Source organism: Bradyrhizobium sp. GW821-FHT13H05 (assembly GCF_058804065.1).
This window is the reverse complement of sequence record NZ_JBXAPO010000005.1, coordinates 171,337-227,968: the sequence shown is the minus strand read 5'-3', so window position 1 is coordinate 227,968 and position 56,632 is coordinate 171,337. Positions and strand designations below refer to the sequence as shown.

At 64.6% G+C, this 56,632-nt stretch carries 50 protein-coding genes (2 of these 50 running past the window's edge); 30 read left to right on the top strand and 20 right to left on the bottom strand.

Translation table 11 applies throughout. From position 1 onward, the window contains the following. Positions 1-91: the 5' end (the start) of an ActR/PrrA/RegA family redox response regulator transcription factor gene (locus AC1RR3_RS17775; RefSeq protein WP_164934823.1), read on the bottom strand. Its footprint begins 464 nt before the window's first position; 91 of the gene's 555 nt are visible here — the first part of the coding sequence; its start codon is at positions 89-91; its stop codon lies beyond the left edge, outside the window. A gap of 104 nt (positions 92-195) precedes the next feature. Then, positions 196-1,506, bottom strand: coding sequence for an ActS/PrrB/RegB family redox-sensitive histidine kinase (locus tag AC1RR3_RS17770; RefSeq protein WP_492824735.1), 1,311 nt, complete (start codon positions 1,504-1,506; stop codon positions 196-198). A 106-nt stretch (positions 1,507-1,612) separates the two neighbouring features. On the opposite strand from AC1RR3_RS17770, the gene AC1RR3_RS17765 reads away from it, so the two are divergent. From AC1RR3_RS17765 to AC1RR3_RS17750, 4 genes are all read left to right on the top strand, one after another. Continuing rightward, positions 1,613-2,416 (top strand): ABC transporter ATP-binding protein, encoded by an 804-nt coding sequence (locus AC1RR3_RS17765; RefSeq protein ID WP_492824409.1) that lies wholly within the window; start codon positions 1,613-1,615, stop codon positions 2,414-2,416. Positions 2,417-2,528: 112 nt separating this feature from the next. Then, positions 2,529-3,347, top strand: a complete 819-nt coding sequence (locus AC1RR3_RS17760) for an ABC transporter permease (protein WP_492824408.1) — start codon at positions 2,529-2,531, stop codon at positions 3,345-3,347. 121 nt (positions 3,348-3,468) lie between these two features. After that, a complete protein-coding gene (locus AC1RR3_RS17755; RefSeq protein ID WP_492824407.1) occupies positions 3,469-4,797 on the top strand; it encodes a polyhydroxyalkanoate depolymerase in 1,329 nt (442 codons plus the stop codon). Between the two features lie 322 nt (positions 4,798-5,119). Continuing rightward, a complete protein-coding gene (locus tag AC1RR3_RS17750; protein ID WP_492824406.1) occupies positions 5,120-5,959 on the top strand; it encodes a M48 family metallopeptidase in 840 nt (279 codons plus the stop codon). A 105-nt stretch (positions 5,960-6,064) separates the two neighbouring features. On the opposite strand, the gene AC1RR3_RS17745 is transcribed toward AC1RR3_RS17750, so the two are convergent. Further along, a complete protein-coding gene (locus AC1RR3_RS17745; RefSeq protein ID WP_492824405.1) occupies positions 6,065-6,718 on the bottom strand; it encodes a hypothetical protein in 654 nt (217 codons plus the stop codon). Between the two features lie 542 nt (positions 6,719-7,260). Continuing rightward, on the bottom strand, positions 7,261-9,483 hold the full coding sequence (locus AC1RR3_RS17740) for a transglycosylase domain-containing protein (protein WP_492824404.1): 2,223 nt from the start codon (positions 9,481-9,483) through the stop codon (positions 7,261-7,263). Positions 9,484-9,651: 168 nt separating this feature from the next. On the opposite strand from AC1RR3_RS17740, the gene AC1RR3_RS17735 reads away from it, so the two are divergent. Continuing rightward, the gene (locus AC1RR3_RS17735; protein ID WP_492824403.1) at positions 9,652-10,077 is read left to right on the top strand and encodes a DUF1330 domain-containing protein; all 426 of its coding nucleotides are present in this window, start codon (positions 9,652-9,654) and stop codon (positions 10,075-10,077) included. Positions 10,078-10,209: 132 nt separating this feature from the next. Here AC1RR3_RS17735 and AC1RR3_RS17730 read toward each other — a convergent pair whose 3' ends face one another. Together AC1RR3_RS17730 and AC1RR3_RS17725 are read right to left on the bottom strand one after the other, a co-directional pair. Next, positions 10,210-11,436, bottom strand: coding sequence for an ABC transporter substrate-binding protein (locus AC1RR3_RS17730; RefSeq protein WP_492824402.1), 1,227 nt, complete (start codon positions 11,434-11,436; stop codon positions 10,210-10,212). A 134-nt stretch (positions 11,437-11,570) separates the two neighbouring features. Continuing rightward, complete coding sequence (locus AC1RR3_RS17725) at positions 11,571-11,927, bottom strand: DUF1304 domain-containing protein (protein ID WP_492824734.1); 357 nt, start codon at positions 11,925-11,927, stop codon at positions 11,571-11,573. A 98-nt stretch (positions 11,928-12,025) separates the two neighbouring features. Here AC1RR3_RS17725 and AC1RR3_RS17720 point away from each other — a divergent pair, with 98 nt between their 5' ends. Further along, the gene (locus tag AC1RR3_RS17720) at positions 12,026-12,556 is read left to right on the top strand and encodes a methylated-DNA--[protein]-cysteine S-methyltransferase (protein ID WP_492824401.1); all 531 of its coding nucleotides are present in this window, start codon (positions 12,026-12,028) and stop codon (positions 12,554-12,556) included. A 19-nt stretch (positions 12,557-12,575) separates the two neighbouring features. On the opposite strand, the gene AC1RR3_RS17715 is transcribed toward AC1RR3_RS17720, so the two are convergent. Continuing rightward, complete coding sequence (locus AC1RR3_RS17715) at positions 12,576-15,365, bottom strand: [protein-PII] uridylyltransferase (RefSeq protein ID WP_492824400.1); 2,790 nt, start codon at positions 15,363-15,365, stop codon at positions 12,576-12,578. A 188-nt stretch (positions 15,366-15,553) separates the two neighbouring features. Between AC1RR3_RS17715 and AC1RR3_RS17710 the strand changes: the two genes are divergently transcribed. From AC1RR3_RS17710 to AC1RR3_RS17685, 6 genes are all read left to right on the top strand, one after another. Further along, a complete protein-coding gene (locus AC1RR3_RS17710) occupies positions 15,554-16,525 on the top strand; it encodes an aliphatic sulfonate ABC transporter substrate-binding protein (RefSeq protein ID WP_492824399.1) in 972 nt (323 codons plus the stop codon). Between the two features lie 149 nt (positions 16,526-16,674). Then, positions 16,675-17,520: an ABC transporter permease gene (locus AC1RR3_RS17705; protein ID WP_492824398.1), complete on the top strand. Its 846-nt coding sequence runs from the start codon at positions 16,675-16,677 to the stop codon at positions 17,518-17,520. 4 nt (positions 17,521-17,524) lie between these two features. After that, positions 17,525-18,310 carry an ABC transporter ATP-binding protein gene (locus AC1RR3_RS17700; protein WP_492824397.1) on the top strand — a complete coding sequence of 262 codons (786 nt, stop codon included), beginning with the start codon at positions 17,525-17,527 and terminating at the stop codon, positions 18,308-18,310. Between the two features lie 54 nt (positions 18,311-18,364). Beyond that, the gene (locus AC1RR3_RS17695; RefSeq protein WP_492824396.1) at positions 18,365-18,874 is read left to right on the top strand and encodes an OsmC family protein; all 510 of its coding nucleotides are present in this window, start codon (positions 18,365-18,367) and stop codon (positions 18,872-18,874) included. 171 nt (positions 18,875-19,045) lie between these two features. Then, positions 19,046-19,855 (top strand): hypothetical protein, encoded by an 810-nt coding sequence (locus AC1RR3_RS17690; RefSeq protein ID WP_492824395.1) that lies wholly within the window; start codon positions 19,046-19,048, stop codon positions 19,853-19,855. 409 nt (positions 19,856-20,264) lie between these two features. Next, positions 20,265-21,941, top strand: coding sequence for a methyl-accepting chemotaxis protein (locus AC1RR3_RS17685; protein ID WP_492824394.1), 1,677 nt, complete (start codon positions 20,265-20,267; stop codon positions 21,939-21,941). 112 nt (positions 21,942-22,053) lie between these two features. On the opposite strand, the gene mutS is transcribed toward AC1RR3_RS17685, so the two are convergent. Further along, positions 22,054-24,792 carry a DNA mismatch repair protein MutS gene (gene mutS / locus AC1RR3_RS17680; protein WP_492824393.1) on the bottom strand — a complete coding sequence of 913 codons (2,739 nt, stop codon included), beginning with the start codon at positions 24,790-24,792 and terminating at the stop codon, positions 22,054-22,056. Positions 24,793-25,019: 227 nt separating this feature from the next. On the opposite strand from mutS, the gene pcaF reads away from it, so the two are divergent. The 6 genes from pcaF (at position 25,020) to AC1RR3_RS17650 (ending at position 31,759) form a co-directional block, all read left to right on the top strand. Next, positions 25,020-26,228 (top strand): 3-oxoadipyl-CoA thiolase, encoded by a 1,209-nt coding sequence (gene pcaF, locus AC1RR3_RS17675; protein WP_492824392.1) that lies wholly within the window; start codon positions 25,020-25,022, stop codon positions 26,226-26,228. A gap of 117 nt (positions 26,229-26,345) precedes the next feature. Further along, positions 26,346-27,239: a dioxygenase family protein gene (locus AC1RR3_RS17670; RefSeq protein ID WP_492824391.1), complete on the top strand. Its 894-nt coding sequence runs from the start codon at positions 26,346-26,348 to the stop codon at positions 27,237-27,239. A gap of 119 nt (positions 27,240-27,358) precedes the next feature. Continuing rightward, positions 27,359-28,060 carry a protocatechuate 3,4-dioxygenase subunit beta gene (gene pcaH, locus AC1RR3_RS17665; RefSeq protein ID WP_492824390.1) on the top strand — a complete coding sequence of 234 codons (702 nt, stop codon included), beginning with the start codon at positions 27,359-27,361 and terminating at the stop codon, positions 28,058-28,060. Between the two features lies 1 nt (position 28,061). Beyond that, positions 28,062-28,664: a protocatechuate 3,4-dioxygenase subunit alpha gene (gene pcaG, locus AC1RR3_RS17660; RefSeq protein WP_492824389.1), complete on the top strand. Its 603-nt coding sequence runs from the start codon at positions 28,062-28,064 to the stop codon at positions 28,662-28,664. A gap of 262 nt (positions 28,665-28,926) precedes the next feature. Then, entirely contained in the window at positions 28,927-30,618 is a 1,692-nt protein-coding gene (locus tag AC1RR3_RS17655) for a methyl-accepting chemotaxis protein (RefSeq protein WP_492824388.1), read from the top strand. 49 nt (positions 30,619-30,667) lie between these two features. Then, positions 30,668-31,759, top strand: a complete 1,092-nt coding sequence (locus tag AC1RR3_RS17650; protein ID WP_492824387.1) for a phosphotransferase family protein — start codon at positions 30,668-30,670, stop codon at positions 31,757-31,759. Positions 31,760-31,901: 142 nt separating this feature from the next. Here AC1RR3_RS17650 and AC1RR3_RS17645 read toward each other — a convergent pair whose 3' ends face one another. From AC1RR3_RS17645 to AC1RR3_RS17635, 3 genes are read right to left on the bottom strand one after another with little or no spacing between them, the layout of a single operon-like run. Further along, positions 31,902-33,458, bottom strand: coding sequence for an MDR family MFS transporter (locus tag AC1RR3_RS17645; protein ID WP_492824386.1), 1,557 nt, complete (start codon positions 33,456-33,458; stop codon positions 31,902-31,904). 4 nt (positions 33,459-33,462) lie between these two features. Further along, a complete protein-coding gene (locus AC1RR3_RS17640; RefSeq protein ID WP_492824385.1) occupies positions 33,463-34,626 on the bottom strand; it encodes an HlyD family secretion protein in 1,164 nt (387 codons plus the stop codon). Continuing rightward, positions 34,619-35,101, bottom strand: coding sequence for a MarR family winged helix-turn-helix transcriptional regulator (locus AC1RR3_RS17635; RefSeq protein ID WP_492824384.1), 483 nt, complete (start codon positions 35,099-35,101; stop codon positions 34,619-34,621). The genes AC1RR3_RS17640 and AC1RR3_RS17635 overlap by 8 nt, the downstream gene beginning before the upstream one ends. Positions 35,102-35,256: 155 nt before the next feature. Between AC1RR3_RS17635 and AC1RR3_RS17630 the strand changes: the two genes are divergently transcribed. Genes AC1RR3_RS17630 through ispG form a run of 3 tightly spaced genes read left to right on the top strand, consistent with a single transcriptional unit; the run spans position 35,257 to position 38,036 of the window. Beyond that, positions 35,257-35,751 (top strand): Fur family transcriptional regulator, encoded by a 495-nt coding sequence (locus tag AC1RR3_RS17630; RefSeq protein ID WP_492824733.1) that lies wholly within the window; start codon positions 35,257-35,259, stop codon positions 35,749-35,751. A gap of 35 nt (positions 35,752-35,786) precedes the next feature. After that, the gene (locus AC1RR3_RS17625; RefSeq protein ID WP_492824383.1) at positions 35,787-36,740 is read left to right on the top strand and encodes a DMT family transporter; all 954 of its coding nucleotides are present in this window, start codon (positions 35,787-35,789) and stop codon (positions 36,738-36,740) included. 12 nt (positions 36,741-36,752) lie between these two features. Beyond that, the gene (gene ispG / locus AC1RR3_RS17620) at positions 36,753-38,036 is read left to right on the top strand and encodes a flavodoxin-dependent (E)-4-hydroxy-3-methylbut-2-enyl-diphosphate synthase (protein WP_492824382.1); all 1,284 of its coding nucleotides are present in this window, start codon (positions 36,753-36,755) and stop codon (positions 38,034-38,036) included. Between the two features lie 9 nt (positions 38,037-38,045). Here the strand turns inward: ispG and AC1RR3_RS17615 are convergent, their stop codons facing one another. Then, the gene (locus tag AC1RR3_RS17615; RefSeq protein ID WP_492824381.1) at positions 38,046-38,468 is read right to left on the bottom strand and encodes a type II toxin-antitoxin system VapC family toxin; all 423 of its coding nucleotides are present in this window, start codon (positions 38,466-38,468) and stop codon (positions 38,046-38,048) included. Further along, positions 38,461-38,850, bottom strand: a complete 390-nt coding sequence (locus AC1RR3_RS17610; RefSeq protein WP_492824380.1) for a DUF7662 domain-containing protein — start codon at positions 38,848-38,850, stop codon at positions 38,461-38,463. The genes AC1RR3_RS17615 and AC1RR3_RS17610 overlap by 8 nt, the downstream gene beginning before the upstream one ends. Positions 38,851-38,982: 132 nt before the next feature. Here AC1RR3_RS17610 and AC1RR3_RS17605 point away from each other — a divergent pair, with 132 nt between their 5' ends. The 3 genes from AC1RR3_RS17605 to AC1RR3_RS17595 all read left to right on the top strand — a co-directional run bounded on the left by AC1RR3_RS17605 (position 38,983) and on the right by AC1RR3_RS17595 (position 42,145). Continuing rightward, a complete protein-coding gene (locus tag AC1RR3_RS17605) occupies positions 38,983-39,879 on the top strand; it encodes a TauD/TfdA dioxygenase family protein (protein ID WP_492824379.1) in 897 nt (298 codons plus the stop codon). 73 nt (positions 39,880-39,952) lie between these two features. Next, positions 39,953-41,290, top strand: coding sequence for a Rieske 2Fe-2S domain-containing protein (locus tag AC1RR3_RS17600; RefSeq protein ID WP_492824378.1), 1,338 nt, complete (start codon positions 39,953-39,955; stop codon positions 41,288-41,290). Between the two features lie 3 nt (positions 41,291-41,293). Next, entirely contained in the window at positions 41,294-42,145 is an 852-nt protein-coding gene (locus tag AC1RR3_RS17595; protein ID WP_492824377.1) for an N-acetylmuramoyl-L-alanine amidase, read from the top strand. Positions 42,146-42,173: 28 nt separating this feature from the next. On the opposite strand, the gene AC1RR3_RS17590 is transcribed toward AC1RR3_RS17595, so the two are convergent. The 3 genes from AC1RR3_RS17590 to AC1RR3_RS17580 all read right to left on the bottom strand — a co-directional run bounded on the left by AC1RR3_RS17590 (position 42,174) and on the right by AC1RR3_RS17580 (position 45,260). Then, the gene (locus AC1RR3_RS17590) at positions 42,174-43,784 is read right to left on the bottom strand and encodes a Na+/H+ antiporter (RefSeq protein WP_492824376.1); all 1,611 of its coding nucleotides are present in this window, start codon (positions 43,782-43,784) and stop codon (positions 42,174-42,176) included. Positions 43,785-43,840: 56 nt separating this feature from the next. Beyond that, positions 43,841-44,698, bottom strand: a complete 858-nt coding sequence (gene bla / locus AC1RR3_RS17585; protein ID WP_492824375.1) for a class A beta-lactamase — start codon at positions 44,696-44,698, stop codon at positions 43,841-43,843. A 187-nt stretch (positions 44,699-44,885) separates the two neighbouring features. After that, positions 44,886-45,260, bottom strand: a complete 375-nt coding sequence (locus AC1RR3_RS17580; protein WP_007598116.1) for a nuclear transport factor 2 family protein — start codon at positions 45,258-45,260, stop codon at positions 44,886-44,888. A gap of 94 nt (positions 45,261-45,354) precedes the next feature. Between AC1RR3_RS17580 and AC1RR3_RS17575 the strand changes: the two genes are divergently transcribed. Then, complete coding sequence (locus tag AC1RR3_RS17575) at positions 45,355-45,783, top strand: GFA family protein (protein ID WP_492824374.1); 429 nt, start codon at positions 45,355-45,357, stop codon at positions 45,781-45,783. Between the two features lie 187 nt (positions 45,784-45,970). After that, the gene (locus AC1RR3_RS17570) at positions 45,971-47,773 is read left to right on the top strand and encodes a caspase family protein (protein ID WP_492824373.1); all 1,803 of its coding nucleotides are present in this window, start codon (positions 45,971-45,973) and stop codon (positions 47,771-47,773) included. 54 nt (positions 47,774-47,827) lie between these two features. Here the strand turns inward: AC1RR3_RS17570 and AC1RR3_RS17565 are convergent, their stop codons facing one another. Beyond that, entirely contained in the window at positions 47,828-48,511 is a 684-nt protein-coding gene (locus AC1RR3_RS17565) for a DUF1345 domain-containing protein (protein WP_492824372.1), read from the bottom strand. A gap of 205 nt (positions 48,512-48,716) precedes the next feature. Continuing rightward, positions 48,717-49,640 carry a polyprenyl synthetase family protein gene (locus AC1RR3_RS17560; RefSeq protein ID WP_492824371.1) on the bottom strand — a complete coding sequence of 308 codons (924 nt, stop codon included), beginning with the start codon at positions 49,638-49,640 and terminating at the stop codon, positions 48,717-48,719. A 161-nt stretch (positions 49,641-49,801) separates the two neighbouring features. On the opposite strand from AC1RR3_RS17560, the gene mtgA reads away from it, so the two are divergent. The 3 genes from mtgA (at position 49,802) to AC1RR3_RS17545 (ending at position 51,629) form a co-directional block, all read left to right on the top strand. Next, positions 49,802-50,476 carry a monofunctional biosynthetic peptidoglycan transglycosylase gene (gene mtgA / locus AC1RR3_RS17555; protein WP_492824370.1) on the top strand — a complete coding sequence of 225 codons (675 nt, stop codon included), beginning with the start codon at positions 49,802-49,804 and terminating at the stop codon, positions 50,474-50,476. A 167-nt stretch (positions 50,477-50,643) separates the two neighbouring features. Then, entirely contained in the window at positions 50,644-50,826 is a 183-nt protein-coding gene (rpmF, locus tag AC1RR3_RS17550) for a 50S ribosomal protein L32 (protein WP_007598106.1), read from the top strand. Positions 50,827-50,984: 158 nt separating this feature from the next. Next, on the top strand, positions 50,985-51,629 hold the full coding sequence (locus AC1RR3_RS17545; protein ID WP_492824369.1) for a hypothetical protein: 645 nt from the start codon (positions 50,985-50,987) through the stop codon (positions 51,627-51,629). A 6-nt stretch (positions 51,630-51,635) separates the two neighbouring features. On the opposite strand, the gene AC1RR3_RS17540 is transcribed toward AC1RR3_RS17545, so the two are convergent. Further along, positions 51,636-51,896 (bottom strand): hypothetical protein, encoded by a 261-nt coding sequence (locus AC1RR3_RS17540; RefSeq protein WP_492824368.1) that lies wholly within the window; start codon positions 51,894-51,896, stop codon positions 51,636-51,638. 221 nt (positions 51,897-52,117) lie between these two features. Between AC1RR3_RS17540 and AC1RR3_RS17535 the strand changes: the two genes are divergently transcribed. Next, positions 52,118-53,812: an EAL domain-containing protein gene (locus AC1RR3_RS17535; protein ID WP_492824367.1), complete on the top strand. Its 1,695-nt coding sequence runs from the start codon at positions 52,118-52,120 to the stop codon at positions 53,810-53,812. A 100-nt stretch (positions 53,813-53,912) separates the two neighbouring features. Here AC1RR3_RS17535 and AC1RR3_RS17530 read toward each other — a convergent pair whose 3' ends face one another. Further along, on the bottom strand, positions 53,913-56,632 hold the 3' portion of the coding sequence (locus AC1RR3_RS17530) for a PAS-domain containing protein (protein WP_492824366.1). It continues 148 nt past the right edge of the window; the window shows 2,720 of its 2,868 coding nt (coding positions 149-2,868); the start codon falls outside the window, past its right edge; its stop codon occupies positions 53,913-53,915.

Genomic DNA, 56,632 nt, shown 5'->3' with positions numbered 1-56,632 from the left:
CGCGCGACAGCCGCTCCAGAAACGGCTTGTCGTCCTCCACGATGAGGAGCGAGCGGTCGGTCTGTTCGTTCAGTTCGGCGATGGCGTTCAAGGTTTTTGTCCTCTGTCCTGCGCATCTACATATGGCGTCGCAATCGGGCAGTGCCAAGGCCGCCAATAGTCGATCGGGCCTCTCGTGCGACGCAAGGTCGCGGTCTATCCTATTGTTTCTTCGAGCGTCTCGATAGCCTCAAAACGCTCTCGCGGCCACGTGATCTGGACCACGGCGCCGTGTTCCGGAAAGATCCGATTGGTAAACGAGACCTTGGCGCCGGTGCGTTCCAGCAAGGTGCGTGCGATGAACACGCCGAGGCCCAGGCCGCCGCCTTCATCCTGGGTGCGCCGCCGCGACAGATAGGGCTCGCCGATCCGGTTAAGGATGTCGGGCGGAATGCCCGCGCCGTCATCGGAGATCACCAGCTCGATATTGTCCTTGTTCCACCACGCGTTCACCTCGACCGTGGTGTGGGCGAAATCGACCGCGTTCTCGACGATGTTGCCGACGCCGTAGAGGATCGCGGGGTTGCGCGATCCGACCGGCTCGGCGACGGCGGCAACCGCGACCCGCACCTTGATATCGATGCCGAAATCCCGATGTGGCGCCACCACCTCCTCGATCAGCTCCGACAGCTTCATGCGGTCGAACGGCGCGCCGGTGGAGGAAAGCTGGGTGATCTTGCTCAGGATCTCGCGGCAGCGCTGGGTCTGCTCGCGCAGCGTCTTCAGGTCGGCGGCAAAGCTCGGGTCCTTCACCGTCTTTTCCAGCTCGCGCGAGATCAGGAAGATCGTCGCGAGCGGCGTGCCGAGCTCGTGCGCAGCGGCGGCGGCGAGGCCGTCGAGCTGGGTCAGATGCTGCTCGCGCGTCAGCACCAGCTCGGTGGCGGCCAGCGCGTCCGCGAGCTTGCGCGCCTCCTCGGTCACCTGGAATGAGTAGAGGCTGGTGACGCCGATCGCGAGCACGATCGAGAGCCAGACGCCGACGAGATAGATCGGCGGCAGCACCAGCGGATCGTCGGAATCCCAGGGCAGCGGCAGATGGAAGAAGAACAGCACCGAGGCGCAGGCCACGGCGAGCACGCCGAGGCCGAAGGTGAAGCGCGCCGGCAGCGCGGTGGCCGAGATCAGCACCGGTGCAAGGAACAGGAACGAGAACGGGTTTTGCAGTCCGCCGGTGAAGAACAGGAGGCCGGCGAGCTCGACGATATTCAGCGCCAGCAGTCCGGCCGCCTGCATCGGCTCCAGCCGCTGCATCGGATTGGCCGCGGTCTGGAGCGCCAGATTGAGCGCGGCCGACAGGGCGATGATGCTGACGCAGGGGACGATCTCGACATTGAACTCGAGCCCCTGCGCCACGATGAAGATCGCGGCGAGCTGGCCCAGCACCGCGAGCCAGCGCAGCCGCAGGATGGTGTCCAGGCGGATATGCCGCTGCGCGGGGCGAAAGTCGGAAGCGGCAATTTCGGTCATATCGGCCAATGTGGCGGTGCCTTCTCGGTCACAAACGCGGGGCTCGCGGAACCACCCGGATTACAAGCCTTGCGCTCTCCGCTGCAATAGCAGAAGAACGCCCAGCATGACCGGGAACGACAAAGCTTCAAGTCCGCCGACTGTCGCGGAGCGCAGCTCCTCTGCGGCCATTGCGGTCGATCACCTCGTCAAGGTCTACAAGCAGACCCGCGCCGTCGACGATATCTCGTTTTCGCTGCCGCGCGGCAGCATCACCGGGCTCCTGGGCGGCAACGGCGCCGGCAAGACCACGACCATCGCGATGATCATGGGCCTGGTGCTGCCGACCTCCGGCCGGGTGCAGGTGCTCGGTCATGGGATGCCCGAGGAAAGCGCCGCCGTGCTCGGGCGGATGAATTTCGAGAGCCCCTATGTCGACATGCCGATGCGGCTCACGGTGCGGCAGAACCTCACCATCTTCGGCAAGCTCTATGCGGTGAAGAACCTTCCCGGCCGCATCGCCGAGCTCGCCGACGAGCTCGATCTCACCGATTTCATCGACCGCGCCAACGGCAAGCTCTCCGCCGGCCAGAAGACCCGTGTCGCACTGGCGAAAGCGCTGATCAACAAGCCCGAGCTGCTGCTCCTGGACGAGCCGACTGCCTCGCTCGATCCTGATACCGCCGATTGGGTGCGGGGCCATCTGGAGCGCTACCGCAAGGACAACAACGCCACCATCCTGCTGGCCTCGCACAACATGCTCGAGGTCGAGCGGCTCTGCGACCGCGTCATCATCATGAAGCGCGGCCGCATCGAGGACGACGACACGCCCGATGCCATCATGACCCGCTACAACCGCACCACGCTGGAGGAGGTGTTTCTGGACGTCGCGCGCGGCCGGGTGAACGGTGCGAAGGAGGCGGCGCGATGAGGCGTGGCTGTCGTCGTAGCCCGGATGGAGCGCAGCGTAATCCGGGACGCCCGTTGCTTGTGGCACGATTCCCGGATTGCGCTTCGCTCCATCCGGGCTACGGGGTGTCCTCATGAGCGAGATCTCCCTCCACCGCGGCATCTCCATGCAGCGCATCGGCGCGATGATCCTGCGCTACTGGTACCTGCTGATGTCGTCCTGGCCGCGGCTGCTCGAGCTGCTCTACTGGCCGGCGCTGCAAATCATCACCTGGGGCTTCATCCAGTATTACATCGCCGAGAATTCCAATTTCTTCGCGCGTGCCGGCGGCACGCTGATCGGCGCGGTCATCCTCTGGGACATCCTGTTCCGCGGCCAGCTCGGCTTCTCCATCTCCTTCCTGGAGGAGATGTGGGCGCGCAACCTCGGCAACCTCATGATGAGCCCGCTGAAGCCGATCGAGTTTCTGGCGTCGCTCATGGTGATGAGCCTGATCCGGCTCGCGATCGGCGTCATCCCGATGACGCTGCTCGCGTTGATCTTCTTTCACTTCAATGTCTACAGCCTCGGCCTGCCGCTGATCGCGTTCTTCTGCAATCTGATCTTCACGAGTTGGTCGGTCGGCATCTTCGTCTCGGGTCTGGTGCTGCGAAACGGGCTTGGCGCCGAGAGCATCGTCTGGACCTTGATGTTCGCGATCATGCCGCTCGCCTGCATCTACTATCCCGTCAGCGTGCTGCCGGTCTGGCTGCAATACGTGGCCTGGGCGTTGCCGCCGACCTATGTGTTCGAGGGCATGCGCGCGCTGCTGATCGAAAACACCTTCCGGATCGATCTGATGCTGGATGCGTTGGCCATCAACGCAGGTCTTCTGGCTGCTTCTTTTTGGGCATTTCTTGCCCTTTTGCGCAGCGCCAGGATGAACGGCTCGCTGCTGTCGGGCGGCGAATAACGTCACTTTCTCGTGGATTCAGGCTGATTTAACCGTCTTCGCTACGTAGATGTACGGAACCATGCATTGACGCAATATTACGCATTCGGCAGTATGCTGCGATGCGAAGAGGATTATGAAGATGCCTATTGGTGAGTTTGGCGGCGCCCCGCCCCTGGCTGCAGAAGGCAGTCCGGTCCTGACGACGCCGATGTACTGGATGTACGAGATGGCGCAGGCCTCTCTCAATCCGGCGCGTGCGGTCACGGATGCGACCAAGCTGCTGTTTCAGAATCCGTTAAATCCGTGGGCCCGCACCGAGGTCGGCAAATCCGTTGCGGCGGCCTGCGAACTGTTCGAGCGCACCACCCGCCGTTACGGCAAGCCGGAATGGGGCCTCAACGACACCGAGGTCAACGGCATCCGCGTCCCGATCGAGGTCCGCTCGGTCTGGGAAAAGCCGTTCTGCAACCTGCTCTACTTCGATCGCAAATTCGCCCGCCCGCTGCGCAGCCCGCAGCCGCGCGTGCTGATCGTGGCGCCGATGTCCGGCCATTATGCGACGCTGCTGCGCGGCACGGTCGAGGCTTTCCTGCCGGCGCATGAGGTCTACATCACCGATTGGGCCGACGCCCGCATGGTGCCGCTCAGTGAAGGCCGTTTCGATCTCGACGATTACATCGATTACGTCATCGAAATGCTGCACGTCCTCGGCGGCAACACCCATGTGCTGGCGGTGTGCCAGCCCTCCGTGCCTGTCGTCGCCGCCGTTTCGATCATGGAAGCACGGCGCGATCCCTTCGTGCCGACCTCGATGACGCTGATGGGCGGCCCGATCGACACCCGCCGCAATCCGACCGCGGTGAACAATCTCGCCCAGGAGCGCGGCATCGACTGGTTCCGCAATCACGTCATCACCAAGGTGCCGTTCCCGCATCCGGGCATGATGCGCGACGTCTATCCGGGATTCCTGCAGCTGAACGGCTTCATCAGCATGAATCTCGACCGCCACATGGACGCCCACAAGCAGCTCTTCGCCAACCTCGTGAAGGGCGACGGTGACCTCGTCGACAAGCATCGCGACTTCTATGACGAATATCTCGCGGTGATGGACCTCTCCGCCGAGTATTACCTGCAGACCGTCGACACCGTGTTCGTGAAGCACTCGCTGCCGAAGGGCGAGATGACCCATCGTGGAACACGTGTCGATCCCTCCAAGGTCACGCGCGTTGCGCTGATGACGGTCGAAGGCGAGAACGACGACATCTCCGGCATCGGTCAGACCGAAGCAACGCACACGCTGTGCAGCGCAATTCCCGATCATCGCCGCGTTCATTACGTCCAGAAGGGTGTTGGACATTACGGCGTGTTCAACGGCTCGCGTTTCAAGTCGGAAATCGTGCCGCGGATTCACGACTTCATGGTCTCCGCTGCGAATCCGACCTCGTTGCAGGCGCTTGCAGCTGAATAGAGAGCGTTTTCAAGCGAAGTGGGCTCCGGTTCGCGTAAAGAAAACGCGTCAAAACTAAAATCTAGAGCCCTATCCGTTCCGATTCATCGGGACGGATAGGGCTCTAGGCGTTTTTCGGCTTTCCCGTCGAAATTTCAGGCCCTGCCGACGGTTCCGGGAGGGCCTGGTTCCCTCCAGATTCGTGGTATTTAGGTAGCTTTATAGGAGTGAGTCCACCCTCACCTCTTGGGGGTGCCACATGCGTCCAGTGGGGGCGAAAAAAGCTGGTTCCAACCCCAGTCTGTAGGGTCTCCCGGACGCCAGACCCCTGTATATTGGGCAAATGATTTGTTTTTGCGCCGAGCGCTTTCCCTGGCGGCGGTTATGGCAGAATCCGGGCGAACTCCTGCTCCCCGGACTGACAGACATGGCCACTCGCGCACTCCTCTATCGGCGGCCCCACGAGCCGAAGACCCTGGTCATCACCCACGGATCGCAGTTTTTTGCGATCCGGCTGCGGCGGCACAGACGCGCGCGCCGCTACACGCTCAGAATTCATCCGAGCGATCGCGAAGCCATCCTCACCATCCCGCCGCGAGGAACACTCGCTGAAGCAAAGGACTTCGCGTCGCGTCACGGCGCGTGGATCGCGGCACGTCTCGGGCGTCTGCCGAAGGCTGCCCCGTTCCAGCCCGGCACAGTGATACCGCTTCGCGGCACGCCGCACCGCATCGTTCATCGCGCCGGCAGCCGTGGCACGGTGTGGACCGAGACGCGCGACAGCGGCGAAAAGATTCTCTGCGTCGCCGGCGGACTCGAGCATGTCGATCGCCGTGTCAGCGACTTCCTCAAGCGCGAGGCGCGCCGCGATCTGCAGCGCTCCGCGGAAGCCTATGCCGACGAACTCGGCGTCAAGGTCAAGCGTTTGTCGATCCGCGACCAGTCCAGCCGCTGGGGTTCCTGCACCTCGGCGGGCTCGCTGTCGTTCTCCTGGCGCCTGATCCTCGCGCCGCCCTTCGTGCTCGACTATCTCGCCGCCCACGAAGTCGCCCATCTCGTCGAGATGAACCACTCGGCCCGGTTCTGGCGCGTCTGCGGCAAGGTCTGCCCCTCGATGGAGCGCGCCAAGAAGTGGCTCGATACGTACGGGAATGACCTGCACCGGTATGGGGTCGAGGATTAAGGCGGGCTATCGCCTCAACCTCGGCGAAGCCTTGGCGTAGCCGGGTCGCGGCGAACGACAGTTGAGAATGCCGCGACGTCGGCGCGTTTCAATTCATCTCCACCATCAGGCACTGAGATCCGCGCTTGTCCCCGGCTGGGTGCGTGACGCCAGATAGGACGATTGCTGTTGTGCGGTGGCCTTCTGGCCCTCGGCCAGCATCGCCTGGAAGGCCGCGTCGAGCTGATCGCGGCTGTAGGTCGAAGCGCTGCTTTCACGCGGCGTCCATTGGGATTGCGTGATCGCGGTGGAAGCCTTTTCAACTGTGCCGCCGAGCAGCTTGGCGTAGCTGTCGGCCCGCCATTGCGCGAGGTCAGGTCCAGCTAGGCCGGGAGGATCTTCCAGCTTGCCGACCTTCGCCGTCGCCGCGTTGGTCATCGCCGAGGAACCGCCATTGTAAAGGGTGGCCACCACCTTGCCGTCAACTTTGACCTGCGCGTAGGTGTTCTCTGGTGCATCGTCCGAGACGGCCGGCTGAGTCGCGTCCGCGCCGTGGGTCATCAGCCAGTTCGCTGCCATGAGGTCGTGCAGGACGGGATTATCCGCCACCGATATCAGCTTGGCACCTTGCAGCGGCTTGAGTTGAGAGACGCTAATTCCGAGGCTGCTCGTCGCGGCGTCGGTTGCAGTCGGCACTTCCGATAAGACGCTGGATGGCGAGGTGGACGTTGATGCGGGGCGCAGATAAGTCGAGGCCGCGCTGGATACTCCTGAAATCATGGAACGCTCCTTCCCACTAAACCCGAGTCCTCAGGACTCAACTTAAGAGAGCAAGTCCCGGGCCGATTGCGAGGGCTTGAACAGACTGGTGTTTTTGTCGTTCAGGGATATTTCGGCATCGGTAAATCTTGCCGTTTTGGGCAGGACTTGCCCAAGTCGGGGCGCGATGCGCATGGCAATGATCTGCACCGGGACGGGGGCGAGGATTAAGGCGGGGTCAGCGCTGTCCTCGCCATCACGGTCGGGCAGTGCAATGGGTGCGCAACTGCTTCCACATCGTCATTGCGAGCGTAGCGAAGCAATCCAGAATCTCTCCGCGGAGGCAGACTGGATTGCTTCGCTACGCTCGCAATGACGGTGTACGACGCACCATCAGCGCGCCTCGCTCGATTTTCGCCACACTTCGCGACGATTGCGCAGCCTGCGTCATTAGCTCCGTCGCATCAAGCGCTTCGCCCCACCCACCGCGCATCACGCAAGCAGCCGCCGCCTACTGTGCATGGGGTTGTTTTCGCAGTTTTTGTTTTGAGGCCTTACGAGGCCTACCGGTTCCCGCCAAACAGCCGGTCCATCAACCAGCCATCCAGCCCCGCGGCTGCTTCCGGCCGTGCATTGACATTGGCGCGCGTCGGCGGCGGACGATAGCCGCCATTGTTCACCGGTGCCGGCCCGGGCGGCGCGGCCGCTGTCGGCGGGGACACCTGCGAGGCCGCCTGCGCGAGATTCGACAGGCCCCAGGTCGCTTGCGAGCTCGGCAAGGCTGCCACCGGCACGCCCTCGTGCGCCGTCTTCATGAAGCGCGACCAGACCTCGACCGGCAGGCCGCCGCCGGTCGCCTTCTTGGTCGGCGAGTTGTCGTCATTGCCGAGCCAGACGCCGGTGACGAGGTTGGCGGTGTAGCCGATGAACCAGGCGTCGCGATAATCCTGGCTGGTGCCGGTCTTGCCGGCCGCCGTCCAGCCCGGGATCTCGGCCTTCTTGGCGGTGCCTGATATCAGCGTCTCCCGCATCATCGCGTTCATCATGCCGACATAGCGGGGGTCGATGACCTGATTATGCTCGTCGCCCTGGCGCATGTAGAGCAGCTTGCCGCCGAGCGTCCTGATCCGCGTGACGACATGCGGTGTCACCGCGAAGCCGCCATTGGCGAAGGGCGTATAGGCGCCGACCAGCTCGACCACCGAGACTTCGGAGGTGCCGAGCGCGATCGAGGCGTTGGGCTCGAGTTTCGAGGAGATGCCGAGCCGGTGCGCGGTGCGGACCACGTTCTTCGGTCCGACCTCGAGGCCAAGGCGGATGGCGACCGTGTTGAGCGACATCGCCAGCGCCTGCGTCAGCGTCACCGCGCCGAAATATTCATGGGTGTAGTTTTCGGGCTTCCAGCCCTTGACCTCGATCGGCGCGTCCTGGCGGACGGTATCGGGCGTCAGTCCCTGCTCGAGCGCGGTGAGATACACGAACGGCTTGAACGAGGAACCCGGCTGGCGCCTGGCGGTGACCGCGCGGTTGTACTGGCTCTCGGAATAGTTTCGCCCGCCGACCATGGCGCGCACGGCGCCGTCGGGCGTCATCGCCACCAGCGCGCCCTGGCTGACATTGAACTTCACGCTCTTGGCGGCGAGCTCGTCGATGATGGCGGCTTCCGCCACGCTCTGCAGCTTCGGATCGATGGTGGTCTCGACCTTGATGCTCTCGTCGATCTGGCCGACCAGATCGTCCAGCACTTCGCCGATCCAGTCGGCGACATAGTTGACCGTGCCGGCGCCGACCGGTTTCACGTTGTAGGAGGGCTGGCCGATCGAGGCCTGCGCCTGCGCGTCGGTGATGAATTGCGCGTCCGCCATCGCGGTGAGCACGACCTTCGCGCGCGCTTCGGCGCCTTCGGGGTTGCGGTTCGGCGCAAGCCGCGAGGGCGATTTGACGAGTCCTGCCAGCATCGCGGCTTCGGCGACCGTGACGTTCTTCGCCGACTTGCCGAAATATTTCTGCGCGGCGGCTTCGACGCCGTAGGCGCCGGAGCCGAAATAGACGCGGTTGAGATAGAGCTCCAGGATCTCGTTCTTGGAGTGCTTGCGCTCCAGCCAGATCGCGAGCTCCGCCTCCTGCAGCTTGCGCTGCATGGTGCGTTCCTGGGTCAGGAACAGGTTCTTGGCGAGCTGCTGCGTCAGCGTCGAGCCGCCCTGCGACACGCCGCGATGAAGCACGTTGGTGACCAGCGCACGCAGGATGCCGATGGGGTCGATGCCGAAATGCGAATAGAAGCGGCGGTCCTCGATGGCGATGAACGCCTTGGGCAGATAGGGCGGCAAATCCTTCAGCGCGACATTGGCGCCGGCCATCTCGCCGCGCTGGGCCAGCATGCTGCCATCGATGCCGACGATCGTGATCGTCGGCGGGCGCTTGGGAATCTCCAGCGACTGGATCGGCGGCAGATGGGCGCCGACATAGATCACGACGCCGATTACGGCGATCGCGCCCCACAGGCCGAGCACCGCGCCCCAATAGACCAGGCGGCCGAGGCTCGCGCCGATGCGTGATTTCGAGCGCCGCTTGGCACCGCTGCGGCCGGCCGATGCCTTGCGCTCGCGCGGCGGCTCCTCGCCGGCATCCTCGCTTTTGCGCTTGGCGGATGCTTTGGGTGATTTTTTCGGCTTGTCGTCGCCGCCGGGGACACGGTCCGCCGCCGTCAGGCGCAGATCGGCGAGCGCCGCGGGCAAGCCGAACAACGGCTCCTTCCGCCCACCCTTTTTCTTTCCCAACCCCATACGCAAAACGCCCGGTCAGCCCGCCCCGCCGCACGCTACCGGTCGCTGTTTAAGGCCCGGTTACCCGGACGTTAACGCGCGATTAGGAGGTGCGGCATTCGCCGGCCGCAGTTCCGCTGATCAGGCGCCGGCGTTAGGATCGAAGCCATAAGGAAGAAGGGAACACGCATGGGCCACATCGATCCGACCAAGGAGATCTTCGCGCAATTCCGGGAAAATGATCGCCCGGGCCCGATCCACATGCTCAACCTGGTGCGCTTGCGCAAGGCGGCGGCCTATCCGGACGGCCGCAAGGTCAGCGGTGCGGAAGCCTATGCGGCCTATGGTCGCGAGAGCGGACCGGTGTTCGAACGCCTCGGCGGCCGCATCGTCTGGCAGGGCAAATTCGAGCTGATGCTGATCGGCCCGCAAGACGAGCGCTGGGACCACAGCTTCATCGCGGAGTATCCGAGCGTCGGAGCCTTCGTCGAGATGATCCGCGATCCCGTCTACCGCGAAGCGGTGAAGCATCGTCAGGCGGCGGTGGAGGATTCACGGCTGATCCGCTATGCGGTGCTGCCGGTGGGGAAGAATTTTGGGGAGATACCGACCTGAATGCCGTCGGGCGAATCTCTCTCCATCGTCATGGCCGGGCTTGACCCGGCCATCCACGACTTTCCGCTCCAAGAATGTGGATGCCCGGGACAAGCCCGGGCATGACGTCGTTGAGACAATTGTCTTCGAGAACTAACCCGACGGTCCCGTGTCCTCGATGATCGGTCCGAACAGCTCCCAGCGTTCGCCGTTGAACTTCATCATCTGCATCTGCTTGTTGACGCGATAGTCGTTCGGGCCTGTCGTGATGGACATGCCAGGCAGCGCGAGGCTCGGCGTGTAGGCCTTGACGTTGGCGACCTGCTTCATGACGTTCTCACGCGACAGGTCGTCGCCGCATTGCTTCAGCACCTGCGTCAGTAGCTCAGCCACCGAATAGGCATAGGTGTTGACGGTGTTGAGCTTGTCACCCTCGGGGAAATACTTGTCCATGAACGCGAAGAAACCCTTCACGCCGGCATCGTCCTTCCACTGGGGGTCGCCGGGATCCTTGCCGTAATTGGTCGAGATGATCCCTTTGGAGATGTCGAGGCCGGCCGGCTTCAGCGTCGCCGACACCGGGCTCGCGTTGATGTCCAGGATGTGCACCGGGGTCCAGCCGAGGTCGGCGAGCTTCTTGATCGCCTGCGCCGCGAATTTCGGCGTCGAGGCGTCATAGAACAGATCGACGCCCATCGACTTCAGCTTGACCACCTGCGAATCCACCGTCGGGTCGGTGACCTCGTAGGAGACCTCGCCGACGATCATGCTGGCGGCCTTGTCGCCGAGGCCGCTCTTGAGGCCTGCGAGATAATCGCGGCCCATGTCGTCATTCTGGTAGAGCACGCCAATCTTGGCGTTCGGATACTCCTTGAGAATGTACTTCGCGTAGATGCGCCCTTCGGAGATGTAGTTGGGATTGTAGGCGATGGTCCAGGGATAGTTCTGCGGGTCGTTGAAGCGCGCTGCGCCGGTGGAGGCGAGCAGCTGCGGGATCTTCTTGCCGTTGAGATATTTCTGCACGGCGGCGTTGGCCGCGGTGCCGATCAGCTGGAAGGTGAACAGCACCTCGTCGCCCTCGACGAGCTTGCGCACCTGCTCGACCGTCTTCGGCGGCGAATAGGCGTCGTCATACTGGATCAGATTGATCTTGCGGCCGTTGATGCCGCCCTGATCGTTGATCATCTTGAAGTAGGCGGCCTGCGTCTTGCCGATATTCGCGTAGACGGAATAGGCGCCGGAGAACGGCACGGTCTGGCCGATCTTGATCTCGGTGTCGCTCGCGCCGGTGTCGTATTTCTTCTGCGCGAGGGCCTGGCTGGCGGAGAATGCGAAGGTGAGCGCCGCCGTGGCAGCTATGATAGCTCTGCGATTGTTCATCTTGGGATGTTCCTCCTGACGGAATTTCCGGTCGATGGTCTTTTCCCGTTGATTGCAACGGTCGCCATCGCTGCCGAAGATTGTGAAGGAAGGGCAGCCGCCGCGCAAGGCGCGCGGTGCTGCGCCGTCGCGTCTCAGGTGAGAAACAGCGCAATCAGTGCGGCCACCGCCGGCAGGGCCTGCACGAGCAGGATGGTCCGGCTCACAGTGGCGGCGCCATAGGCGCCGGCCACGGTCACGCAGATCAGGAAGAAAACCTTGATCTGGAACGCGAAGGCCGGGTTGCCCTGGAACAAGCCCCAGATCAGGCCGGCGACCAGGAAGCCATTATAGAGACCCTGATTGGCGGCCAGCACTTTCGTGATCTCGGCTTTCTCCGGCGTATTGTGAAATATCTTCAGGCCGAGCGGCTTGTCCCAGAGAAACATCTCGAGAATCAGGAACAGGATATGCAGGACGGCGACCAGCGCCACCAGGACATTGGCGATCATGATCAAGTTGAGCTCCCCCAAAAGCGTCAGCTTTCGGGTGGACGGTAGCACATCCGGCATGGCACATGCGATCCGTGTTCCGATGCAATGGTGTCGCAATGGCCGGTCCATCAACCAACACGTCGCAGCGCCTCGGTCTCGATCGTGTGGCGACGCCGATCGGGATCGCGCTGCTCGTGACCGATGCCGACGGCAATCTGCGCGCGCTCGACTGGGAAGACTACGAGCACCGCATGCGCGAGCTGTTGCGCCTGCAATACGGCGCGGTGGATCTGAGTGACCGGCCTGCGCCGGCCAGCACGCGGGCGGCGCTATCGGGCTATTTCGCCGGCGATCTCGGCCAGCTCTCGGCCATCGCCTGGCGTATCGCCGGCACGCCGTTCCAGCAAAAGGTCTGGACCGCGCTGGTGCAAATCCCCGCCGGCACCACGCTGAGCTACGGCGCGCTGGCCGCAAGGATCGACATGCCCAAAGCCGTGCGTGCCGTCGGCCATGCCAATGGCTCCAATCCGATCAGCGTGGTGCTGCCGTGCCACCGCCTGATCGGCGCGGACGGTTCGCTGGTGAAGTACGGCGGTGGGTTGGAGCGGAAGAGGTGGCTGCTGCGGCATGAGGGGGTGGAGGTTTAGCGACGTAACGCGCCGACCCTCACGCCGCCGGTGCGACCGCCTTGTCGCCGGCCATCACATGGGTCAACGCACTCTTGATCGCGGATTGCCGCGTCGGCGCGTTGATCTGTGCGCCCAGGAGGTCGGTGACGTAGAACACGTCGCGGGCGCGCTCGCCGAAGGTCGCGACATGGGCTGACGCAATGTTGAGGTTGAGTTTTGAGATCGCGGTGGTCAGCTCGTAGAGCAGGCCGGGGCGGTCGAGGCCGGAGACCTCGATCACGGTGTAGCGGTCGGACCATTGGTTGTTGATGGTCACTTCCGGCTCGATCACGAAGGGCCGTGCCTTGCTGCGCACGGTGCGCCGGGCCACCACCTCCGGCAGGCGCAGCTTGCCTTCCAGCACGTCCTCGATCATCTCGCCGATGCGCGTTGCGCGCCGTCCCTCGTCCTCGTCGCGGTCGTATTCCCTTGAGATCGAGATCGTGTCGAGCGCGCGGCCGTCGGTCGTGGTGTAGATCTGGGCGTCGACGATGTTGGCGCCGGCCGAGGCACAGGCCCCTGCGATGATCGACAGCAACCAGGGATGGTCGGCGGCGAAGATCGTGAGCTCGGTGACGCCGCGCACCTCGTCGAAGCCGACATTGATCGCGAGCTTGTGGCCGGCCTGCTCGCTGGAGCGGACGAAGCGGGCATGGCGGATCTTTCGCGGCAGCTCGACCTTGAGCCAATAGGCCGGATAATGCCGCCCGATATAGGCATCGAGCTCGTCCGCTGGCCATTCGGCGAAGGCGTTGCGGAATTCGCCGTAGGCGGCCGCAAGGCGCTTGCCGCGATCGACCTCCGAGAAGCCGCCGGTCAGCACCGGCTCGGTCTCGTAGTACAGCGAGCGCAGCAGCTGCGCCTTCCAGCCGTTCCACACGCCGGGGCCGACGCCGCGGATGTCGGCGGTGGTCAGGATCGTCAGCAGCTTCATCTGCTCGGTCGACTGCACCACGGCGGCGAAATTCTCGATGGTCTTGCGGTCGGAGAGGTCGCGCGACTGCGCGACCGTGGACATCGTCAAATGTTCCTCGATCAGCCAGGCCACGAGCTCGGTGTCGGCAGGGCTGAAGCCGAGCCGCGGGCAGAGCCGGCGCGCCACCTTGGCGCCCGCGATCGAGTGATCTTCCGGCCGGCCCTTGGCGACGTCGTGCAGGAGCGTTGCGATGTAGATCACCGAGCGATGCTCGGGGCGGATCTTGCGCATGAGGTCGCTGGCCACCGCGAATTCGTCGAGCCCGCCGCGCTCGATGTCCTGGAGGAAGCCGACACAGCGGATCAGGTGCTCGTCCACGGTGTAGTGATGATACATGTTGAACTGCATCATCGAGACGATCTTGCCGAAGGCGCGGATGAAATGGCCGAGCACGCCGGTCTCGTTCATCCGCCGCAGCACGATCTCGGCATTGTCGGAGGTCAGGATCTCCATGAATAGCCGGTTTGCTTCCGGATTTTCGCGCAAGCCCGCGTTGATCAGGCCGAGCGAGCGCGTCACGTCGCGCATCGCGTCCGGATGGAAGGCGAGGTTGTTCTTCTGCGCGAGGCGGAAGATGCGGATCAGGTTGACCGGATCGTGCTTGAAGACGTCGGGCGCGGCGACGTTGATGCGGTTGTTGTCGACGATGAAGTCGTCGCTGTCAGGCACGCGCCGCTTCACCGGGGTGGGGCGCAGCCGCGCCATCATCCGGCTCAGCACCGGCGCGGGCTTGGCCTGCTGGTCCTCGAGCTTGGCGCAGAGGATGGCGGTGAGGTTGCCGACTTCCTTGGCGACCAGGAAGTAGTGCTTCATGAAGCGTTCGACATCCTGCATGCCGGGATGCGAGGTGTAGCCGAGCCGGATCGCGATCTCGCGCTGGAGGTCGAAGGAGAGGCGCTCCTCAGGCCGTCCGGAGTAGAAATGCAGATTGCAGCGCACCGACCAGAGGAAATCGGCGCAGCGGCGGAAGGTGCGGTATTCCTGCGCGTCGAACACGCCGCGCTCGACCAGCTCGTCGGTGTCGCGGACGCGGTAGACGTATTTGGCGATCCAGAACAGCGTATGAAGATCGCGCAGCGCGCCCTTGCCGTCCTTGACGTTGGGTTCGACCAGATAGCGCGACTGGCCGCCGCGGCGATGACGTTCTTCGCGCTCGGCGAGCTTTGCGGTGACGAATTCGGACGCGGTGCCCTGCACCACTTCCTTGTCGAAGCGATCGACCAGCTCGTCATAGAGCGGCTGGTCGCCGGTGAGAAAGCGCGTCTCCAAAATCGCGGTGCGGATGGTCATGTCGCCGCGTGCCTGGCGGATCGATTCATCGACCGAGCGCGTGGCGTGGCCGACCTTCAGGCCCATGTCCCAGAGGCAATAGAGGATGGCTTCGGCGACCTGCTCGCCCCAGGCGGTCTGCTTGTAGGGCAGAATGAACAACAGATCGATGTCGGACTCCGGGGCCATCAGGCCGCGGCCATAGCCGCCGGTCGCCACCACCGCCATGCGCTCGGCGCCGCTCGGGATCGGCGAGCGATAGAGATGACGCGTCGCGGCCGAATAGAGGATGCGGATGATCTCGTCCTGCACATGGCACAGCCGCTCGGCGCAGCGCCGCCCGTGGCGGTCCTTCAGCAGGATTGCCTGCGCCCCGGCGCGCGCCGCGATCAGCTCGGCCTTGAGCAGTTGCGCCATGGCGGTGCGGAACGCGTCCTCGCGGCCCTCATGCTTTTCGGCAAGCGCATCGACCGCGGCGGTGATCCGCGCGGTGTCGAAGCGATCGTCCACCTCTGGCTTGTGCTCAGTCGCGACGCTGTCCATGTCTCACCGGATATAAGAGGTGACAGGCGCTGTCACCCGCCATTCTCGGGCAATAGTCGTTCCATGCTGGAAAACGCCGGCTTTGAGCAAATCTGTTCTCGGCCGGCGCCCTTTCAAGGGTGGGATTTTCTCGTTGACCTCTAGATATAACTCATTGAAAAACAATGAAGTTTTGGAGGAGGCTGGGTATGGTCGGGATTACACGACGCATTCTGCTGGCGGGAGCCGTCGCGCTCGCGCTGACCCCTGCGGCGCGGGCGGCGGATCCGCTCAAGGAAATCCGCATCGACTGGGCGACCTACAATCCGGTGTCGATGGTCCTGAAGCAGAAGGGGCTGCTGGAGAAGGAGTTCGCCAAGGACGGCATCACCATCACCTGGGTGCAGTCGGCCGGATCCAACAAGGCGCTCGAATTCCTCAACGCCGGCTCGATCGATTTCGGCTCGACCGCGGGCTCGGCGGCGCTGGTGGCGAAGATCAACGGCAACCCGATCAAGTCGATCTACGTCTATTCGCGGCCCGAATGGACCGCGCTGGTGATAGGCAAAGACTCCAAGATCGCAAGCGTTGCCGATCTCAAGGGCAAGCGCGTCGCCGTGACGCGCGGCACCGATCCGCACATCTTCCTGGTGCGTGCGCTGCTTGGTGCCGGCCTGACCGAGAAGGATATCACGCCGGTGCTGCTCCAGCACGCCGACGGCAAGACCGCGCTGATCCGCGGTGACGTCGATGCCTGGGCCGGGCTCGATCCGATGATGGCCCAGGCCGAGGTCGAGGAGGGTGCACAACTGTTCTACCGCAAGGCCGATGCCAACACTTGGGGCATCCTCAATGTGCGCGAGCAGTTCTTGAAGGACTATCCGGACGCTGCGCGCCGCGTGCTCGCGGTGTACGAGGAAGCGCGAAAATATTCGCTGGCGAATTACGATGATCTCAAGAAGACCTTCATCGCCGTGACCAAGCTGCCCGAGGCCGTCGTCGACAAGCAGCTCAAGGAGCGCACCGAGCTCACCCACAGCCGCATCGGCGCGCCCCAGCGCGACTCGATCCTCGCCGCAGGCCTCGCGCTGCAACAGGCCGGCGTCGTCGACGCCAAGGTCGACGTGAAGGCGACGCTCGATGCCCTGATCGACGATCAGGTTCCGCTGCCGACGAATTAGCGTAGAACTGTGGCCCGGATGGAGCGCAGCGAAATCCGGGATTCTTTTTACGCGGCACGGCCCCGGATTGTGCTGCGCTCCATCCGGGCTACGCCTGTGGAAGGAGGCGCGCCCTTGCATTCCGGCGTGAGACGCGCTTCCTACCGGCCATGATCTCCGACGCGCCAGTCCTGCAACAATCCTCCGATACAGCCGAGAGCGCCGCTGTGCCCTCGCGCGTCGTGCGCTATGCGCGGCCGGTGCTGGGGCTGCTGCTGCCGCTGATCCTCGCGCTCGGCTGGGAGCTCGTGGTCTGGTCCGGCTGGTCCAACGGCCGGCTGGTGCCGCCGCCCTCGCGCGTCTTTGCCACCATCACTGATCTCGCCCGCTCCGGCGAACTGGTCCGGCACATCGCCGCGACGCTGTGGCGCGTCGGTCTCGGCTTCGCGTTCGGCGTGGTCGCGGGCACGCTGCTGGGTGCGATCTCCGGCTATTGGTCGTTGGCGCGGCGGCTGCTCGATCCGACCGTGCAGGCGCTGCGCGCGATTCCTTCGCTCGCCTGGGTGCCGCTGTTCATCCTCTGGCTCGGCATCTTCGAGACGTCGAAGATCGCGCTGATCGCCGTCGGTGTGTTCTTTCCGGTCTATTTGGGTGTGATGGGCGCAATCCTCATCGTCGATCGCAAGATCGTCGAGGTCGGCCGCACCTTCCGCCTCTCCGGCCCGGCGATGATCCGCCGCATCCTGCTGCCCGCGGTACTGCCGGCCTATGTCGTGTCCTTGCGCGTCGGTCTCGGTCTCGGCTGGATGTTCGTGGTGGCGGCTGAGCTGATCGGCGCCTCCGAAGGCCTCGGCTATCTCCTGCTCGACGGCCAGCAGCTCGGCAAGCCCGCGCAGATCCTCGCCGCCATCGTGATCTTCGCGATCCTCGGCAAGCTCACCGACTGGCTGATCGAGGTTGGGTCGGCGCCCTTCCTGCGCTGGCAGGACGCCTTCGGGCGCGCAAAGGGAAACTGAAGCGATGCTGGCGCTCGACCGGGTCAGCAAGACCTATCCCAATGGCGTTGAGGCGCTGGCACGCTTCTCGGCCGAGATCAGGCAGGGCGAGATCGTCGCCATCATCGGCGGCTCCGGCTGTGGCAAGTCCACGCTGCTCCGCGCCATCGCCGGACTCGATCGCGCCAGCTCCGGCACGGTGACGCTCGACAGCGAGGCGATCAATTCGCCGCACGCAAAAATCGGCATCATCTTCCAGGAGCCGCGGCTTTTGCCCTGGCTCAGTGTCGCCGACAATATCGGCTTTGGCCTCGCCGATCTGCCCGCGACCGAGCGGCGCGAGAAGGTGACGCGTGCGCTCGATCGCGTCGGGCTCGCCGACAAGGCGCAGGCCTGGCCGCGCGAGCTCTCCGGCGGGCAGGCGCAGCGCGTCGCGATCGCGCGCGCGCTGGTGCCGCAGCCTGAAGTGCTCTTGCTCGACGAACCCTTCTCCGCGCTCGACGCTTTCACCCGCCGCGACCTCCAGGACCATCTGCTCGACCTCTGGGCCGATACGCGGCCGACGCTCATCCTCGTCACACATGACGTCGACGAGGCCGTGGTGCTGGCCGACCGTGTGCTGGTGATGCGGCCGCGGCCGGGCCGGCTGTTCGACCAGATCGGGATCAATCTGGGCCGGCCACGCGACCGCAACTCGCCCCTGTTCGAGAATTTCAAGCGAAGTGTGCTGACATCACTCGACCGTTCGCTCGACCGCAGCGTGCCCGACCGTGACGCAACCCAGGGTCCCGGTCAGACCATGTGGTGGTGACATTTTCGCTCTGAGCCGGTACATCGAGGGACAATTTTTCCGGGAGAGAACGAGATGGACGCCGACGAACTGCGCCAGATGCAGGCCCCGATCAAGGAGCGCTACAAGACCGATCCCAAGACCGCGATGATCACGCTGAAGGCCAAGGGCTCGACCGACAGCGAAGGCATCGCCTGCAAGGTCGAGACCGGCCGCGCCATCGCAACGGCTGGCCTGCATCCCGCGACCGGCGGCTCCGGCCTCGAGCTTTGCTCCGGCGACATGCTGCTTGAAGCGTTGGTTGCCTGCGCCGGCGTCACGCTGAAATCGGTCGCGACCGCGATCGAGGTGCCGCTCAAGACCGGCAACGTCTACGCCGAAGGCGATCTCGATTTCCGCGGCACGCTCGGCGTCGACAAGGAGACCCCGGTCGGCTTCGCCGAGATCCGCCTGCGTTTCGAGGTCGACACGCCGGCGCCGCAGGACAAGCTCGATCTGCTGCTCAAGCTCACCGAGCGCTATTGCGTGGTCTATCAGACCATCAAGAACGGCCCGAAGGTCTCGGTGTCGATGCAGCGGATGTGAGGCGAAGGCCGCAGCCCAGCAATCGGTGTCGTCCTGGCGAAAGCCAGGGCCCATTACCCCAGATGCCGATTGTCTTGCGATACTGACAACCACCACCGTCCAACACAGCGAAGCCTGTGGTTATGGGTCCCGGATCTGCGCTTCGTCTATCCGGGACGGCAAATCAAAAAAATGTCCCTCGACCTCCACTTCATCCTCTTCCTCCTCCTGCGCATGGCGATCGCGGCGGCGTTCGTCGTGACAGCATCGATCATCACCGAACGCTCGGGTCCGGTAATCGGCGCACTGATCGCAACCCTGCCGGTCTCCGCCGGTCCGTCCTACGCCTTCCTCGCGATCGACCATGACGCCGCGTTCATCGCGCAGGGCGCGCTGGCGAGCCTGCCGGTGAATGCGGCGACCATCTTCATGTGCCTCACCTATGTCGTGCTGTCGCAGCGGCACAATCTCGTGGTGAGTTGCGGAAGCGCCTTCGCGGTCTGGATCGCGATTGCGTCGATCATCCGTCAGTTCGACTGGTCGCTCAATGCCGGGCTCGCCGCCAATTTGATCGCATTCGGCATCTGCATTCCGCTACTCGCAGGCTATCGCCACGTGAAGATGCCGCTGGTGGCGCGCCGCTGGTACGACGTGCCGATGCGCGCCACGCTGGTCGCGACCCTCGTCGCCATCGTGGTTTCGACCTCGGGCTGGGTCGGTCCCCGCATCAGCGGCATCATCGCGCTGTATCCGGTGGTGTTCTCCAGCATGATGGTGATCCTGCATCCGCGCATCGGTGGTCCACCGACAGCCGCCTTGCTCGCCAACTCCGCCTGGGGCCTGCTCGGATTCGGCATGGCGATCGCCGTCATGCACGTTGCAGTGGTGCAGTTCGGTTCCGCCGTCGGTTTGTGTCTTGCGCTCGGCACCTGTGTCACCTGGAATCTGACGCTGTGGGGGATCGGCCGGCGTGCGCTGCACAAGGCGCGACAGGAGCTGTGAGACGAAGGGCCGTGGGACTGCGGCCAACGCGACATGGCATCGCAAAAAAAAGATATCGCCGAGACGCCGTTCCACACCGATGACGAACGCATCGCCGTTCCAAGCCTTTGAATGAGAAGCATCATTTCAAGCCATGTAGCCGAGATCGGCGGAGCCTGACTCCGGCGGAACTGCGCGAATACTGCAGTTTTCCGATCATTCTATTAGAACTTTGTTCGAGCTTTTCCCTTACGAATTAAATTGCATACCCGCTTCCGATACCGTCCGCGCCCAGTTTTGGGGACTCACATCAAGCGATCGGACCTGCGGGAACCACCGATTGGAATGCGGCATCGCTGCCGCGCGGTCACATCCCCTTTGTTCCGGCGGGCGCGTTCCCATCGGTGTTATTTCGAATGGAGAGTCTTTCATGTTCGGTCGCAACTCCCGCAGTGATGCGGACGCACAGCTCGCCGCCATCGGTCGCTCGCAGGCCATGATCGAGTTCGCGATGGATGGCACGATTCTGTCGGCCAACCAGAACTTCCTGAAGGCGCTCGGCTACTCCCTCGACGAGATCAAGGGGAAGAAGCACGCCATGTTCATGCCGGCCGATCAGCGCGACGGCGCGGAGTACAAGGCGTTCTGGGCACAGCTCAACCGCGGCGAGCCGCAGGCTGCCGAATTCAAGCGGATTGCCAAGGGCGGCCGCGAGGTCTGGATCGAGGCGTCCTACAATCCGGTGCTCGACCATGCCGGCAAGCCGGTCAAGGTCGTGAAGATCGCGACCGACATCACCGCGAAGAAGATCCATGCCATGACGGAGGCCTCCAAGGTGTCCGCCATCAGCCGCGCCCAGGCCGTGATCGAGTTCAAGCTCGACGGCACCATCGTCAACGCCAACGAGAATTTCTGCAAGGCGCTCGGCTATTCGCTCGCCGAGATCCAGGGCAAGCATCACAGCCTGTTCGTGGCCCAGGCCGAGCGCGACGACGGTTCCTATCGCGAGTTCTGGGCCGCGCTCAACCGCGGCGAATACCAGTCCGGCGAATTCAAGCGCATCGGCAAGGGCGGCCGCGAGGTCTGGATCCTCGCCTCCTACAATCCGCTGCTCGACGAGAACGGCAAGCCGTTCGGCGTCGCCAAGTTCGCCACCGACATCACCGCCGAGAAGCTGAAGAACGCCGATCTCGCCGGTCAGATCGCGGCGATCGACAAGGCGCAGGCTGTGATCGAGTTCAACATGGACGGCACGATCATCACCGCCAATGCCAACTTCCTCGGCGCGCTCGGCTATTCGCTTGCCGAGATCAAGGGCCATCATCACAGCATGTTCGTCGAGCCTGCCGAGCGCGACGGCGCGGCCTATCGCGAGTTCTGGGCCGCGCTCAATCGCGGCCAGTACCAGGCCGCCGAGTACAAGCGCATCGGCAAGGGCGGCAAGGAGGTCTACATCCAGGCCTCCTACAATCCGATTCTCGATCTCAACGGCAAGCCGTTCAAGGTCGTGAAATATGCCACCGACACCACGCGGCAGGTGCTCGTCCGCATGGGCAATGAGCGCGTCCGCGGCATGATGGAATCGGTTGCCGCCGGATCAGAGGAGCTCAACGCCTCGGTGCGGGAGATCTCCGAGGCCATGACAAAGTCGCGCGAGACCGCGATGAGCGCGGTGGATCAGGTCGCTACCGCCGACGCCCAGGCGCAGCGCCTCACCGAAGCCGCGCAGGCAATGAGCGGCATCGTCGAGATGATCAACAGCATTACCGGGCAGATCAACCTGCTTGCGCTCAACGCCACAATCGAATCCGCCCGAGCCGGCGAAGCCGGCCGAGGCTTTGCCGTGGTTGCCTCCGAAGTGAAGAGCCTCGCCAACCAGGCCAAGCAGGCGACCGACAAGATCGGCGCGGAGATCGGCAGCCTCAACGGCATCTCCGGCGACGTCGTCAGCGCGCTCGGCTCGATCAAGCAGGCGATCAACAGCGTCAGCGAATATGTGACGTCGACGGCCGCCGCCGTCGAGGAGCAGAGCACGGTCACGAACGAGATGTCGAACAGCATGCAGCGCGCGGCCGCGGAAGCGGCAGCGATTGCGGCAAGGGCGTAAGCCAAGCGCTCGGAAGCGTAGGGTGGGTCAGCGATAGCGTAACCCACCACTTTAGTTTTTGCGGTGACAGAAGTGGTGGGTTGCGCCTTCGGCTTACCCACCCTACAGACCGTCACTGCTTCGGCAGCCTGGCCTTCAATGCATAGAGTGCATCCAGCGCTTCGCGCGGGGACATCTCGTCGGGATGCAGCGCCTTCACCGCCTCCATCAGCAGCTCCGCCTCGCTCGGCGGGGCGGCCTCCGCGGCGGCGCGCGAGGGCACGGCGAACAACGGCAGATCGTCGGCGAGAGCACGTGCGGTCTGGCCGCGATCTTGTGCTTCCAGCTTCGCCAGCACGGATTTGGCGCGCGTGATCACGGCCGGCGGCAGGCCGGCGAGCTTGGCGACCTGGATGCCGTAGGAGCGGTCGGCCGAGCCCGGCAGCACCTCGTGCAGGAACACGACATTGCCCTGCCACTCCTTCACCCGCACCGTGGCATTGAACATCCGCGGCAGCTTTGCCGAGAGCGCGGTCAACTCGTGATAATGCGTCGCGAACAGCGTGCGGCAGCGGTTGCTCTCGTGCAGATGCTCGATCGCGGCCCAGGCGATGGAGAGGCCGTCGAAGGTGGCGGTGCCGCGGCCGATCTCGTCGAGGATCACGAGCGCACGCTCGCCGGCCTGGTTGAGGATCGCAGCCGTCTCGACCATCTCCACCATGAAGGTCGAGCGGCCGCGCGCCAGATCGTCGGCGGCGCCGACGCGCGAGAACAGGCGGTCGATGATGCCGATCCGCGCGCGCGTGGCCGGCACGAAGCTGCCGATCTGCGCCAGCAACGCAATCAGCGCGTTCTGGCGCAGGAAGGTCGATTTACCGGCCATGTTGGGGCCGGTCAGCAGCCAGAGCTGGCCGGATTTCTGCGCGGGTCCTGGCGAGAGATCGCAGGCATTGGCGATGAACGGCTCGCCGTTGCGCTTCAAGGCCTGCTCGACCACGGGATGACGGCCGGCTTCGATGGCGAAGCCGAGCGAACCATCGACCTCGGGCCGCACATAGTTCTCGTCGACCGCAAGCTTGGCCAGTGATGTCGCGACGTCGAGCAGCGCAAAGCCCTGCGCTGCCGCGCGCAAATCGTCGCTGATATCCAGCGCCTTGGCGCAGAGCCGCTCGAAGATATCGAGCTCAAGTCCGAGCGCGCGGTCGCCGGCATTGGCGATCTTGGCTTCGATCTCGCCGAGCTCGGACGTGGTGAAGCGGACCTGGCCCGCCAGCGTCTGGCGATGGATGAAGGTCGCATTCAGTGGCGCCGACATCAGCTTGTCGCCATGCTGCGCGGTGACCTCGACGAAATAGCCGAGCACGTTGTTGTGGCGGATCTTGAGGCCCTTCACGCCGGTTTGGTCGGCGTAGCGCGCCTGCATCGAGGCGACCACGAGACGTGAGGCGTCGCGCAGGCTTCGCGTTTCGTCGAGCGCCGGCTCGTAGCCCTGGCGAACGAAGCCGCCGTCGCGCTTGATCAGCGGCAGTTGGTCGTCGAGGGCACTTGCGAATTCCGCCGCGAGCTCGCGCGACGGACGTTGCAGCGCGGCCATCACGACCGCGATTTCCTGCGGCGGCTGGTCGAGTTCGCCGAGCCGCGCCAGCACCTGGTCGGCGGCGATGATGCCATCGCGCAAGCCGGCGAGGTCGCGCGGTCCGCCGCGGCCGACCGAGAGGCGGGCCAAAGCACGCGATATATCAGGCGCACCGCGCAAGATGCTGCGGATGTCTTCGCGCGCGGCAGAATCGGCAACGAAGGCGCTGACCGCGTCGAGCCGCCGTGCGATCGCCGGTGCATCGGTCAGCGGCGCGGCGAGCCGCTGGGCGAGCAGGCGCGAGCCCGCCGAAGTCACGGTGCAGTCGATGGCATCGAGCAGCGAGCCGCGGCGTTCGCCGGCGAGCGTCCGCGTCAATTCGAGATTGGCCCGGGTGGCCGGATCGATTGCCATGGTCGCGCCCGATGCTTCGCGCGCGGGCGGCGACAGCGGCGGATGCTTGCCGACCTGGGTGCGGTCGACATAGGTGACGGCGGCGGCCGCAGCGGTGGCTTCGAGACGCGTGAGCTGTGCCAGCCCGTCCATGGTCGCAACCGCAAAATAATCGCACAGCCGCTTTTCCGCCGTCGCACCGTCGAAGACGTCGCGGGTCACCGGTGTCACCGCCGGCAGTTCGCGCAAGATCTGGCTCAGTTCATTGTCGCTGTAGAGCGCGTCAGTGACGATGGCTTCGTTCGGGTTGATGCGTGCCAGCGTCGCCGCAAGCTCGCCGCCAGAACATTCCAGCACGGCGAATTCGGCGGTCGAGATGTCGATCCAGGCGAGGCCAAACCGGTCGCCGCCGCCGGAGGCGCGGGCGCGCGCGATCGCCAGCAGGTAATTGTTGGCGCGCGCGTCGAGCAGCGTGTCCTCGGTCAGTGTGCCCGGCGTGACCAGCCGCACCACGCCGCGGCGCACCACGCTCTTGTTGCCGCGCGCTTTCGCGGCGGCAGGATCCTCGGTCTGCTCGCAGACTGCGACCCGGTGGCCGGCCGAGATCAGGCGGTGCAGATAATCCTCGGAGCGCTCGACCGGCACGCCGCACATCGGGATATCCGCGCCCTGATGCTTGCCGCGCTTGGTCAGCACGATGCCGAGCGTCTTCGAGGCGATCTCGGCGTCCTCGAAGAACAGCTCGTAAAAGTCGCCCATCCGGTAGAACAGCAAGAGGCCCTGATGCGCCGCCTTGATCTCAAGGTACTGTTCCATCATCGGCGTTACACGTGCGGCGGCTTCGGCCTGCGGCGCGGGCGCTTCATCGGGGGGCGGAACGGGTATCGGCTGTTGCATTGTCATGGGCGGCGCAACCTACAAAATTTCGCACCCTGCTCCTACCGGTTTGGCCTGACAGGGGAGGTTTTCCACGTTGTCCGCAGCGCGGCATGCGTGGTGGACGGCGGGCCCCTGCAAATCGCACGCGAAACCGTCAATTGACCTGCCGCGGGCGCCCTCCTAAAACTCCGCCGACATTCAAGAATTTTGGAAGAATTCTGGCCGAACCGCGGCATTCAGGGAGAACAACGATGCGTGACGTCTTTATCTGCGATGCCGTGCGGACCCCGATCGGCCGTTTTGGCGGTTCTCTCGCCAAGGTGCGCGCCGACGATCTGGCCGCAGCTCCCATCAAGGCGCTGATGGCAAAACACCCCAATCTCGACTGGGCGCAGGTGGACGAAGTCTTCTTCGGCTGCGCCAACCAGGCCGGCGAGGACAACCGCAACGTGGCGCGCATGGCGCTCTTGCTTGCAGGTCTCCCGGATTCGGTTCCCGGCCAGACCCTGAACCGGCTGTGCGCCTCCGGCCTCGATGCGGTCGGCGCTGCCGGCCGCGCCATCCGTTCCGGCGAGATCGAGCTTGCGATTGCCGGCGGCGTCGAATCCATGACCCGCGCGCCCTTCGTGATGGGCAAGGCGCAGGAAGCGTTCTCCCGCTCGGCCGAGATCTTCGACACCACGATCGGCTGGCGTTTCATCAATCCGCTGCTCAAGGCGCAGTATGGCGTCGATGCGATGCCGGAGACCGGCGAGAACGTCGCCGAGGAATTCCAGGTCTCGCGCGCCGACCAGGACGCCTTCGCCATCCGTTCGCAGCAGCGCGCGGGCGCCGCAATTGCGGCGGGCTATTTCGCCGAAGAGATCATCCCGATCACGATTCCCGGCGGCAAGGCTGGCCCCATCACCATCGACAAGGACGAGCATCCGCGCCCCGAGACCACGCTGGAAGGTCTCGCCAAGCTGAAGCCGATCGTGCGCAATCCTGGCACGGTGACGGCTGGCAACGCCTCCGGCGTCAATGACGGCGCCGCCGCGATGATCCTGGCCTCGGAAGCGGCGGTGAAGAAGCACGGCCTGACGCCGCGCGCCCGCATCCTCGGCCTCGCCTCGGCCGGCGTGCCGCCGCGCATCATGGGCATCGGTCCGGTGCCGGCGACCCGCAAGCTGATGGAGCGTCTCGGCAAGAAGATCAGCGATTTCGACCTGATCGAGCTCAATGAAGCCTTCGCCTCGCAGGGCATCGCCTGCATGCGCCAGCTCGGCGTCGCCGATGATGCCGATTTCGTCAATCCGCATGGCGGCGCCATCGCGCTTGGCCATCCCCTCGGCATGAGCGGTGCGCGCCTTGCGCTCACGGCAGTGCACGGCATGGAGAAGCGCGGCGGCAAGCTCGCGCTCGCCACCATGTGCGTCGGCGTCGGTCAGGGTGTTGCGGTCGCGATCGAGAAGCTGAACTGACGAGACGTTGCGCGTCTCGTCATCCCGGGGCGGTGCACTTGCACCGAACCCGGGATCTCGAGATTCCGGGTTCAGCCCTGCGGGCTGCCCCGGAATGACAGGGAGAAGGATGGCGCCATGATCATCGAGCGCGAGCAGGACGTCACGGCCGCGGCACTGGCGGTGATGGAGCGGACATCCGATCCGCGGCTGCGCCAGATCATGGTCTCCCTGGTCAAACACCTGCATGCCTTCGTGCGCGACGTGTGCCTGACCGAGAAGGAATTCCGTGACGCCACCGCGATCGTGGCCGAGCTCGGCAAGCTGACAACCGATACGCATAACGAAGTCGTGCTGATGGCGGGCTCGCTCGGCGTATCGCCGCTGGTGTGCCTGCTCAACAACGGCGATCAGGGCAATACCGAAACCGATCAGTCGCTGCTCGGGCCGTTCTGGCGGCTGAACTCGCCACGGGTCGAGAATGGCGGCTCCATCGTGCGGTCGGAAACGCCGGGTGCGCCGCTGTTCGTCAACGGCCGCGTCGTGGACAAGGACGGCCGTCCTGTCGCGGGCGCGGAGGTTGACGTCTGGCACGCCTCGCCGGTCGGCCTCTACGAGAACCAGGATCCTGAGCAGGCCGACATGAACCTGCGCGGCAAGTTCACGACCGACCAGGATGGATGCTTCGCCTTCCGTTCGGTGATGATGGTTGGCTATCCCATTCCGACCAATGGCGTGGTCGGCCGCCTGCTCGAGGCACAGAGCCGGCACCCCTATCGCCCCGCGCATCTGCACGCTTTGATCTTCAAGCCCGGATTCAAGGTGCTGATCTCGCAGGTCTACGACCCCGCCGATCCGCATATCGACAGCGACGTGCAGTTCGGGGTGACGCAGGCGCTGATCGGCAAGTTCCTGCGCCACGATACGCCGCATCCGACCGCGCCCGACGTCGCGACGCCCTGGTATTCGCTCGATCACACCTACCGGCTGGAGGCCGGAGAGGCCGTGCTGCCGCGTCCGCCGATCAAATAGGGTGCGCCTGCCGCGCCCAGGACGCCTGCCAAACCCGCTTCCCTAGATTAGTTATATTCTATAATGATTGGCGGAAGTGTTGACCGGCCGGACCAAAATGGCCGGGGAGGAGTTCGCCAATGACATTCATCTATCCCACGGACAGCAACAAGGCGCATCCGTTGCCGCTGTCGCCCGAGTACAAGAGCTCGATCAAGCGCGCGCCGAACAAGCCCTTGATCCCGATGCGCCACACGCTGTCGGAACTGACCGGCCCGGTGTACGGCCACGAGACCGTGCGCGAGGGCGATGCCGATCTCACCACCCAGCATACCGGCGAGCCGCTCGGCGAGCGCATCATCGTGCACGGCCATGTCCGCGACGAGGACGGCCGCGGCGTGCCGAACTCGCTGGTCGAGATCTGGCAGGCCAATTCCTGCGGCCGCTATGTCCATGTCCGCGACCAGCATCCGGCGCCGCTGGATCCGAACTTTACGGGCGCGGGCCGTACCGTGAGCGATGCCGCGGGCTACTACCGCTTTGTGACGATCAAGCCCGGCGCCTATCCCTGGGGCAATCACCACAACGCCTGGCGGCCGGCGCACATTCATCTGTCGGTGTTCGGCCATTCCTTCGTCACGCGCCTCGTGACGCAGATGTACTTCCCGGCCGATCCGCTGTTCCCGTTCGATCCGATCTTCAACTCGGTGCCGGACGAGAAGGCGCGCGCGCGGATGGTCTCGTCGTTCGACTTGGAGAATACCCAGCCCGAATGGGCGCTGTGCTACCGCTTTGACATCGTGCTGCGCGGCCAGAACGCCACGCCCATGGAGAATCACTAACGTGCAGGATTCTGTGAAGCCCGACGGGATCACCCCATCGCAGACCGTCGGTCCGTTCTTCAAATACGGGCTGACGCCGACCGGCGACTACGCCTGGAACGACGCGTTCACCAACTCGACGCTGACGCCCGACGTCACCGGTGATCGTGTCCGCATCGAGGGCCGCGTGTTCGACGGCGACGGCGTCGTCGTGCCCGATGTGATGCTGGAGATCTGGCAGGCGGATGCGCAAGGCCGCTTTGCCGATCCGCAGGACAAGCGCGCGCTGCCCAATGCCAGCTTCCGCGGTTTCGCCCGCTGCGGCACCGACAAGGACGGCCATTATTCCTTCGACACCATCAAGCCGGGCGCGGTGCCCGACCCTGATGGCAAGACGCAGGTACCGCACGTTCTCGTTGCGGTGTTCGGTCGCGGCATGCTGCGGCATCTCTACACCCGGATCTATTTCAGCGACGAGGCCGGCAACGCCGCCGATCCCGTGCTGGCCCTGGTGCCCGCCGAGCGCCGCGCCACGCTGATCGCTGTGCGCGAGGCCGGCAAGGCCGTCTATCGCCTCGACCTGCGTTTGCAGGGCGACGACGAGACGGTGTTCTTCGACGTCTGAAGCATGGGCGTGCCGGCGATACTGAGTCGCCGGCATGCGTTTCTCATGTAGCGCATCGACGCTGATTCTGCGTCGATCACGGGCGTGATACGATCGATCTTTGCTTCTGTGCGTCAGCTTCGCTGACGCAAAACCGATCATCCGGCGCACGAATCCCGTAGTTTTGCGGAGCAATTCTTCCGCGATTTCTGTCATGTGAAATTCCGTATTTACCGCACTCCGGTAGTGTCGGCGCAGTTGTGGCGCGGCCCTGGATCATTTCATGAAAATTCGCCTGTCGTTGTCCTCCGCGATTATCGCGTTCGGGGTCGTGCTCGCCATCGGCTTTACCGCTGTCGTTTCCACCAGCCTCTATGCCCTGCGCGAGCTCAAAGTCGGCGGACCGCTCTATTCCGACATCAAGCTCGGCAACGACCTCATCGCGGACATCCTGCCGCCGCCGGAATATGTCATCGAGGCCTATCTCGAAGCGACGCTGGCCATGCGCGAGCCGGACCAGCTGGCGGCTCATGGCGAGCGCCTGGTCCAGCTCCGCAAGGACTATGACGAGCGCAAGGCCTACTGGACCGCCTCCAGCCTCTCGGCCGACCTGAAGACTGCGCTGGTGTCGAAGTCGGATGCCGAGGTGCAGAAGTTCTGGAAGCTCTTGACCGACCAGCTGCTGCCGGCCCTCAAGGCCAAGGACAGTGCCGCTGCCGAACGCGCCTATGCGCAGCTCAGGGACGCCTACACCGCGCATCGCGCCGTCATCGACAGCATCGTCGAGAGCGCCAACAAGCAGAATGCCGACATGGAGAAGCTGGCCGCGGAGCGCGACAGCGCGATGCTCTATATTCTTCTCGGCGTCTCCGCCGCCGTCCTGGCCTTCATTGCCGCAGGCCTGCTCGGCGTTGCCCTCGGCGTCGTGCGCCCGATCGTGCGCATGACGGACACGATGCAAAAGCTCGCGACCGGCGATCTCGCCGCCGACATTCCGTTTGCACACCGCCAGGACGAGGTCGGCTCGATGGCGGGCGCGCTTCTGGTGTTCAAGCAGGCGGCGGCCGAGAATTTGCGACTGCGCGAGGAGCAGTTGCAGAAGGAGCAGGAGGCCGCGCTCGCCAAGCGCGGTGCCCTGCACCAGATGGCCGAGACCGTCGAGCGCGAGACCGGCCGCTCGGTCGATACCGCAAGTGCGGCGACGCAAGGCGTGGAGCGCGCTGCCTCCAGCCTGTCCGAGATCGCCCGATCGCTGTCCGCGGAATCGCAGGCGGTTGCCTCCGCATCCACCCAGGCATTGGGCAGTTCGCAAACCGTTTCGGCCGCGGCCCAGGAGCTAAGCGCCTCGATCCGGGAGATCGCGAGCCAGGTCGCGCGGACCAGCACGGTCACCAAATCGGCGGTCGCCGGCCGCGAGCAGGCGCGTTCGACCATCCAGGCGCTGGCCGGATCGGTGAAGAAGATCGCCGAAGTTTCCGACCTCATCGGCGGCATCGCCGGCCAGACCAACCTCCTGGCGCTCAATGCCACGATCGAGGCTGCACGCGCCGGCGAAGCCGGCCGCGGCTTCGCGGTGGTCGCGGCCGAGGTGAAATCACTGTCCGACCAGACCGCCAAGTCCACCGAGGAGATCGGGCGGCTGATCGCCGAGATCCAGGCCTCGACGCAGGCCGCCGTCGATGCCGTCGAGACGATGGGGGGCCACATCGTCGAGATCGACGGCGTGGCAACTTCGGTCGCGGCCGCGATGCAAGAGCAGGACGCCGCGACGCGGGAGATCACGCGATCGATCTCCGAATCGGCTACTGCTGCCAAGGAGGTCTCGGCCAAGATCGGCAATGTCAGCCGCGACGCCGCCTCCGTGAACGAGCGCGCCGCCGAGGTCAGGCAGGCGATCGCCGGCATGGCGGCCAATCTCGAACAGCTGCGGTCGGTCGTGGTCCGGACCGTGCGGGACTCGACCGCCGCGGCTTAGCGCCGGGCGCCAGGCCTGCCGCTGGTGCCCCGGGGTGTGATCGTGCAGTATGGCGCGGGACAGGGGCATCGTGAATTTCATGACACCTCCACAACTGCCTGAAGTCGTTGGGCCCGCCCAACTGACAGCTGCGCTGCGCAGGGGTGGCGTACTGGACGCCGGCGCGGTGCGCGAGGTGAAGGTGCTGCATCAGCGTGACACCGTGGTGTCACATATCGTCCGTCTCGGCCTGCGCTATGTCGGCGAGTCCGCCGGTGCGCCGCAATCGCTGATCCTGAAGATGGCGCATGCTGCCTTTGCCGGGACACTTGCAGATCGTGGCGAGCACGAAGTGGCCTTTTACACGCAGCTCGCGCCGAACATGCCGCCGGGGCTCGTGCCGCGCTGCTTCGATGGGCATTTCGACGAGGAGAGCGGGGCCTGGCATCTCCTGATCGAAGATCTCACCGATAGCCATGAACTCGCGACCGTGCCGACGCTGCCGCCGTCACGCGATCAGGCGATGGCTATCGTCACGGCGCTGGCGCGCATGCACGCGGGGTGGTGGGATCATCCTGACCTCGGCGAGACCGTCGGCACCTGGGCGAGCACCGAGGAGAGCGTGGCGCGCATGGAGACCTTCGCCGGTCATTACGACCGCTTCGCCGATCAGCTCGGTGATCGCCTGAGTGAGGAACGACGCATCCTTTATCGCCGTCTCATCGAACAGTCGGCCCGGCTGTCGCAGCGCTATCATTCGCGCCGTCATGTCAGCATCGTCCATGGCGACGCCCACACCTGGAATTTCCTGCTGCCTCGTGCCGGAATTGTCGACACCGTACGCATCTTCGATTTCGACCTGTGGGGCATCAATGTGCCCACCAGCGATCTCGCCTACATGATGGCGATCCAATGGTATCCGGAGCGCCGGCAGGCGCTCGAGCGGGCGCTCCTCAATCGCTATCACGAGACGCTGCTCGCGCACGGAGTGGCCGGTTACACGCGCGGCGCGCTCGACCAGGACTATCGCTGGTCAGTGCTCTGGCACATCACCAAGCCGGTCTGGCAGTGGAGCATCAATCTCCCGCCGGGGATCTGGTGGAACAATCTGGAGCGGGTGATGATGGCGGTCGAGGATCTGGGCTGCGAGGAGTTGTTGTAGAAGCTCTCCTGTCCCGGGCGCGGTGCAGCGTGTAACGCTGCGCCGCAGAACCGGGACCCAGTTTGCCGCGGAACGTGGGCCCCGGCTCTGCAGTGCACCGCTGAAGGAGCGCTGCACTGCGTCCGGGGCACGAGACCGATATCTACTCCATCACCGCGTGCTCCGGCCCGGCCGCCTGCTTGCGCAGCGTGGCCTTGGTCGAACCGATCATCAAAGCGAGCGGGATGGTGCAGAGGATGAAGACCATCACCAGCATATAGTCATGCGCGAACGCGATGATTTGCGCCTGCACGCTGACCATCCGGTCGGCCATGGCGCGGCCGGCGTCGGTGGTGAGGTTGATGATGCCGCGCACGTCGGGCATCTGCAGGGCGTGGTTGAACGGGTTGATGTGCTCGGACAGGATCGCGTAAGTCTTGCGCGTACCCTGGGTCAGCTCGGCGATGACGATGGAGATGCCGACTGAGCTTGCAACGTTGCGCAAGAGCGTCAGCATCGAGGTGCCGTCGGTGCGCAGATGGTTCGGCAGCGTCAGGAACGCCACCGTCGACAGCGGCACGAAGACGAGGCCGAAGCCAAAGCCCTGGATCACGCTGACGATGACGATCTCTGGCACCTGGGTCTGGTCGGTCCAGCCGGTCATCTGGAACAGCGACGCCGCGGTCAGCGTCAGGCCGGAGATGATCAGCGTGCGCGCTTCGATCCAGCGCATGATGCGGCCGACCATCATCATGGCGAAGAAGGTGCCGAAGCCGCGGCTCGCAAGCAGGCCGCCGGCGGTGATGATGGGATAGCCGATGACGTTCTGAAGGTAGGGTGAGGCCAGCGCCATGGTCGAGTACAGCACGAGCCCCATCACCGTCATGAAGATGCAGCCGGTGAGGAAGTTGCGGTCTTTGAACAGTGCGAACTGGATGAACGGCCGCGACGTCGTGAACGAGTGGGCGAAGAAATAATAGAAGGCGATGCCGGAGATGACGAACTCGGTCACGATCTCGACCGACTCGAACCAGTCGAGCTGCTCGCCGCGGTCGAGCGCGAGCTGGAGCGCGCCGATCCCGATCGCCAGCGCGCCGAAGCCGAACCAGTCGAATTTGAGGCTGAGGTTCTTCTCGGTCTCATCCATGAAGACGATCAGCCCGAGCACCGTGATCGCGCCGAACGGCAGATTGACGAAGAACACCCAGTGCCAGGAATAGGTCTCGGTCAACCAGGCGCCGAGTGAGGGGCCCATGATCGGGCCCATCATCACGCCCATGCCCCAGATCGACATCGCCTTGGCGCGTTCCTGCAGCGTGTAATAGTCGAGCATCACCGACTGCGACAGCGGCACCAGTGCCGCGCCGAACACGCCTTGCAGCAGGCGGAACAGCACCATCTGGTTGATGTCCTGTGCCAGACCGCACAGCACGGAAGCGAAGGTGAAGCCGGCCGCGCAGATGACGAAGATACGCTTGCGGCCGAAGCGGTTGGAGATCCAGCCGACCGGCGCCGTCATGATCGCGGCGGCAACGATGTAGGAGGTCAGCACCCAGTTGATCTGGTCCTGCGAGGCCGACAGCGTGCCCTGCATGTAGGGCAGCGCGACGTTGGCGATGGTGGTGTCCAGCGCCTGCATGATGGTCGCGGTCATGGCGCAGATCGTCACCATGTTCCGGCGCAGGCCCGGGACCATCAGGGCGGGGTTGGACTCCGCCATAGGATCAGTCCTTGTCCTGACCGGCGGTCGCCGACAGGCCGAGCAGGCCGGCGAGCGAGCGCGTGTGGCCGGTGTCGATGGTGGCATAGACGCTCATGCCGGCCTTCAGCTTCCTCACATATTTGTCGGTCTCGTCGAAATAGATGCGGATCGGCACGCGCTGCACCACCTTGACGAAATTGCCGGTGGCGTTCTGCGGCGGCAGGATCGCGAATTGCGCGCCGGTGCCGGGTGAGAGCGAACCGATCTTGCCCTTGAAGACGTGGTTCGGGAACGCGTCGACCTCGAGCGTGACGGCCTGACCTTCGGTGACGTAGGTGAGGTCGCTCTCCTTCGGATTGGCATCGACCCAGGGATGCGCGACATCGACGATCGAGAACACCGCCGTGCCCGCCGCCACGTAGCGGCCGAGCTGGATCTGCTCGACCTGCGTCGCGACGCCGCCCATCGGCGCGCGCACCACGGCGTGATCGAGATTGCGCTCGGCGTTGTCGAGCTTGGACTTGGCCTGCGCGTAAGCCGGGAATTTCTCCAGCGGCAGGTCGGTGTCGCCGAGCAGTTGCGTCTTGGCCGTCGAGATCTGCTGCTTGACGTACTGTGCGATCGAACCTGATGTCACCAGCGCGTTCGCCGCGTTGTCGAGGTCGAGCTGCGAGCCAAAACTGTTCTTCACCAGCGCCTGCTTGCGCTCGACGTCGCGCTGCTTCAGGTCGACGCCCTGCTGGGCGAGGTTGAGCATGTCGCCGTAGATCTTGATGTTGGCGCGGAGGTTGTCATAGGTCGACTGCGCCTGCATGACCTGCGCTTTGGCCTCGTCCACCGCGAGGCGGAACGGCACGGGGTCGATCTCGAACAGCTCGTCGCCCTGCTTGACGAGCTGGCCTTCCCTCACGACGACCTTCTCGATCTTGCCGGAGATGTCAGGGGTCACCAGCACCTTCTGCGCGCCGACATAGGCATCGTCGGTGCCGACATAGCGGCCGCCATTGAGATAGAAGGTGACGCCGCCGATGGCGACGACCACAGGCAGCACGACCATCAGCAGGAAGCGGCGATAGCGGCGCAGGCCGGCTACGAAGCGGCGGCGCGGATCGGTGCCGGCTTTCTTGGTGGGCTTGCCGCTGTCGATCTTCTGCTCGGGCTGGAACTTGAGAACCTGATCAGCCATAGCGCTGCTCCTTACGCGCTTGTTCCGCTCCAGAGGCCTGGATCGCGTTACGCACGTTTTCCTTGATTGTTTCGAGTTGGGTGAGGAGACGGTGGGCGTCCGCCGGATTGATGCCGTCGAGCGCGTTCGCCGTCAGCTCCGACTTCAGGCCGCTCATCTTGCCGAGCAGTGTGCGGCCGGCCTTCTTCAGATACAGGCGCTTGACGCGGCGGTCCGAGGCGTCGCTGCGGCGCTCGATCCAGTCGCTGTCGCAGAGCTTGTCGATCAGCCGCGTCAGCGTGATCGGCTGCATCTCCAGAAGCTCGGCGAGTTCCGACTGTTTCATGCCCTCGCTGCGCTCGACCTTGGCCAGCACCGCCCATTGCGCGCGGGTGATGCCGAACCGCGAGGCCTCCTTGTCGGCATAGACGCGGAGCATGCGGTAGAGCTCGCCGAGCGTGAACAGGAAGTTCTGATCGACAGACCCGCGGGTCATAAGCTTTGTCTCCAATGAGCTTGAATATAATAAGCAAGCTTATGATTATTTCATGGCAGGTAAATGGGATGCTGTCCCGCGGGATGAGCATGGCTGGCAGCCGCAGCGCCGGTCGTGCTTTGGGTTCCCCGGCTGAAATGCTAGAAGGCGGCCGCATGACCCTCGCAACGCCTGCATTTCCGACCCCCGATCACGATCACGGCCGCTGCACCGCGGACGCGCTGGCACATGCGGAAGCCGTTTGCGAGCAGCGCGCTCAGAAATTCACGCCGATTCGCCGCCATGTACTGGGGGCGCTGCTCTCCAGCCACCGCCCGCTCGGCGCTTATGAGGTGATCGACGAACTCGCCAAGTCGATGTCGCGCCCGGCGCCGATCACGGTCTACCGTGCTCTCGATTTTTTGATGGCCAACGGCCTCGTGCACCGCATCGAAAGCCGCAACGCCTATCTTGCCTGCGCCGCCCACGATCACGATTCCACGTCCGCCGTGGCGTTCCTGATCTGCGAGCGCTGCGGTCTGGTCGGCGAGATACCGTCGGCGTCCTTCGCCGGGGATCTCAACGCTGCGGCGCGCAGCTCGGGCTTTGCCCCCAAGCTGTCCGTGGTGGAGATCACGGGCATCTGCACCCATTGTCAGAAAGCTGCATAAGGTAACAACGGCGTAAAGCCGGTATTCGGGAAGAAATGTCCTCACCTCAAATCAACCAATCCGCCGCGCGTCCCCTCGGTGCCGGCGCCATCGCGCTGATGCTCATGCTGTGCCTGACCTGGGCGTTCAACCAGATCGCGGTGAAGCTGGTGCTGCTGGAGATTCCGCCGATGCTCCAGGCCACGTTCCGCTCGATCGGCGCGCTGCCGGTGCTGTTCCTCATCGGCACGTTACGTGGCGTCAAATTTTTCGAGCGTGACGGCACGTGGAAGGTCGGCCTGATCGCAGGCCTGATGTTCGGCATCGAGTTCGTGCTGATCTACCAGGGCCTCCGCTTCACACCGGCGTCCCGGGCCGTGGTGTTCCTCTACACCGCGCCGTTCTTCGTCGCGCTCGGCTCCTACCAGGTGCTCGGCGAGCGGCTGGGCGGTACGCAATGGCTGGGGCTCGCGGTGAGCTTTGCCGGCGTCGCGCTCGCGATCGGCGTGCCGCAGCCCGATGTCGATGCCAAGGTGCTGCTCGGCGACCTCATGATCGTCGGCGGTGCTGTGCTGTGGGCCGCCACCACGCTGGTCGCCAAGAGCACGAGGCTGCGCTTCATCGCGCCCGAGAAGGCGCTGGGCTATCAGGTTGCGACCTCGATCCCGATCCTGGGGTTGGCCGCCTGGCTGTTCGGCGAGACCATTCCCCACACGCCGTCGCCGCAATCCATCGCATTGGTGGCCTTCCAGGCGATCTGGGTGGTGGGAACCACGTTCACGCTTTGGTTCGCGCTGGTGAAGGCCTATTCGGCCAGCAAATTGTCCGCTTTTACCTTCATCACCCCTTTGTTTGGCGTGGTGGGTAGCTATTTCATCCTGCACGAGACCCTGAGCCTGACATTCGGGGCCGCGGCGGTCCTTGTAATTGCTGGGCTTTTTCTGGTTAACCGTCCCAGCCAAACGGCCGCGGCGCCCCGTGATGCATTGCTGAACGTCACCAAAACCTGATATTTGGACCCCATGAACAAGCTCGAAAACACCATCGATTCAGACATCGCGGGCCCGGCGCCCCGGCATCGGACCACCCAGGTGAAGGTCGGCGACGTCGCCGTCGGCGGCGGTGCGCCGATCGTCGTGCAGTCGATGACCAACACCGACACCGCCGATATCGACGGCACCATCGCCCAGGTCGCAGCGCTCGCGCGCGCCGGCTCCGAAATGGTTCGCATCACCGTGGACCGCGAGGAGGCTGCCGCCGCCGTTCCGCACATCCGCGATGGCCTCGCCAAGCGCGGCATCACCACGCCCCTGATCGGCGACTTCCATTATATCGGCCACAAGCTGCTCGCGGCCTATCCGGCCTGCGCCGAGGCGCTCGCGAAATATCGCATCAATCCCGGCAATGTCGGCTTCAAGGACAAGCGCGACACCCAGTTCGCCGACATCATCGAGATCGCGAACAAGAACAACAAGCCGGTCCGCATCGGCGCCAATTGGGGCTCGCTCGACCAGGAGCTGCTGACCAAGCTGATGGACGAGAACGCCGCCTCCGCCAATCCGCGCGACGTGCGCGCGGTGACGCGTGAGGCCATGGTGCAGTCCGCGCTGCTCTCGGCCGCGCGCGCCGAAGAGCTCGGCATGCCGAAGAACCGCATCATCCTGTCGGCCAAGGTCTCGGCGGTACAGGATCTGATCGCCGTCTACCAGGATCTCGCCAGCCGCTCGGACTACGCCATCCATCTCGGCCTGACCGAAGCCGGCATGGGCACAAAGGGCATCGTGGCGTCCTCGGCCGCGCTCGGCATCCTGCTGCAGCAGGGCATCGGCGACACCATCCGCATCTCGCTGACGCCGGAGCCCGGCGGCGACCGCACCCGCGAGGTGCAGGTCGGCCAGGAGTTGCTGCAGACGATGGGCTTCCGTACCTTCGTGCCGCTGGTTGCGGCCTGCCCCGGCTGCGGCCGCACCACCTCGACCACGTTCCAGGAACTGGCCAGCTCGATCCAGGAGTTCATCCGCGACGAGATGCCGGGCTGGAAGACCAAATATCCTGGTGTCGAAGAGCTCAACGTCGCTGTGATGGGCTGCATCGTCAACGGCCCCGGCGAATCCAAGCACGCCAATATCGGCATCTCGCTGCCCGGCACCGGCGAAGCGCCGGCGGCGCCTGTTTTCGTTGACGGCAAGAAGTTCCGCACGCTGCGCGGCCCGACCATCTCCGCCGACTTCAAGGCACTGGTGATCGACTATATCGACCAGCGCTACGGCCAGGGCGCCAAGGTGCCGGTGACCGCGGCGGAGTAGTTCTTCAGGTCAGCATGGGATCGTGCTGACCTGACCTGTTTCGCCATATCTCAGCAGCAGACCGTCCCGTGTAATCACGCTCGCGGCAAGATCGCGAGCGGTTGCAATGATGATTCGATCCGCGGGGTCGCGCGGCGGCTCGCCCGGCAAGAATGACGATGCGATCAGGATGTCGGGCGTGAGTTCGGCAAGCCGTATTCCCTCGACGGCCAACAGCCGCTGAAACCAGAGTTCTGGTCTTGTGGAAAGGCCCAACCGGTTGCGTGCAACGAGCAAACCGATTTCCCACGCCGTAATTGCGGATACGAAAACCGTAGCTCCCGCGCGATAGGCGGCCTCGATCGCTTCCTTCGCCTCCGAGGCGATGGGCTTGTCCTCGACAATCCAGATCGCCGCATGAGTATCGAGCAGAAGCGGTGCGGGTTCACTCATAGACCTTGCCCCAATCGGGATCCGCCGGCTGCGTCAAATCCACGCCCGGCGGGATATGAGCCAACCCTTTGAGCGCACCAAACAGCGGATGGCGGCCAAGCTTCTTAGCGCGCGAGGGCGGCGGTTCGGCGGGACTCGGTTCAACCCGCCGAAACACGATCCTGCGAGCCTTCGTATCGACCTGCTCGGTACGAAAGCCGGCGGCTAGCCAGACCTTGGTCATGACGTTGTTGGTCGGGTTGTTGCTCCACCAAGCCGGATATTGAGGTGAGTTAGGGGGGAGCTTGCTTCCGATGATCCGCTCGATTTCGGCAAAGGTCATCGGCACCTCTTTGGCCCGTTGGGACTTCAGAAATTCACCAAGCCGCTCATACTTGCCCATGACAAAACTCCAACACTTCAAAACACTATTAAAGATTTATAAGTGTGTCAAGAAGTGTTTGTGGATGCCCGTTGCGTCTGTTCTTGCAAAGCCTAGGATAGCCCCCAACGAATAACCATCGGGAGACACGCCATGAGCTCACTCGCCGGCAAGCAGGGTCCGCGCTATCGCCACACGGCGGAAGACGGCGCGGCTTACGAAACCATCGCGGTCGAAAAGCTCACCCCCATCATCGGTGCGGAAATATCCGGCGTCGATATCGGCAAGCTTGTCGAGGGCGATGCCCGCTCCAACCAGCAGATGGACGAGATCCATCGCGCGCTCGCCGAGAACCTCGTCATCTTCTTCCGCGACCAGGAGATCACGCCGAAACAGCAACTCGCCTTCGGCCGCAAGTTCGGCGAGCTGCATTTCCATCCTGCCGCGCCGCATGAGGACGAAGACCCGGCGCTGATGAAGATCTATGCCGACAAGAACTCCCCGCGCGCCAACGGCGAAGGCTGGCACTCCGACGTGTCCTGTGATCTCGAGCCGCCGATGGGCTCGATCCTCTACATCAAGCAGTGCCCGCCGCGCGGCGGCGACACGCTGTTCGCCAATATGTACGCCGCCTATGAGGCGCTGTCGGACCGCATGAAGACCTATCTCGACGGGCTCACCGCGCTGCATGACGGCGAGCCGATCTATCGCGGCCTCTATGCAAACTACGGCGTTGCCGACCGTCCCTCCTATCCGAACGCCGAGCATCCCGTCGTGCGCACGCATCCGGTCACGGGGCGGAAGGCGCTCTACGTCAATCGCGGCTTCACCCGCCACATCAACGGTGTCCCACGCGACGAGAGCGACGCGATGCTCGCCTATCTCTACCAGCACGCCGAGAATCCGCTGTTCCAGTGCCGCTTCCGCTGGACCGAAAACGCCATCGCCTTCTGGGATAATCGCTGCACCCAGCACCGCGCGATGTGGGACTACTGGCCGCATACGCGGTCGGGCACGCGGGTGACGGTGAAGGGGGAGCGGCCGGTTTAGTCCCCGCTTCTTGCGTTGACGTCCTCGCGCGCCCGCGCCAATCTTCCCAAAAAACAAATCGGGAGGATTTTTCATGCTCCGCGCCGAGGACAACAAATTCCTGACCGAATCCGGCCCCGGAACGGGAATGGGCGAATTGTTGCGCCGCTTCTGGATCCCGGTGTTGCTGTCCGAAGAACTGCCTGAACCCGACGGCGAGCCCAGGAAGATCGTCGTGCTCGGCGAAGAGCTGCTCGCCTTCCGGGACAGCAGAGGCGCCGTCGGAATCATCGACCAGTATTGCCCGCACCGGGGCGCCAATCTCTGGCTCGGGCGCGTTGAGGAATGCGGCATCCGCTGCGTCTATCATGGCTGGAAGTTCGACGCTGACGGCCGGTGTGTCGACATGCCGACCTCGTACCCAGACCTCAACGCCAAGGACCTGATCCGCATCAAGTCCTACCCGGCGCGTGAATGGGGTGAGATGATCTGGGCCTATATGGGGCCCGCCGAGGCCATGCCCGAGCTGCCCGATCTTGAAATGGCGCTGCTGCCGGCCTCGCATCGCTACGTCAGCAAGAAATGGCAGGACTGCAATTGGGTGCAGGCGCTGGAGGGCTCGATCGACACCGCACATTTCACCTTCGCCCATCTCTCCTTCGACAAGGAGGAGAACGAGATCCTCGACATCAAGAAGCATTTTGTGAATCCGCTCGTGCGCATGAATAACGACCACATGCGCTGGATCGCGGAAGATCCGCGTCCCGTGATCAAGGTTAGTCCGCACGAAGCGGGATTGACGATTGCCGGCGGCCGGCTCACCGGCGGCGACAACATCTACTGGCGGATCGCGCAGTTCCTGATGCCGTTCCACGCCTACGCGCCGAGTGCGATGCCGGGCGAGAACGTCTTTGGCCAGACCTTCGTGCCTGTCACCGACACCAATTGCTGGATCTACACCTATGTCTGGAATCCGGAGCGGCCGCTGGCGCAAGCCGAGCGCGACGCCTTCGACCGCGGCAACGGCGTGATCGCGGAGGTCGACGACAATTACGTGCCGCTGCGCCACAAGGGCAATGACTACCTGATCGACCGCAGGCTCCAGAAGACCAGGAGCTACACCGGCATCAAGGGGGTCTCCGAGCAGGACGCCGCCGTGCAGGACAGCCAGGGGCCGATCGCCGACCGCACCCGCGAGCATCTCGGGCCGACCGATATCGGCATCATGCACTTCCGGAAGGTCGTGATGGAGCTGGCCCGCGCGCTCCAGCAGGGCGAGCCGCCGCCCCAGGCCGCGCATCAGGATCGCTATGCGGTGCGTTCGGGCGCCTGCGTCACCAGCAAGACCAAGGACCTCCCCGCGGTGATGCTGGAACGTTTCGGCGATGTCGCAGGCTTCGTCGGCCGTCCCAAGGTCGCGGCAGCGGAGTAGCGCTTGGGGCAATCGCGCAGCATCATCTCGGGCCTCGTTGCATCGCTCGTCGCGTCGATCCTGCTATCGTCGCTTGCGCCGGTTGACGCAGGCGAAGCCGCAGCCAAGCGAGCGAGCGCAAGGGCCGAACCCAAGCCCAAACCGAAGTCCAGACCGAAGCCACCGGCGACATTGGGCAGATGTGAGATGCCAAAATTCAGGATCGTCGTGGATGTCGGGCATACCCCGGACTCCTACGGCGCCTTGAGCGCGCGCAACGATCCGGAATTCGGCTTCAACCTCCATCTCGCAAGGCTCATCACGGCGAAACTCAAATCCGAAGGTTTTGCTGCAACCCGCCTGCTCGTCACCGACGGCAAGGCGCGGCCGAGCCTGGTCAAACGCGTCAGTGCCGCGAATGACGGCCGGGCCGATCTGTTCTTGTCGGTCCATCACGATTCGGTGCCGGACAAGCTGCTGGAGACCTGGGAATTCGACGGCGCGCCGAGCTATTTCAGCGACCGCTTCTCAGGCCATTCGCTGTTCGTGTCCGAACGCAATCCGCACTTCACCACCAGCCTGATGCTGGCCCGGATGATCGGCCGGCAGTTGAAAGAGCAGGGCTTGCACTATGCCAGCCAATATACTCTCCCGTTGATGGGCCGCTACCGGCGCCAGCTGCTCGACAAGGATGTCGGTGTCTACCGCTATGATGGGCTCGTCGTGCTGTCGCAGACGCGAAGCGCGGCCGTATTGCTCGAGGCGGGCTCGATCATCAACCGCGATGAGGAAATGGCGATGAACTCGCCGGAGCGGCAGGACGTGATCGCGGGGGCCGTCGCGACGGCGATGGGGGAGTTTTGCGCGAGGCGGTAGATTGCCCCGCCGCTTCAATGACGAGGAGCTACAGTGGCCCCCCCTGATACTCCCGATTAGCAAGGCTGGCTTCCTCCAGATCCAGGTCCCGCTCGATCCGCCGCCGCGTCTCGTCCGTTATCTGGCCGTCGCGCAGGAGGTTGTGGATGAATTTGCGTTCGGCGCCGATCAGCTCGCGGGTCAGTGCGGTGCCTGCGGCGGAGACGTCGTGATGGGCGGGATCGAGCGAGTCCGGAAGCTGGTTGGCACGGATCTCGTGGCGCGCGCGCAGGAGCCGCATCACCTCGTCGGAGACGTCCTTCTTCCCGGTCAGCGCGTCGAGCGACTTCAGCGCGGCGTTGAGCGCCTGGCGCCGTGCGGCGATCTCGGCCTCGTGTTCGGCGACATGCTCGTTGCGGCCGGCTTCGGCGATGCCGAGCCAGCGAACCACCGGCGGCAGTGTCAGGCCGACGCCGATCAGCGTGATGAAGATGACGCCGAAGGCGACGAACAGGATCAGGTCGCGATACGGGAAGGCATCGCCATCAGGCAGCGTGAACGGCAGCGCCAGCGCGGCGGCGAGCGACACCGCGCCACGCACGCCGGTGAAGGCAAGCGTGAACGCCCACTGCCAAGGCGGTGACGGATCGCGCTTGCGTAGCGATTTGCTGAGGATTCGCGGCAGATAGATCGCAGGATAGAGCCAGGCAAAGCGTGCGAGGACGATGACGATCATGACGACGGCGGTGGCGATCATGATGTCGTCGAGCGGAAACGTCTTCGATTTCTCGTAGAGCGCGCGCATCTGGAAGCCGGTGAGGAGGAACAGCAGGCCCTCGATCAGGTAGATGATGAGGTCCCAGAAGAAGATGCCTTGCAGGCGCGTCGCGGCAGAGATGAGCAGTGGGCCGTTCCAGCTCACATAGAGGCCGCAGGCGACGGTGGCGATCACGCCGGAGCCGCCGACATGCTCGGGCAGCCAGTAGGAGACGTAAGGCGTGATCAGCGACAGCGTGAGCTCGACTTGCTGATCCCTCGCCCATTTGCGGAGGCGCAGGGAGAGCCAGCCGACGCCGATGCCGAAGGCGATCTCGCCGGCGACGATGAGGGCGAATTCCCCCGCCGCCATCGGCAGCGAGAAATGGCCGACCGTGATCGCGGCGAGCGCGAAACGGTAGAGGATCAGCGCGGTGGCGTCATTGGCGAGCCCCTCGCCTTCGAGCACAACCAGGATCCGGCGCGGCAGGTTCAGCCGGCGCGCGATCGCGAGCGGTGCTACCACGTCGGGCGGCGCGACGATCGCGCCCAGCAGGAAGCCAATGGTCCAGGGCAGGCCGATCAGATAGTGCGTGGCGGCCGCCACCAGTGCCGCGGTGAAGATCACCGCGCCGACCGCCAGCAGCACGATCGGGCGCAAATTGTTCCTGAACTGGCGCCAGCTCATGGCGACGCTGGCCGAGTAGATCAGCGGCGGCAGCACCATCAGCAGCACCAGCTCCGGTGGCAGTTCCACCGGCGGCATGCCCGGTACGAAGGCAAGGCCGACGCCGGCCAGCATCAGCAGAATGGCTGGGGCGACGTTGAAGCGGCGAGCGGCGAGCGCGGTGCCTGCCAGCACCGCAAGCAGGATGAGAAAGGTCTGGAATTTCGCTGCGATCATGGCCTGTCTTCACCCGGAAGCAGCCAAGAGGTCAACATGAGGTCAATGCGACGGCCTTACGCCAGCCGTTCGGTGACCATGCGTCCGATCCGTGCAAACACGGCTTCGATCTGCGCGGCGCTCGGTGTGCCGCCCTGGGTGTAAGCCGCGATCAGGATCGGCGTATCCGGTTTGGGCCAGACGACCGCGATATCTCCCGATGCGTCCTTGCCGTTGTTGCCGGTCTTGTCGCCGATGGTCCAGCTCGCCGGCAGGCCGCCGCGCAGCCGGTTCGCACCCGTCTTGCAGCCGACCATCCAGTCGGTGAGCTGGGCGCGCGAGGCCGGCGACAGCGCCTCGCCGGTCACCAGCCGCTTCAGATTGCCGGCCATCGCCACCGGGGTCGTGGTGTCCCGGGGATCGCCGGGCGGCGAGCGGTTGAGCTCGGGCTCGTTGTGGTCGAGGCGCGAGGTGGCATCGCCAAGCGTGCGCCAGAATGCGGTGAGTGCGGCGGGGCCGCCGATCCGCGCCAGCAGCAAATTGGCGCAGGTGTTGTCGCTGAGTTCGACGATGGCCTTGCACATCTCGCCAACCGACAGCTTGCCGGCCGCGAGATTCTGTTTGGCAACCGGTGCGTAGTCGAGCAAATCGGCCTTGTCGTAAGGGATCACGGCTGCAAGCTGTTCTTCGCCGCGATCGACCCGCGCCAGCACGCAGGCGGCAAGCGAGGCCTTGAATGTCGAGCACATGACGAACCGCTCGTCAGCCCGCCAGGCGATCTTCGCGCCGGTCGCGAAGTTTTCGGCATAGACCCCGATCCGCCCGCCGGTCTCGCGCTCGTATGTTTCGAGTTCTGGCGGTGCGTCCGCAGCGAGCGCGGGAGAGGCGGCCATCCAGCAGAACGAGGCGAGCAGGGAGCGGCGGTCGAGATGCATGGGGTTACTTCGGGCGAGACGGGGTGGGGAGGGATATAACGTACGCGCTATCCGCGTCGTCATTGCGAGCGCAGCGAAGCAATCCAGTCTGTCTCCGCGGAGAGATTCTGGATTGCTTCGCTACGCTCGCAATGACGGAGAATGGGGGACGAGTGCGCCCGATTTCGGGCAGCGGCAGCGTCGCCTCTCACTCCCTCAGGTCATACCGATACGATTTCGACACGATCTGCCAGCCGTCGGCGAGCTTCATCGCCACCAGATAGTCGGTGAAGAAGCGTGGCGGCAGCTGGCACCGGACCTTGATGAAGGCGGTCTTGTCGTCGGAGCGGTCGATAGTGACGATGAAATCCTCGCGCGGCTTGCCTTCGGCCTTGCCGGAGGGGCGCTTGCGCACGCGGTCGAGCCAATCGGGCACGGTCAACACCTGAAGCTCACCCTTTTCGACCCAGCGCAGATCGGCGGAAGGATGGAAGATGGCGCCAAGCTTTTCGGCGTCGCCCTCGTAGAGTCCGTCGAAATAGGATTGCACGACGGCTTCGACGCTCGAACGGTTCTGGCTCATGGGTCATCCCTTTGAATGATGGCTTGGGGCGAACTTAGTCGTAGACACCAAAATGCGCTATGGGTGTGTCAGCCATTTGCGCGAAGGCGCCATCATGACCGGATCAGAAAATTCGAACGCTCGTATTCTCACCGGCGAATGCTATTGCCGCGCTGTGCGCTATGAGGTCGCGGACGCGTTCTCCTATGCGATGAACTGCCACTGCTCGAACTGCCGCCGCACCACCGGCTCCGCCTTCAAGCCGTTCGCCGGGATCACGCAGGACAAGCTCCGCATCGTCCATGGCGGGGACCAGCGCATCATCTACGGGGACGACACCACCCATGACGCCCACTGTGCCCGCTGCGGTTCGCTGCTCTATTCTCGGGTGCGCGAGGGAAAATGGGTCCATGTCGCCATGGGAACCCTGGTCGATGCCCCCTCGATCCGGCCGAGCGCCCATATTTTCGTGGGCTCGAAGGCGCCCTGGTACGAGATTACGGACAATCTGCCGCAATATCGGGGGCATATCGGGGATGCCTAGGGGAACCCGGCCCGCGCGCCCTTGTCGGCGAACCCTGACCGCGCTGGTGCGACAAATATAAATATGGAGGGTCTTACGGCTTGGCGTCGGCGCCGCCTTCGTGACGTCCATCACAAGCGCCGGCGGTCGACCCTGCTAAAGCGGTCCCAAAGGGGCCTGAACGCCCTGAATTTTTGGAAGTCGTGTCATGCGCAACCTGCTCAGATTTTGTCCGCTTCTCCTCGCTGTCGCGCTGCTGTTTGGCGCCGGGCCAGCTTTCGCCGGCAAGCGCGTGGCGCTGGTGCTGGCCAATTCGGCCTATCAGCACGCGCCGTCGCTCACCAACCCCGTCAACGACGGGTCGGTGATGGCGAAGACGCTGAAGGATGCCGGTTTCGACATCGTCGATTCCCGGCACGATCTGTCCGCGCTGGACACGCGGCGTGTGCTGCGCGATTTCGCGGATGCGACGCGGGATGCCGACATCGCCCTGGTCTACTATGCCGGCCACGGCATCGAGGTCGAAGGCTCCAACTATCTGATCCCTGTCGACGCCAAGCTCGAGCGCGACACCGACGTCTACGACGAAGCGCTCTCGCTCGACCGCATTCTGGTCGCCGTCGAGCCCGCCAAGCAGCTTCGCCTGGTGATCCTGGATGCCTGCCGCGACAATCCGTTCGGCAAGACCATGAAGCGCACGGTGGCCTCGCGCGGTATCGGCCGCGGCCTCGCCCAGGTCGAGCCGACCAGCCCCAACACGCTGATCGCCTATTCGGCCAAGGCCGGTTTCACGGCGCAGGACGGCGACGGCGCCAACAGCCCCTTTACGGTCGCGCTGTCGAAGCACCTGACGACGCCGGGCCTCGATGTCCGCCGTGCCTTCGGCTTCGTGCGTGACGACGTGCTCAAATCGACCGGTAACAAGCAGGAGCCGTTCGTGTATGGCTCGCTCGGCGGCGAGGACGTCCCGCTGGTGCCGGTCAGGGCGATGGCCGCAGCAACGGCGGTGCCTTTGGTGAACCCGCAGGCCGACATCCGACGCGACTATGAGCTCGCACTCCAGGTCGGCAATAGGGCGGCATGGGATGCCTTCCTCGCCCAGCACCCTGACGGTTTCTATGCGAGCCTTGCCAAGCTTCAGCTCGAAAAGATCGGCGCCGAGCAGGCCCATGCGGCGGCGACCGAGAAGGCCAAGCAGGCCGAGGCCGAGCGCGATCGTCTTGCTGCCCTCGGCGCGCAGAAGGATGCGCAGGCCAAGGCCGCGGCCGATGCGAAGGCGGCCGAGCAGGCGCAGCTGGCCGCGCAGAAGGCCAAGGAGCAGGCGCAGCAGCAGGCGGCAGCCGCCGAGCAGCAGCGCGTCAACCTCGCCGCCGCAGCCCCGAGCGCCGCGCCGGCCAGCACGGCGAGCCCGGCCGGCACCAACGTCGCTTCGCTGACGCCGGCGACCACGCCGGCTGATCTCAGCCGCTCGGTGCAGACCGAGCTCGGCCGCGTCGGCTGCTTCTCAGGTCAGGCCGACGGCAACTGGAATACGTCCTCGCAGCGGTCGCTGTCGCAGTTCAACCGCTATGCCGGCACCAAGCTCGACGTGAAGGTGGCGAGCACCGACGCGCTCGATACGGTCAAGGCCAAGCCGTCACGTGTCTGCCCGCTGGTCTGTGAGCACGGCTTCAAGGCCGACGGCGACAAGTGCACCAAAATCGTGTGCGGCGACGGCTATGCGCTGAACGACGACAACGAATGCGAGAAGAAGCGCGCCGCCAAGCCCGCGCCGTCGAAGCCCGCGACCTCGCGGCGCGACGACAGCGAGGACCGTCCGGCGCGGCAGCGTCCGCAGATGGGGGCGGCGGGTGGCCTCGGCGGCGCCGCAGCCGGCGCGGGTCGTTCCTCAGGTGGCGGGCAGGTCTTCTGCAATAACGGCGGCTGCCGTCCGGTCAACCGCGGCTGTCATCTCGAATATCGCGGCGGTGGCGGTCCCGGCAACGATGCCAACGCCGAGGTGTGTTACTGACATTGTTGGATCGTCCCGGCTTTCTGCGCGCAATTGCACGGGGCCGGGACGAATTCAGTTCGAAATCGCGCTCGCTGCGATGTTCACCGTCAAGGCCAGCAAGGCCGTGTTGTAGATAAACGAGACGATACCGTGCGCGGTGGCGGTACGGCGGATGATCTTGTCGGTGATGCCGACGTCGGAGACCTGTGCGGTCATGCCGATCACGAACGAGAAGTAGACGAAGTCCCAATAGTCGGCGTGGTCTTCCTTATCGCCGCTCGGGAATTGCAAGCCGCCCGGCGGGTGGCGGTAATATTCATGGGCGTAATGCAGCGCGAAGGTGGTGTGCACGGCGGCCCAGGACAATGCGATGGTGGTGATCGCGATCGTCAGCTCCGCAGCACCGCGATGGGTACCGAGCTCGGCGACGATCGCGGCGATGCTGGCAAACGCACCGATCGCCGTTACCAGCAGGATCACGAAGCGGCCGTCGTCCTGCATCGCGGCGCTGCGGCGGATGTGCTGATGGTCGTTGCAAAGCATCATGCTGTAGACCAGCACGAGGTAGACTGCGATCAGCGCATCCCAGCCCAGCACAAGCCGTGTCGTCAGCCGGGGTGAGCCCGGCACAAGCAGGCACACGAGGATGCCGATACCGAGCGAGATGAAGGTTCGCGGCCGCGCATAGATCAGCCGCATCGGCCGCGACATTTGGCGGAAGCGGGCGAGGACGGGATCCTCTTTGTCAGTGGCCATGGCGGCTCCAGCCCTCTCGCTCAGCTCTCGTTGTCGCCGCAGCGGCGGTCTGCTCCCTCGCCCCGCCTGCGGGGAGAGGGTTGGGGTGAGGGGGAGTCTCCGCAAGGACGGTGAGAGCTGGATTCGCGGAGGCTCCCCCTCACCCGATATTCAAGCTGCGCTTGAATATCGACCTCTCCTCGCAGGCGGGGAGAGGTGAAGATCATCAATTTTTGCGCTCGGCCACGAAGCGCGCGGCGGCTTGCAGCACGGCGGCACGGTCGCCGAAAATCGAGACTGCGCTGTCGGCGCGCGCGAGCAGGTCGCGCACGCGCTGCTTGGCGCCTTCGATGCCGAGCTGGGTGACGAAGGTGGTCTTGCCGAGCGCGGCATCGGCGCCGGCCGGCTTGCCGAGCGCGGCCGCATCGCCTTCGACGTCGAGCAGATCGTCGGCGATCTGGAAGGCTTCGCCGAGCGCGCGGCCGTAATCGTCGAGCGCCTGATATTCTTTCTGCGAGGCTTGGCCGAGGATCGCGCCGGCGATGCAGCCGTAGCGCAGCAGCGCGCCGGTCTTCATCTGCTGAATACGGGCGACATCGATCGGCTCGTTGCCGCCAAAGCGGCCTTCGCCGGCGAGATCGAGAATCTGGCCGCCGACCATGCCGCCGATGCCGGCGCAGCGTGCCAGCGCGCGCGTCAGCAGGAGGCGCACATTGGCGTCGCGGTGAATTTCGTCGCGGGTGATGATGTCGAAGGCGAGCGTCAACAGGCCGTCGCCGGCGAGGATCGCGGTCGCGTCGTCGGTCTTCTTGTGCAGGGTGGGGCGGCCGCGGCGCAGGTCCGAATTGTCCATCGCCGGCAGGTCGTCGTGGATCAGCGAGTAGCAGTGGATGCATTCGAGCGCGGCACCCGCGAGCAGCGCGGCTTCGCGCGACACGCCGAACACGGCCGCACTCTCGACCACCAGGAACGGCCGCAGACGCTTGCCGCCGTTCAGGCTCGAATAGCGCATTGCGTCCATCAGTCGCTTGGGACGGGCGATCTCATCGTGCAGGATGTCGTCCGCCAGGAGGCGCCCGAGCAGGGCTTCGGTGTCATCAGCGGTCTTGTCCAGACGTTTGGCGAAATCGGACGGGGACGTGCCGGTCATCAAGAAAGGCTCCAGAACTAAAATTCGGCGGGACAATCCTTTATGAGCCCGCCTCAGTCAATCGTTTGGAAGGCCTAAAAAGTGCTGGAAAAGGCCCGAATTATCACAGACTTAATGGCGGGATTCGCGGCCACGTTTCATTTCGCGCCGGAAAGGTCGATTTGCGCATCGTTAAAATCCTGCTGGTAGCGCTCGCGGTCGTCATTCTCGCGCCCTATGTGATCGCCCCGTTCTACCGCACCGGCCATCCGGTTTCGACACTGATGGCCTGGCGCTCGCTTCGCGGTGCGCCGATGCAGCGGGAATGGATCGATCTGGCGGCGATGTCGCCCTACCTGCCGCGCGCGGTGGTGGCGGCGGAGGACGCCCATTTCTGCAAGCACCACGGCATCGATTGGGGGGCGCTGCGCGAGGCCATCGATGACGCCAAGGAAGACGGTACGCCGTTCCGGGGCGCCTCCACCATCACCCAGCAGGTGGCCAAAAACCTGTTCCTCTGGCAGGGGCGGGATTTTGTCCGCAAAGGCCTGGAATTCCCGCTGGCGCTGTGGATCGACTTCGTCCTGCCCAAGCCGCGGATCCTGGAGATTTACCTCAACATCGCCGAGCTCGGGCCCCAGGGACAGTTCGGGGTGGAGGCGGCCAGCGCCTATGCCTTTGGCAAATCGGCCGCCAGCCTCTCCCCCCGGGAGGCGGCGCTTTTGGCCTCGATCCTGCCAAATCCGGTCAAGCGCAGCGCCAGGGTCCCCGGCCCGGGCGTCCGGCGGCTGGCCGGGACCTATGTGGCGAGGGCGCAGGCGAACTCGCTTGCGACCTGTTGGCGCGAAAATCGCTGATTTCGGGCCCTATTCGGGCGTATTTTCCGGTCCAAGAGCCTAGCTTTACGGCCGGCCTTCCTCTATAAGCGCGGCCTTGATCGGCATTCAGCTCGCCTCGTTTTGCGGGTGCTGAGCCGTCCCTCGCGGACGATGCCCTGAAACACCAATCCCTAGAGGATAGCGAAATGGCCGTTCCGAGAAGAAAAACCTCGCCGTCGCGTCGTGGCATGCGCCGCTCGGCAGACGCCATCAAGAAGCCGACCTATGTGGAAGACAAGGACTCCGGTGAGCTCCGTCGTCCGCACCATCTCGACCTCAAGACCGGCATGTACAAGGGCCGTCAGGTCCTGAAGAAGAAAGAGTCCTGAGGCAGGACTCTTCTTCGGGCGGAGTTATCCTCAATCAGGATGACGTGACCTGCCTGATTTCGGCCAACCCATGAGATATGACAGTGACGGCGGCGGAGCCAATGCTTCGCCGCTGCATTGTTCTGTCCGGATATCTTGATCGAGAAGGCATTTCGCCGATGGTCGGTTTCCCGCTGCTCCTGATTCCGCTCGCGGTCTACAACATCATCGCCTTCCTGATGCCGAGCGTGTCCTTTACGGACGTGCTGTTCAAGGTGCCGATGATCACGGGCGAGACCTGGCCGGTCACGCTTGCCGATCTGATGCTTGCGCTCGGTATCGTGTTGCTGCTGCTTGAGGTGGTCAAAGGCGCGCGGCCCGGCTCGAAATTCCTGATGGATCATCTGCTGTCGCTGATCGTGTTCGGCGCGGCTGCGGCCGAATTCGTGATGTGGCCCAAATTCGGCAACTCGACTTATTTCCTGCTGGTGCTGCTCGCGATGGCCGATTTCCTCGGCGGTATCGCCCAGCGCACGCGCCGCCGCGTCACCTATGTCGCCGAGACGACAGTGCCGGCGCCGCGCAAGGCCAAGCGCCAGGCCGAGGCACCGATGGAGGATGTCGCGCCCGAACCCAAGTTCGAGCCGGTGCCCGCGCCGCAAGCGCCGGTGATGCCGCCCGCGCCCACGGCGCAATCGGTCGCCGAATCCGTGCTGATGGATCATCCGGCGCCGAAGCCCTTGAGCCCGCCCTCGCCGGAAATCCCCTCGCCGCATCTGCAGCCGGGCAACGGCACGCCGTCGTCGCCTGACACGCCGCGCTGATTGATCTCAAGCCACCTGCCGCGTGCGCGCGCTGACGCTTCCGAGCGGGCGCTTGCTGCCATAAGCCACCTGCGCGTCCTCGGAGGAGGCGCGGCGGAGCCTGCCGGTCTGGGGCAGGTGCTCGGCGTTGGCGATCAGCTGGGTGACGAAGCTCGGATCGGGGCGGGGCAGCGGGGCCTTGTTGACCCATTGCAACACCGGTAGCAGCGGCACCAGGGCCATGCCCGTGTCGTTGTCCGCCTGGTCCGATCGAATAGTACTCAACATCGCAATCACCGTTGATCCGGCGAAGATTGTCGCGTTTCGGGACGCGGGCGCCGGTGCGAGTCATGTACTCGCAAGGCCTATGCCGGTCGGACCGGCTTGGTTCCGTACCGCCCCGAAACGTGGTTTCCAAATTGTTTATCAACTTTGCCTAGGGTCGGGGACGAATCTGGCTTTATCCTGTGCCGGCCCAGGACTCCCCGCTGTCCCGAAACGAGGCGATTTTGACCCCCGCATTGCCGCAAGCCGCCGACATCCTGGCCGCACTCGGCCAGGCCGTGTTCGCCTGGGACATCGCCAGCGACGTCATCGTCTGGGGCGAGCAGGTCGACGCCGTCTTCCCCGGCATCCCCGCCGAGCGGCTCGCGACCGGCGCCGAATTCGCCAAGCTGATCGAGCCTGCGCAGGCGCTTCGGACCACCGCGCTGGCGCAGACTTCCGCCGTGCACGGCGCCGACGGCACGCCCTACCGGGTCGAGTACGGCGTGCGCATGAGCGCCTCCGATCCCGTGGTCTGGGTCGAGGAGACCGGCCGCTGGTTCGCCGGCCCTGACGGGCGCCCCACGCGCGCGATCGGCTCCGTTCGCATCAATAATGAGCGCCACGCCCGCGACGAAGAGCTGACGAAGCTGGCCCGGCTCGATCCCCTCACCGGCGAGCTCAACCGCTCGCATCTGATCGCGGCGCTGGCCGAGACGATCGAGGAGACGATCCGTTTCCGCTCGACTGCCGCCTTCATGCTGGTCGGCATCGATCATCTCGCCCGCGTCAACGACGCTTTCGGCTTCGACGTCGCCGACGCCGTGATCCTCGACATCGCCAAGCGTATCCGCGCGCGCCTGCGCGGCGGCGACGTGCTCGGGCGCTTCTCCGGCAATAAGTTCGGCCTGATCCTGAAGAACTGCACCGTCGACGACATGAACGTCGCCGCCGAGCGTTTCCTCGCCGGCATCCGCGACGAGGTGGTGCCGACGAAATCCGGTCCGGTCTCGGTCACCGCCTCGATCGGCGCGGTCAGCCTGCCGCGCTATGCCCGCAACGCGGACGAGGCCGTCAACCGCGCCCATGAGACGCTGGACGCAGCAAAGCGCCGCCGTGTCGGCTCGTTTGCGGCCTGGCGTCCGGATGCCACGCGCGACGCGCAGCGCCGCGTCAACATCCGCGTCACCGACGAGATCGTCACCGCACTGAACGAGCGCCGTATCAAGCTCGCCTATGAGCCGGTGGTCTCGGCCGTCTCGCGCGAGCGTGCATTCCATGAATGCCTGGTGCGGATGGACCAGGGCGACGGCCAGGTGCTGCTCGCGCCCGACATCGTGCCGGTTGCCGAACGGCTCGGCCTCATTCGCCTCGTCGATCATCGCGTGCTCGAGCTCGTTGTTGCCGAGCTTGCGGCCGCACCTGATGTCAGTCTCAGCCTCAACATCTCGCCCGACACCACCATGGACCCGGACTGGTGGGCGGGCATTGAATCGCTCATGCTCGCGCATCCCGGTGTCGCCGAGCGGCTGATCGTGGAGATCACTGAGACGGTTGCAATCCAGGACATCGATGATGTCCGCGGTTTCGTCACGCGGCTGAAGAACTTCGGCAGCCGGATCGCCATTGACGATTTCGGCGCCGGCTACACCTCGTTCCGCAACCTGCGCAAGCTCGGCGTCGACATCGTCAAGATCGACGGTGCCTTCGTGCAGAACATCACGCGTTCTGCCGATGATCGCGCTTTCGTGCAGACCCTGATCGACCTCGCCCGCCGCCTCGATATCCAGACGGTCGCCGAATGGGTGCAGGACGAAGAAGCCGCAAACATGCTGCGCGACTGGGGCTGCGACTACATCCAGGGTCGCCTGATCGGGCTGGCCTCAGCCGAGCGCCCGTGGAGCGTGTCGACGGACAGCGCGCTGCCTGCGGCAAGCTGAACCGCGTAGGGTGGATTAGCGTAGCGTAATCCACCACCTTTCTCGCGTCTCGATAGAAATTGGTGGATTACGCCTTCGGCTGATCCACCCTACGAAGCCCTCACGCCACGCGCCGAACCGCGTTCAGCGTCTCGATGGCGCGGCCGACCTCGGTCGCCGGGCAGGGCTTGCCGAAATAATATCCCTGCACCGCGGTGCAGCCGCATTCGCGCACGAAGTCGAGCTGCTCGGCCGTCTCGACGCCTTCCGCCGTGGTCTCGACCCCGAGCACGGAGCCGAGGCTTGCAATGGTGCGGACGATCGCGACGCTCTCCGGGCTTTCGCCGAGCGTGCCGACGAAGGAGCGGTCGATCTTGATGCGGTCGAACGGAAACTTGCGCAGATAGCTCAGCGATGAATAGCCGACGCCGAAATCGTCGAGACTGACGCGCACGCCGAGGGCACGGAGTTGGTGCAGGATCCCAATCGTCGCCTCGCTGTCGTCGAGCAGCGCCGTCTCGGTGACCTCGAGTTCGAGCCGCTGCGGCGGAAGGCCGGCCTCCGCCAGTGCGCTAGTGACCATCGTTACCAGCCCGCGCGAACGGAATTGCACCGGAGACAGGTTCACTGCGACGGAGACATCGGGCCATGAGGCCGCCGTGGCGCAGGCCGTGCGTAGCACCCACTCGCCGATCGGAACGATCAGCCCGTTCTCTTCCGCGATCGGAATGAATTCGGCCGGCGAGACGTAGCCGCGCGAAGGATGCTTCCAGCGCAGCAGCGCCTCGAAGCCGGTGAGCTCGGTTGTGTCGAGCCGCACCTGCGGCTGGAACACCAGGTGGAATTCGTTGGCTTCCAGCGCGCCGCGCAGATCGTATTCCAGCGCGTGGCGGCTGCGTGCCTCCTCTTCCATCTCGGGTTCGAACAGCTGGTAGGCGCCGCGTCCCTTGGCCTTGGCCTGGTACAGCGCGAGGTCGGCGCATTTCATCAGCTCGTCGGCATCGAGCCCGTGATCGGGCGCGATCGCGATGCCGACGGAGACGCCGACATGGATCGACTGGCTTTCCAGCGGCGGCGGGTGACCGATGATCTCGACCAGGCGGCGGGCGAGCCTTTCGGCCGATTGCGGCTGCGGACCGCGCTGGAGAACGGCGAACTCGTCGCCGCCGAGACGCGCGACGGTGTCGTGCTCGCCGACATTCTCCTTCAGGCGCGCGGCGACCCAGCGCAGCAAGCGATCGCCGGCGGCGTGGCCGAGGCGGTCGTTGACGGTCTTGAAATTGTCGAGGTCGAAGCACAGCACGGCCATGGCACCGCCGGCGATCGCGACCTGGTTCAGACCCTCGCCCATCTTCTCGCGGAACAGCGTGCGGTTGGGCAAATCAGTCAGGGAGTCGTGCCGCGCCATGTGTGCGACGCGGGCCTGTGCCTTGTGACGCTCGGTGACGTCCTCATAGGTGACGACCCAGCCGCCGAGCTCCATCCGCTTGTGGTTGAGCTTGATGATGCGGCCGTCGCCCAGATGGCGGTGCAGCGTGTGCTCGCCCTCGCGCAGCCTCTCGACGTAGTCGGCGTAGAGCCTGGCGCCCGTCATGTTCGGATGGATGCCGAGCGAGCAGCTGTGCTCCATGATCTCGCGCATCGAGACGCCCGGCTTCACGATGTCGGGCGACAGCCCGTACATCTCGATATAGCGGCGGTTGCAGACGATCACGCGCAGGCTCGAATCGAGCATGCACAGGCCTTGGCTCATGTTGTTCAGCGCCGCGTCGAAGCGGCGATATTGCTCGCTCAGCTCCTCGATCGCGCGCTCGCGCTCGGTGATGTCCTCATAGGTGGCGACGAAGCCGCCCTCGGGCAGCGCGCAATAGCGTACCGAGACCACGGTGTCGTTCGACATGCTCCGGCGCATCGGGGAGGAATCGCGGTTCGCGATCCGCGCGCGGGCGGCTTCCAGGATCTGCTGCGGGCTGTATTCCGAAGCGAACGCGCCGTTCGCCATCGATCGCTCGATCAACTCGGCAAGATGCGTGCCCGGCCTGGTCTCCTCCAGCGACAGCTGGTAGATCTTGCGGTAGGTGCTGTTGCAGACGCGCAGGCGCATGTCGCTGTCGTAGAAGGCGAGCCCATGCGCCATGTTCTCCATCGCCGCGTCGAGGATGAAGTTCTGCTGCCGCAGCGTCTCCTCGTATTGCAGCCGCTCGGTGACGTCCTCATGCACCGTCACCCAGCCGCCGTCGGGCAGGAAGCGGGAGACGGCCTGCACCATCCGCCCGTCGTAGCGCATCACCAGCAGGGTCTTCGCCTTCCTGCCGCGCACGTCCTCCAGGCGCGTGTCGTGGAATTCGTCGGCCGACATGCCCGCCATGTTGCCGCGCGCAAGCCAATGGTCGATGGCCGTGCCGTGCGAGACGCCCGGTTTCACGATGTCGGGGTCGAGGTTGTAGAGGTTCAGGAAGCGCTCGTTGCAGACGACGACACGGCTGTCGGCATCATACATGATGAGGCCGTGCGACATGTTGGCGAGCGCATGCTGGCTGCGCTCGGTCTGCACGCGCAATTCCGCCTCGAGCCGGGCGAGGCGGCTGACGTCGTCGCAGACCGTCATCCAGCCGCCGTCGGGAAGCGGCTTCAGCTCGAGCGTTATCACGACGCCGCTTGCGAGTGTTTGCCGGGTGCGGAAGGGCTTGCCGGCAGCGATCAATGCGATCCGCGAGGCGTAGAGTGCATCGACATCTGCTGCGGGGATATTGCCCAGCGCGACGCTGTGACCGAGCACGTCACGATAGCGCGTACCGACCTTCACGATCTCGGCCGACATCTCGAACAGGCTGAGGTAGC

Excerpts from the sequence above, each read along its gene's own strand:
- AC1RR3_RS17735 (WP_492824403.1), top strand. The coding sequence starts at position 9,652 with ATGGGCCACATCGATCCGACCAAGGAGATCTTCGCGCAATTCCGGGAA.
- AC1RR3_RS17605 (WP_492824379.1), top strand. The coding sequence starts at position 38,983 with ATGAGCTCACTCGCCGGCAAGCAGGGTCCGCGCTATCGCCACACGGCG.
- AC1RR3_RS17765 (WP_492824409.1), top strand. The coding sequence starts at position 1,613 with ATGACCGGGAACGACAAAGCTTCAAGTCCGCCGACTGTCGCGGAGCGC.
- ispG (WP_492824382.1), top strand. The coding sequence starts at position 36,753 with ATGAACAAGCTCGAAAACACCATCGATTCAGACATCGCGGGCCCGGCG.
- AC1RR3_RS17760 (WP_492824408.1), top strand. The coding sequence starts at position 2,529 with ATGAGCGAGATCTCCCTCCACCGCGGCATCTCCATGCAGCGCATCGGC.
- AC1RR3_RS17740 (WP_492824404.1), bottom strand. The coding sequence starts at position 9,483 with ATGGGGTTGGGAAAGAAAAAGGGTGGGCGGAAGGAGCCGTTGTTCGGC.
- AC1RR3_RS17700 (WP_492824397.1), top strand. The coding sequence starts at position 17,525 with ATGCTGGCGCTCGACCGGGTCAGCAAGACCTATCCCAATGGCGTTGAG.
- AC1RR3_RS17625 (WP_492824383.1), top strand. The coding sequence starts at position 35,787 with ATGTCCTCACCTCAAATCAACCAATCCGCCGCGCGTCCCCTCGGTGCC.
- AC1RR3_RS17575 (WP_492824374.1), top strand. The coding sequence starts at position 45,355 with ATGACCGGATCAGAAAATTCGAACGCTCGTATTCTCACCGGCGAATGC.
- AC1RR3_RS17650 (WP_492824387.1), top strand. The coding sequence starts at position 30,668 with ATGGCGCGGGACAGGGGCATCGTGAATTTCATGACACCTCCACAACTG.
- AC1RR3_RS17615 (WP_492824381.1), bottom strand. The coding sequence starts at position 38,468 with ATGAGTGAACCCGCACCGCTTCTGCTCGATACTCATGCGGCGATCTGG.
- AC1RR3_RS17635 (WP_492824384.1), bottom strand. The coding sequence starts at position 35,101 with ATGACCCGCGGGTCTGTCGATCAGAACTTCCTGTTCACGCTCGGCGAG.
- pcaF (WP_492824392.1), top strand. The coding sequence starts at position 25,020 with ATGCGTGACGTCTTTATCTGCGATGCCGTGCGGACCCCGATCGGCCGT.
- AC1RR3_RS17540 (WP_492824368.1), bottom strand. The coding sequence starts at position 51,896 with ATGTTGAGTACTATTCGATCGGACCAGGCGGACAACGACACGGGCATG.
- AC1RR3_RS17770 (WP_492824735.1), bottom strand. The coding sequence starts at position 1,506 with ATGACCGAAATTGCCGCTTCCGACTTTCGCCCCGCGCAGCGGCATATC.
- AC1RR3_RS17755 (WP_492824407.1), top strand. The coding sequence starts at position 3,469 with ATGCCTATTGGTGAGTTTGGCGGCGCCCCGCCCCTGGCTGCAGAAGGC.
- AC1RR3_RS17685 (WP_492824394.1), top strand. The coding sequence starts at position 20,265 with ATGTTCGGTCGCAACTCCCGCAGTGATGCGGACGCACAGCTCGCCGCC.
- AC1RR3_RS17590 (WP_492824376.1), bottom strand. The coding sequence starts at position 43,784 with ATGATCGCAGCGAAATTCCAGACCTTTCTCATCCTGCTTGCGGTGCTG.
- mutS (WP_492824393.1), bottom strand. The coding sequence starts at position 24,792 with ATGACAATGCAACAGCCGATACCCGTTCCGCCCCCCGATGAAGCGCCC.
- AC1RR3_RS17645 (WP_492824386.1), bottom strand. The coding sequence starts at position 33,458 with ATGGCGGAGTCCAACCCCGCCCTGATGGTCCCGGGCCTGCGCCGGAAC.
- rpmF (WP_007598106.1), top strand. The coding sequence starts at position 50,644 with ATGGCCGTTCCGAGAAGAAAAACCTCGCCGTCGCGTCGTGGCATGCGC.
- AC1RR3_RS17580 (WP_007598116.1), bottom strand. The coding sequence starts at position 45,260 with ATGAGCCAGAACCGTTCGAGCGTCGAAGCCGTCGTGCAATCCTATTTC.
- AC1RR3_RS17725 (WP_492824734.1), bottom strand. The coding sequence starts at position 11,927 with ATGATCGCCAATGTCCTGGTGGCGCTGGTCGCCGTCCTGCATATCCTG.
- AC1RR3_RS17695 (WP_492824396.1), top strand. The coding sequence starts at position 18,365 with ATGGACGCCGACGAACTGCGCCAGATGCAGGCCCCGATCAAGGAGCGC.
- AC1RR3_RS17730 (WP_492824402.1), bottom strand. The coding sequence starts at position 11,436 with ATGAACAATCGCAGAGCTATCATAGCTGCCACGGCGGCGCTCACCTTC.
- pcaH (WP_492824390.1), top strand. The coding sequence starts at position 27,359 with ATGACATTCATCTATCCCACGGACAGCAACAAGGCGCATCCGTTGCCG.
- AC1RR3_RS17670 (WP_492824391.1), top strand. The coding sequence starts at position 26,346 with ATGATCATCGAGCGCGAGCAGGACGTCACGGCCGCGGCACTGGCGGTG.
- AC1RR3_RS17630 (WP_492824733.1), top strand. The coding sequence starts at position 35,257 with ATGACCCTCGCAACGCCTGCATTTCCGACCCCCGATCACGATCACGGC.
- AC1RR3_RS17720 (WP_492824401.1), top strand. The coding sequence starts at position 12,026 with ATGGCCGGTCCATCAACCAACACGTCGCAGCGCCTCGGTCTCGATCGT.
- AC1RR3_RS17600 (WP_492824378.1), top strand. The coding sequence starts at position 39,953 with ATGCTCCGCGCCGAGGACAACAAATTCCTGACCGAATCCGGCCCCGGA.
- AC1RR3_RS17715 (WP_492824400.1), bottom strand. The coding sequence starts at position 15,365 with ATGGACAGCGTCGCGACTGAGCACAAGCCAGAGGTGGACGATCGCTTC.
- AC1RR3_RS17565 (WP_492824372.1), bottom strand. The coding sequence starts at position 48,511 with ATGGCCACTGACAAAGAGGATCCCGTCCTCGCCCGCTTCCGCCAAATG.
- AC1RR3_RS17710 (WP_492824399.1), top strand. The coding sequence starts at position 15,554 with ATGGTCGGGATTACACGACGCATTCTGCTGGCGGGAGCCGTCGCGCTC.
- AC1RR3_RS17560 (WP_492824371.1), bottom strand. The coding sequence starts at position 49,640 with ATGACCGGCACGTCCCCGTCCGATTTCGCCAAACGTCTGGACAAGACC.
- AC1RR3_RS17745 (WP_492824405.1), bottom strand. The coding sequence starts at position 6,718 with ATGATTTCAGGAGTATCCAGCGCGGCCTCGACTTATCTGCGCCCCGCA.
- AC1RR3_RS17610 (WP_492824380.1), bottom strand. The coding sequence starts at position 38,850 with ATGGGCAAGTATGAGCGGCTTGGTGAATTTCTGAAGTCCCAACGGGCC.
- bla (WP_492824375.1), bottom strand. The coding sequence starts at position 44,698 with ATGCATCTCGACCGCCGCTCCCTGCTCGCCTCGTTCTGCTGGATGGCC.
- AC1RR3_RS17570 (WP_492824373.1), top strand. The coding sequence starts at position 45,971 with ATGCGCAACCTGCTCAGATTTTGTCCGCTTCTCCTCGCTGTCGCGCTG.
- AC1RR3_RS17655 (WP_492824388.1), top strand. The coding sequence starts at position 28,927 with ATGAAAATTCGCCTGTCGTTGTCCTCCGCGATTATCGCGTTCGGGGTC.
- AC1RR3_RS17640 (WP_492824385.1), bottom strand. The coding sequence starts at position 34,626 with ATGGCTGATCAGGTTCTCAAGTTCCAGCCCGAGCAGAAGATCGACAGC.
- AC1RR3_RS17690 (WP_492824395.1), top strand. The coding sequence starts at position 19,046 with ATGTCCCTCGACCTCCACTTCATCCTCTTCCTCCTCCTGCGCATGGCG.
- AC1RR3_RS17750 (WP_492824406.1), top strand. The coding sequence starts at position 5,120 with ATGATTTGTTTTTGCGCCGAGCGCTTTCCCTGGCGGCGGTTATGGCAG.
- AC1RR3_RS17705 (WP_492824398.1), top strand. The coding sequence starts at position 16,675 with ATGATCTCCGACGCGCCAGTCCTGCAACAATCCTCCGATACAGCCGAG.
- AC1RR3_RS17545 (WP_492824369.1), top strand. The coding sequence starts at position 50,985 with ATGGTCGGTTTCCCGCTGCTCCTGATTCCGCTCGCGGTCTACAACATC.